Source organism: Dyadobacter sp. Leaf189 (assembly GCF_001424405.1).
Classification (GTDB): domain Bacteria; phylum Bacteroidota; class Bacteroidia; order Cytophagales; family Spirosomataceae; genus Dyadobacter.
In genome coordinates this window covers 230,686-288,356 of record NZ_LMPS01000008.1, presented here as the reverse complement: position 1 = coordinate 288,356, position 57,671 = coordinate 230,686, and the positions used below count along the sequence as shown (strand labels likewise).

The following is a 57,671-nucleotide window of genomic DNA, read 5'->3' as shown; positions in this document are numbered from 1 at the left end:
TAAGATAGAAAAATATCAGATCGAGTAAGCGAGTGCTTTTTCTTCTATTTGCTCGATTACCGATCTTGCATCACGGGTGATTTGCTGCATATCAGCAAAAGGAACCTGAGTTACATCATTGCGCAGTTCAATTTCAAATACCCGGAAACGCGCCGAAAGCTCTTTCGCGCCGATTTGCCCGGTGCGTCCCGCCATCCGGTGCATGATTTCCATTACTTTATCCAGCTCGCGGGATTCAAGGTGTATTTCCAGCGCCTCTACATCCTGGCGGGAGTCTTTCACGAACTGGTCGAGGATTTCCCGCATTAAACTTTCATCCCCGAAAGTCATTTCATTGAGCATTGTAAAGTCCAGTTCTATGGGCCTGTGCTCCCTGATCTGACCTCGCGTTGCCGACGATGATTCCAGCAATTCCAATAATTCCTTGGAATGAAATGGCTTCATCAAATACCCGTCAAAACCAAGATTAAGCAGGTTGGCACGTTCTTCTGGAAGCGCCTGCGCAGTTAATACAAAGAATTTTACGTCTGGGCTGGCTACTTTCCGCAGCCTTTTGCAAAGCTCTGCCCCGTTCATGCCGGACATGCGCATATCCGTCAGTACGAATTTAACCTGATTATCCCAGGGCCGGTTAAGTACTTCTTCGGCAGATGAGAATGAGTTATGCGGAATGCCGTTCATTTCGAGAACGGAAGAGCACCATTTGAGAATGAAAGAATCATCGTCCACCAGCCACACTTTGCCGGTCACGTGGTAGTCTCTCTCAGGTACTTCCTCTGTCAATTCCAGTGTGTCAGCTTTTTTCATACTGGCGGTTACAAAAAAAGTCGTGCCCTGCCCGGGACTGCTTTTAACGCGTATATTCCCCCGCATTGCCTCCACAATCGCCTTTACGATTGTGAGACCGAGGCCTGTTCCCCCGTAGCGACGGGAAATGGACGAGTCGGCTTGTTCAAACTGGTTAAAAATGCGCTGTACCTGCTCTGGCGACAATCCTATTCCGGTGTCGGCAACGATGAATTCTACCTGTACATTGTTGTTTAATTCAACACTATTCACTTTTAGTACAACTTCTCCGCTATCAGTAAATTTGATCGCATTGGTAAGCAGATTGTACAAAACCTGGCGCAACCGGAACGGATCTCCGCAGAGATAAAGGTTGGCGGGCAAAAGATTTTCGATCCGCAACGAAAGGTTCTTGGAATTTGCATTTGGCTTCAACACCTGGATAACCTCATTCAAAAGCGGCGTTATTGCAAAAACACGCTCCTCGAATGTAAACCTGTCAGAGATAATGCGGCTGTAATCGAGTACTTCGTTGACGAGGTAAAGCAAATGTTCGGAAGCGGAATAGAGCGTTTCCAGATCCTGCTTGCGCGGCTTGTCGGCTTTTTTCAAAGCTTCTGTGTAGCCGAGAATGGATTGCAGCGGGGTTCTTATCTCGTGGCTCATATTGGCCAGAAACCGTTGCTTTGCCATACTATGGTATTCGGCCTCCTCTTTGGCTTCTTCCAGCTGGCTGCGGTAATCGTTGCTTTTAGTAATATCCGTAAAAATCAGGTAGATCAGCAATGCGGTTAACAGGAAAAACCCGACCATTACCCATTTCAGCATATCAATGCTTTTGTTGACCATATAATTGGCCTGGCGGCTGTCGAGATCCGATTGTTTCAGCACCTGGCCTTCCACTTCCTGCATGACACTCAGAAGTTGATTAACCAGGGAATTGCCGGCCGTAGCGAGTTCCTGCTCCTTATCTACAAAGCTTATTGTCCGTTTTTTCTGCGCTTTTTCAATGGCGTGTACCGCTTCCCCTACTTTTTCGATTGTACTATCTTCCTGTGCAACTTTAATGGTATCCACTTCCACATTCACTTCCTGCCGCTGCACTACTTTCGGGGCTGGGGCTGTTACCTGTTCTTTTTTGCCCTTTTTGGAGCCGCCAAAAACGCGGTTGAAAAATCCTTTCTTCTCCGTTGCTTTCTGAACAGAGTCAGGTACTGTATAAATAGTGGTGGTCGTCGTGCGCTTTTCGGTTTTGACTACCGTACTGTCCGGTCTGAGCTTTGTAGTGATTAACCCTGAGATGTTCTTGACCTCGTCTTCCAGTGTTTTCGTATTGACCAGCTTGGAGCGGACTTTGACATAATTGCCATAAATCTTATCACGCTCTTTCAGGATATTCTTCATTGAATCGATCCGTATGATCTGGTACGGATCATCAAGGCTCATTTCGCTGAGTGAATCAAGCGTGGCTGCCAGCTCTGCAGATTTGTACATGACGGCCGCCTTATGCTCTTCATCGTTCATTCGCCGGATACGCTGCAGATGATCCAGTTGAAGGATATTCTTGAAGATTTTATTAACCAGCCGCAGCTTGTCATTGGGTGTAGAGATCATCTCCACTTTTCCCATGATCTGATGGAAAGCCAGATTGGTGATAATCCACGATGCACCAAGTGCAATGGATGCCACGAAAAAGCCGAGGAAGATCTTGCCTTTGACGGATTTCAAAAAAGAAAGGTCACGCAGAATTGACATAGCAGACTTACGATATTCAATATCAACTAACGCATTTCAGACAACAAAACGTGCAATTGGACCTGCATCTGTCTGACTTATAGTGTGAAGATACAGCTTTCCTGAGAAAGTATCAGGACTTCAAAAGCACAAAAGGTTGCCTGTTTAACAGACAACCTTTTGTAACTGTTGCAAATGCAATTAAGGATTTCGAAAAATGCTTATTTGGCAAGAGAGTTGATCCAGGCAGCGATTTTGGCCGCTTCCGCTTTTGGAACCTGCGGCATTGGCGCCATCGGTGTTGCATAATCCGGCCAGTTTTCAGGCTTAGGATTATAAATCAGGTCAACTATTTTCTCGTTCGAATATTTTCTTTTGGCAACATCCTGGTAAGATGGACCCACTACCTTCTTGTCGGCCGCGTGGCAGGCAAGGCAGGTATTCTTTTCAAGGATCGGTTTGATCTCCGCCCAGGTTGGTGCTTTGCTGCTCGCCGCTGCGGTTTGCTTGCCTTTTCCGTCCGGAGAAACGTGCTCTTTGGTAGCGGAAGAAGAACCCGAAGCACTTCCTGTTGAAGATACGCCCGAGCTTGTGCTTCCAGACCGGGTCTCGCCAGACCGCGTTGTCTTCAGTTCAGAAACTTTCAGTTTTTCGCCGTCAGGAATGTTGTTTAACGTGTAGTAAGCGTCAGGGTGAACCAGTGACCAGCTGTTTGTTGCTGCTCTCACACCTTCCAGCGAGATCTTGTGAACATAGTACTGGCGCATTCCGTCAAGTACGATACGTACTTTTTTGTTGTCGTCAGATACCTTCACGCCTTTGATCTTCACATCTTCCAGGTTGATCTGAGGGCTACCGTAAACAGGGTAGTGTTTATACAGATAGCTGCTCACTTTGTAAGAATCCAGGTCTTCTGCTGATTTGCGGTCAACCGGCATTGTGAATTCGATTTCAAAACCATCAGGCTGCGCTTTTACAGTATACATTTCAAAAGGCATTTTCCCATTCCAAACGAGGCGCTGCAAGCCCTGGTTTGCGTCACCTGCCGAGCCCCAGCCACGGTTGGTTTCGCCTACGAACATGGAACCGTCCTTATCAAATGCCATTCTCAAAACACCAGACTGGAACCCGCTGCGGAAACCGATACTTGCTCCCTGGTATTCCCCTTTTACTTTTTCCATGACAATCCGCATGATGTTGCTCTGTCCCTGGTCGCCCACGAAAACCTGGCCGGTAAATGGACCAAAACCACCTTTGGTATCATCAAGGATCAGCTCAGCAGTAGAAACTCCGTGTACACCGTAAGGCAGCCAAACTGCCGGAAGCTGTACCATATCGTATTTTTCTTTCAGTTGATACAAGAACTGAGGAGTCTCGTTCAATGTATTTTCCGGCTTGATCGCGCGGCCATTTGCGTCTTTGTTCTGGCGGTTATCTCTTTCAGCAAAGAATTGCTTCTCAGTTAACTTAACAGGTGAGTTAGGAAGTCCAGCCCACTTCAAACCAGCCGGGTGACCCATAAAGCCACCTTTTTTAACCTGGAAAATAGCACCTGTTCCCATCCAGTCACCCTGGTTGTCGGTATAGAACAGCTCGCCATTCAGCATGCTGATACCGGCAGGGGAGCGAACTCCCGTTGCATAAGGTTCATATTTACCATCGTTGGTAATGTGGAAAATCCAGCCTCTGGTAGGCACGCGGCTTTCGCCTCTCCACCATTCTTCATCTCCAAATGCTACGTTACCACTCACGAAAAAGCTTCCGTCTGGTGCCAGTTTCGGGCCAAAAGAGTATTCGTGGTAGTGTCCTGAAAGCGGCCATTGGTACACTGTTTCGTAAACATCCGCTTTGCCGTCGCCGTTTTTGTCCACCAGCTTGGTAAGCTCGCCACGTTGTGCGCAGTACAATGCACCCTCTTTGTAAGCCAAACCGAGTATTTCGTGCAGACCTGTCGCGAACTTCCTGAAATAAGGCGTGCGGCTGGTAGGGTTATCCACAATCCAAACTTCTCCGCGGCGCGTTGAAATCGCCAGTGATCCGTTTGGCATGGTAGTCAATCCGCCTACTTCAAGGATAATGCCTTCCGGAATGGGCGGGGTAATAATCTTGTAAAAATCTTCTTCTTTGGGCGACTCCTGCGCTTTCAGCACATTAAGTGTTGCCAAGAAAATGAATGTAATCTGAATTAATTTTTTCATTATCAATGCGGTATCTATTGGGATTTAATCAGAATAGGATGGAATACTTCACTTCGCCATTCGTCACCGGAACAATCAATTCCTGACGTCCGTCAATACTTCTGATCTCGGGTTTGATGTTCTTGTCGGCAAGCTGGATGTAGTACGATTTGTTGTTAACAGCGTAAAGAGCGTCAGAAACCTTCTCAATGTTCGCGCCGTCTGCCAATCTTGCAACCAGATTTTTAGTCGGGTTATTTACTTTGATAATCCTTTCAAAATACTGATTGTTAACAATCGACATATAGTCGGTAACAGTCGAGCCAAATGCCTGGTACTGGAATGTAGGAACATCCTGATCATCCAGCACATAGCCTTTCGGACGGTAGCCGCTGCCGGCTGTATCTGCCGCCCACTTCGATTTGCCACTTACTTTACCCAAAATCATATCATCGCCCAGCAACGTAACGCTGCCGCGCGGGCGGGAAGAGCCGTCACCACGATCGTGCCACATAGGAGTAGCATCCAGGAATTCGCCGCGCCATACCTGCAACACATTGCCTTTGTCCAAGTCATAGGTATAATGCAGGTTGGTAGGACTGCCCACAGATACCGCGTGAACCGCACGCTGTCTCTTGCCTTTGTCATCTGCTTTGAAATCCATAAAGCTGCGCGTAATGGTATTGGTACCCGCAGTGATCAGGATAGGATCGGTGGAGCCTGATGCCATAACGGAGCTTTTGCTGTGGTAAGCCACTTCTCGGAAGCCAGGTCCGCTTACCCACAATCCCAGAACGGGACGCATCCAGCCATCTCTTTTGTTGTTGAAGATCTCAATGGTATGGTCGCCTTCTTTCAGGTTTACCGCACCAGTGCGGAATTCGTTGTTGTTCTTCCATTGCTGGTCGATCACAAACTTGCCGTCGATTTTCAGGTAAGAATTACCAGAAGCCTGCAATTTGAAATTGTATTCACCTGCGGTTGGTGCATTGTATCTTCCTGTGTAAACGTAGGAGTAGTTGTTGTTCTCTTTCAGGATTTCCCAGCTTAATGCGTCCGTTTTACCGGTTTCAGCAGGAGTTTGCTTGGAAAGGTCCTCTGTTTCGGACAAGCCGCCGTAGTAAGTTTTGTAGCTTAGCTCAGAAAGGGTACCTGGTTTTTTATCAAAATTGTTGATGACAATATTCCTGATCGCCAGTGAACCGTGGTCGCCCTGAATGCGGATAGGTCCCATTGCCACATCTTCGGCAGTCAGCGAACCGCGGGTCGGGCCGCTCACTTCTACGTTTTCGTGAATGATGATTCCGTTCAGTACTACGGACAGGAAAACAGCATTGGATACCTTTTTTCCATTCGCGTCAAAACGTGGCGCCTGGTAGGAGATCTTGATATTCTGCCACAAACCCGGCGCTTTGGCTACATTGAAACGCGGTGCGTATCCTTCATAGCCTTTTTCGCCTTCCGGCTTTGAATCATTCCAGCGCTCGTAAATACCACCGCAGTCGTTGTATTTGGCTGTTTTTTTGCCCCAGCTATCAAACAGCTGTACTTCGTAGTTTCCTTGCAGGTAAATGCCGGAGTTGGATCCTTTCGCCAGCATAAAGTCCATTTCAATGTCAAGGTCGCCGTGCTTGAAGTTGGAGATCAGCTCGTACTGGTTTCCGTATTTTCCTTTTTCATGAATGCAGGCCAACACGCCTTTTCCGGGTGTTGTAGTCAGCACATTTTCTTTTGAAATGTCAGCAGACGCATTTCCGACGATTTTCCAGTTATCGGATTTGGTGGTAAATGCACTGAGATTGTCAAGAGGAATAGGTTGCTGGGCATAAGCAGATTGACTTACAATAACCGCTATGCCACAAACGATTAACTGTAAAAACGAACATTTGATTTTAAACATACTTGGGTAAGCTTGGTAGGTTTTTGATTAAATACCGGCCGCAGGTCGCCGAATCGGTGCAAATTACGTGATAAGAATTGGTAAAATTGCATTTAATTAGATGAGAATCGTGAGGCTGCCTGCTTTTGATATTTGGTGCGTTTTCACGCATTTTTCAATCAGTTTTATCTGACTAAAAAGTTTATTTTTAAAATGAAAAAATTAATTCTTACCGCGTTCAGCCTGGCTACGGCGTTTGCTGCTCATGCACAACTTCAACCTGCCAAACAAACGCCGGAATCGAGCGAATTGTGGAGCCCGGTGCCCCGTGTTGTGACGCCAGGTAAAAGTTCTTCTGCGGTTTCGGGCTTTACTGCACCTTCCGATGCCATCGTTTTATTCGACGGTAAAAACCTCGACGCCTGGGTTTCAGGTAAAGACGGAAAATCAGCTGCTCCGTGGACAGTTGCAGACGGCGCAATGACGGTTGCTCCAAAATCAGGAGATATCCAGACTAAACAGACCTTTGGTGACTATCAGCTTCACATTGAGTGGCGCACTCCTGCGAAAGTGGACGGAAACGGACAGGGACGTGGCAACAGCGGGATCTTTATGCAGGGAATTTATGAACTGCAGGTACTCGACAGCTACAACAATGCAACTTATTCAAACGGACAGGCAGGCTCTATTTACAAGCAAACCATGCCGCTGGTAAATGCTTCAGTAGGACCGGGCGAGTGGCAGACTTACGACGTGGTTTACACTGCGCCGCATTTCAACAAAGACGGTCAAATGACAATTCCGCCTTACATTACCGTGATCCACAATGGAGTTTTGGTGCAAAACCACACGATGATCCAGGGTACAACTCCTTACGTGGGCCAGCCAACCATTGAGCCGCACGGAAAAGGACCTATCAAATTGCAGGACCACAATAACACAACGAGCTTCCGCAACGTCTGGATCCGCGAGTTGTAAGAGATAACAGGTACAATAATTTTATCAGGCTTGAACGATTTAAAACATCGTTTAAGCCTTTTTTGTTTTGTAATAAAATAAAGTAAGTACCCATTACAAGGAGCGATTATGCAGGAGATAGAACCCTATTATAACTGGGAAAAACATTATGTGGCAAGTCACGATGAGAAGTCGCCCTTTTTCGGCAGGACTTACAATCTCGACTATTATGAAAATGCGATCTACGGATACTATATCCACCCGCTCTGGGACGAAATAGGGTCGGAGACGCTTTACGTGAAGATTATTTTCGCTGATTACAAAAAACGCTTTGCAGTGATCGAAGTATTTGGTGAATGGAACGATGCGCTGCACAACGATATCATGTTCTTCAAAAGACAGGTCGTGGACCCGCTTGTTGACGAGGGGATCAACCAATTTATATTAATGGGCGAAAACCTGCTCGATTTCCACGGCAACGAAGATGATTACTATGCCGAATGGTTTGATGATATCGAAGACGGCTGGATCGCAGCTGTCAATTTCAGGGAGCATGTGGAGGAGCAATGGAAGAAGTTCAGGCTCGATTACTTTATCAATTTTGGCGGTACGCTGCACATTGGCAACTGGCGCACATTGCAGCCGGAGCCATTTTATGAGCTGGTTAAAAATTTGATGGTTAGAAGGTTAGAATGAAAGAAAGCAAGTCCGTTTGTTTGTAACATCCAAACTCCTTTGTAGCTTACAACTTTAAGTGTATCAACTTTTTACCTTAAACCTGTTAGCAATGGCCGAAAACGACAAACCACTTCCGGAAGATGCAGAAGAATCGCTGGAAACTACAACACAAGAAATCAAGGCTACGACCGTAGCAGCAGGAGATGAGATCGTGGAGGAGGTAGGAGAAGGTGCAGACGGGATCAAAACGGAAGTTTATGAAACGACGGACGATCTGAGAGCAGAAGCTGAAATGGCCATTGAAGAAACAAAAGACTCGGTTGCGGAGCTGGAAGAGGAGGCAACTGCCGAAGTGCAGGAGGTCAGAGCGGCGGCAGGGGATAAGGTAGAAGAAGTAAAAGATTTTGCAGAAGAGAAGTCGGAAGAAGCGAAATCGACATTTGCTGGTCTGCAAAATGAGGTTGAACTGGGCATTGCGGCAGGCAAGGATAAGGCAGGTGAGATTTACGAAGATCTGTCGGAAAAAGCTGCGGACCTGAAAGAAGCTGCTATTGACAAATATGAGGACCTCAGGGAAGATGCCGCCGAAGCTTTTGAGGATGCCAGAGAAGTAGCCGCCGAGAAATTGGCCGAAGCACAGGTAAAAGCAGCAGAGCTGAAAGCAAAGGCAGAGATTGAGATGGAAGAACTGAAAGAAGCCGCGTCGGAGAAATACGTGGAAACCAAGACGAAAGCAAAAGGCTTCTGGGCCAGACTGTTTGGTAAATAGTCTGTTCAAAGCAGATATTGTTAAGTGCCCGGCCGAAAGTCGGGCATTTTGCATTTTTAATACACGATGGTTACAACGAATTATGATAAATTTTCATCTTGATAGCATATTCCGGTTCCACCTTATCCATTTCAAATATGAAAATTTCGAAATCAGTACTTCAGGCTGTCGCCGTTGCAGTTGCGTTGAGCACAATTACCGCTTGCGCCGACATTGATATCAAACCCGGAAAAGAGAAAAAGGCGAAAACACGCACCATGGATCCTTGCCCTGGCTGCGGAATGGGTTGATCGTTACTCCTATGCCACAGATATTCTCCACAATCGCCTGCAACCTCGACGCGCACATTCTGCAATCGTCCATTCCGTTATTTGAAATGGAAAAAGTAGAAGCCATTGAATGGTCTTTCGATGCGCTTTTCAAAGCTGATGTAGTGCCTGAATGGTTTACGGACCTGATTGGGGAGTTCAGCGATCAGGGCAGACTGATCTGTCACGGCGTTTATTTTTCCTTGTTTTCCGGAAAATGGTCTGCGGAGCAGCAACACTGGCTGGACCAGCTCAGCAAGCTCTGCGGCCAGTTTCATTTTGATCATATTACGGAGCACTTCGGTTTCATGACAGGCTCCGACTTTCACAAAGGCGCGCCGCTCGGCATTCCTTTCAATGCATCGACACTGGCTATCGGGAAAGACCGACTGGCGCGCATTCAGAATGCGTGTAATTGTCCGGTCGGCTTAGAGAACCTTGCTTTCTCCTATTCGCTCGATGAAGTAAAGCTGCATGGAGATTTTTTGGGCCAATTGGTGGAAAGTGTCAACGGCTTCATTATTCTCGACCTGCATAACCTGTATTGTCAGTGTCACAATTTTGAACTTGACTTTACTGAATTCCTTTCCTTTTACCCGCTGGACCGAGTGCGCGAAATGCATATCTCAGGCGGTAGCTGGGATGCGCAGATTCCGGGCAGGATAGTGCGCCGCGATACGCACGATGAGGCAGTACCGCCCGAAGTTTTCGAGTATCTGAGGCAAGCAATTCCACGCTGTCCTGATTTGAAGTTTGTGGTAATGGAGCAGCTGGGCACCGCGCTGGATACAGCCGAAAAGCAGGCCGATTTTCAGAAAGATTTTCTACAAATGGACCACATTATTAAGTCAGTTGGAGAAACCGGCCGCATTTCGGCAAACAACTTCCTGCCTTTCTCGCCGACTTCTCCTGCTGGCTTGCCCGTCGAAGACCTGGCTTTGTACCAGCAGCAAATGCAGCTTTCAAACATTCTGGAAATAGCCGGCGACCTCAAAGAGGCGCAGAGGCTACTGAATGCTTCTGACCTTAGTGATACCGACTGGCACATTGAACATTGGGAACCGCATATGCTGCAAACGGCAATGAACATCGCACAAAAATGGAAGGGCGGATTTTAAAATAGGTTGATTAACTTGATGGCACAATTTTGTAGCACGTATAGTGGCCGGGTTCGGCTGTCAATTTTCAACAAAACTCCTAGCAATGGCTAAGTCCACGTTTTCACTTCCTTACAAACATCCTTTTACCCCGGATAATCAATACAAAAAATCAGTTGCATACTTTTCAATGGAGTTCGCCGTCGACCAGGCGCTGAAAATCTATTCAGGCGGTCTGGGATTTCTGGCAGGCTCGCACATGCGCAGTGTATATGCATTAAAACAGAACCTTATCGGTGTTGGTATGCTCTGGAAATATGGCTATTACGACCAGGGCCGCGCCAAAGACGGCAGTATGCAGCCGGAGTTCAGAGAAAAGATGTACTCTTTCCTGACTGACACAAAAATCCGTTTTCAGATACCGGTAATGGGCAAGAAGGTCTGGGTAGCAGCATACTATCTGGATCCAGAAGTGTTCAAAACCGCCCCGATGTTCCTGCTGACGACCGATACAGACGGAAATGATGATACTACAAGAGCGATCAGTTATTCTTTATATGATGCCGACCCGACTTACAAAGTAGCGCAATGCATGGTGCTGGGAATAGGTGGCGCGCGGCTTTTGGAAGAACTGGGGTATGAGCCGGAAGTATATCACCTCAATGAAGCACACGCGGTTTCAGCCGTTTTCTCTTTGTACAAAAAGTACGGGAAAGTGGATGAAGTGAAAAAGCGTGTTGTTTTTACAACACACACTCCGGAAGAAGCCGGAAATGACAAACACGAAATCGGTTTTCTGGAAAAGCTCGGATTTTTCTCGGGACTGGATTTGCCTACGATCAAGAAGATCAGTGGGATGAAGGATAACATATTCAACCATTCTCTCGCAGCATTAAGTCTGAGCCGGAATGCAAACGGAGTATCCAAACTGCACGGCGAAGTGTCGCGGGGGATGTGGAAGGCATTTCCGGGCATTGCGCCGATCGGGCATATCACCAATGCACAAAATAATACATACTGGATTGATCCTCAGCTGGAACAAGCGAGAATCGATAAGGATACCGATCGCATAGCAGCCAGGAAGAAAGAGCTGAAAGCAGTATTGTTTAAAACCGTAGCTGACCAATGCGGTAAGATCTTCGATCCGAATGTACTGACGATCGTGTGGGCCCGCCGGTTTGCAGCCTATAAGCGGCCGGATATGCTTGTATGGGATATGAACAGGTTCACGAGGATGATGAACAATATCCAGCAGCCGGTGCAGGTTATCTGGGCAGGTAAACCGTATCCGAAAGATGAAGATGCAGTCAATACATTCAACCGGCTTTTTTATCTGAGTCACCTTTATCCCAACCTGGCAGTATTGACGGGTTATGAACTGGCGCTTTCCAAGCTGTTGAAAGACGGTTCGGATATCTGGTTGAATACGCCCGTAGTGACCCGTGAAGCTTCGGGTACCAGCGGAATGACAGCGGCGATGAATGCGTCGCTTAACCTTTCAACTTTCGACGGCTGGATCTGTGAATTTGCAAAAGATGGTGAAAACTCATTTTTGCTGCCGGTTGCGAAAGGCGATGATATCAACAAGCAGGACTGTGATAACCTGATGGAAAAGCTCGAACGTGAGGTGATTCCGACGTATTATAATGGTCAGAAAAAGTGGCGGGAAATGGTACTCAACAGCATGAACGACGTGAGTGTACCATTCAACTCCGATCGTATGGCGAGAGAGTATTACGAAAAGTTGTACTAGGCCGCAGGATTATCCAGTTTTCCTTTTCAGCCAGATAAATCAGTTATTCAGATCATTGAATAATCAATTTATCTGGCTGGCCAGCAATGCAATTCCTTCTTTAAATGAATGCGGCTCGTAGCCTAAAATGCTGCGGGATCTGCTGAGGTCGAAACCTGTTCGCGGCGGGCGGCGGGCAGGTTGGGTGAATGCGGAAGCGTCGGTAGGGGAGATCAATGACTTGTCAAGATTAAAGTACTCCGCTGTCATAATCGCCATTTCGAATGGGGTTAGAAAGTCTTTTCCGGAAATGTGGAAAATGCCCTCTGCTTCTTTTACAGCAATCAAAAAACAGCCTGTCGCCAGATCCTCCGCAAGGGTTGGTGTGCGATGCTGATCTGTAACAACCTGAATGTTTTTCCCGGCTTCCAGCGATTTTTTAACCCAAAGTATAATATTGCTGCGGCTCATATCGTGCGCTATGCCATATACGAGTACGGTTCTGGTGATAGCAAACCGGATATCCGAACTGAGTACCGCCTTTTCGGCCGCGTACTTGCTCCAACCATAAAAGCTGATCGGGTTTGGTAGATCTTCCTCTTTATACGGGCCGGAGGTTCCATCGAATACAAAGTCGGTAGAAAGGTGTTGCAGAAATACACTGTACTTGCGGCAAGCAGCGATCAGGATTTCAACTGCAGTCACATTCAGCTTCCAGCAAGCTTCTTTTTCCAGTTCGCATTGATCCACATTGGTCATTGCTGCCGTGTGGATGATTACATCCGGACGAACTTCTCCCACGATCGCATCTACCTGCACGGGATCGGTAATGTCCATTTCGAGGTACTGATAACCTTCCTGAAATGGCAGCCTGTTTGCGCCTTTCGCAGTCGCAATTGCTTCAATGTCAGACTGCTGAACAAGAAGCTCAACCAGCTTTTGACCTAGTAGCCCGTTTGAGCCTGTGATTAAGATTCGTTTTTTCAATGGTAAATCAAGCCTCGTATTTCCAGCCGTATTTTCTTGTAATCTTCTTCTTTTTCATGTTTTTGACGGAAACCTTCATCGCAATATCCTTCTCCGGCCGGTCTCTTTCATTTTTATCAACAGAAGCAATCTTGTCAATTACATCCATTCCGTCGATCAACTGACCGAACACAGTATAAGAACCGTCCAAATGAGGGGTACCTCCCACAGTCTCGTACACTTTCCGTTGTGCGTCGGTCAGCTTGCGGGCTGCCCGTGAGGCCTGCTTGTCCAGATCATTTTTACTCCATTTCCGACCTTCTACCACATAAAACTGACAGCCGCTCGATTCTTTCGCGGGATTATTATCGCGGGCAGCAGCAAGTGCGCCTTTCTGGTGAAACAGTTTAGGACTGAATTCAGCAGGTATCCGGTACCCGTTTTCCCCATTGCCCAGGTTATCGTCAGGTTTGGCATTTTTCGATTTGGGATCGCCTCCCTGAATCATAAAATCGTCGATCACGCGGTGGAAAAGTACGCCGTCGTAAAAGTTTTCCTTAGCAAGCTTAATGAAATTGGCTTTGTGTTTGGGAGCTTCGTCAAATAGGATAAAACGCATTGTTCCCTTATCCGTCTCGATGGTAACTACCTCGTCTTTTTTAGATTTCTTTTGAGCAAATGCATGAACAGACAGCAGACACAATGCTGCCAGAATAATCGAATTTTTGGTCTTCATAAGTATTAGTTTGCAGCCAGTACGTTTTTATTTGCCGGGTAAAACTGGAATTTTAACCCGTAATCTTTGCCTTCGGAAACATCTTCCATATTTACGCGAACAGATTTTCCGTTCCAGACAATCTTCTTAGGCTCCTCCTTCGGGGCACCTTGACTTTCCGTAAAATGACTCTTTCCTGCCCGCCAAAGCTGTTTTGTTGCTTCCGGGCTATTCAGGTAAACGTCAACGGTGATCCGGTTAACCTTCTTGTCCTTATCAAAAAAATATTGAACGTCGATCGTTTCCAGCCGGCTAGTTTCGTGCGTGTAGCCAAGGTGATCGGGTGTTTCTTCAAACATTTCGAATGTCTCGGCAGCTTTGACTTTCGCTACCGGATCTCCGAATGCAACTCCTCTCAGCACAGTTTGCTCACTATCTTCGGCAGACCCGAGAATGGTATCCAGGAGCTCTGACTGATCGCTGTTAAGATCAGGTTGTGAAGGTTGCTCTGTAACTACCGAATCGGTTGAGGCTTCGGATTTTTCATTTGTTTTGGTATCGCAGCCACCTACAATAATCGCCAGGAGCATTATAGAGGCCCAATAAGTACAATATTTCATGGGCGTAAACATTATTTTCATTCAGTCAGGTTAATGTGCGGTAAAATAGTCGTGCCTTGCTCTGTGGTTTGGCCTGTCAATGCAATTTAATGATAAATACAAACTCTGAAAACGGCCCTAGAATTCTCTCGAAACATTGAAAAAGAACCGGCGCTCGCCTTTTGCATTCAGTGTGATATTGAACCTGGTTACAATATTATAAAAAGTTACCACGTCCAGCCCGGCGCCTGCGCCATATAGCATGGAATTGCCCAGCCTCGTATTACTGAATTCAGGATAACTGTTTTTGACATAGCCGGCATCTGCAAAAGTATTGATATAAGCCGCCAGCGGAATGGTGTTAAACTGCCTGATCGGAATGAACGAGAGATGTTTCTGAACGGAAAACAGGCGGTATTTCAATTCGTTTTTGAGAAGGGCATAATCCTGCCCGTCCACCACGTAAAGCTCATAACCCCGTACAAGATCGTTCCGGTAGCCAAGTCCGATCGTTTGCAGATATGGTTGCCTTTTCGGGAAAGATACCCTTCCTCTCATGCCGGTGTTGAAGTAGAAATTCTTGCCCAGAGGGACATATTTCCTGTACGAACCGTACAAGTAAAGTGTGTTCACATCGTCGCAGGGGAGGATACCCAGTTTGGAGATCTGTGCCGAAAAGCTCTGTCCCTGCAATGCATATTGGACATTGTCCCGCTTATCGTAGCTGAAAGTGTAGGTAAGCTGCACATATTGCTGCCGCCTTCTCCCGTCAAGCATGTAGTTCGGGTTCAAAATCGCAATGGTATCTGAAATCCGGGACTGGCTCCATCTGAGATCTACCGAATGAAATGCATAGTATTTGTTGCGGCGGGTGAGGCTAACGTACGTGTAAAAGCGCCTGCGGTTCACATCCTCGCTGTTGAGGTACTGCAGCTTGTCGCGCCAGGTCCTGTATGCAGTGGTTTTGTTGATCGAAAATGAGGTACCGATGGTAATGCCGGTCTTTTGTGCCTTGTCCAGATAGGGCAGGGTATAGGCGATTTCAAACTTCGGAATGAAGCCGAATTCCGCCAGAAGACGAAGCTTATCCGCGCGGCCTGTCACATTTCCGTAGCTGAAATAGGCTCCGTAAGTTGTTCGGGAAAGATCGCGCTTGCGTTCGTACCACCATTCATTAAAATTACGGTCGGCCAGCTGGAATACCGGCAACGCAATGAGGTACCATCGTTCTTTGACCAGGATCAGGATGTCTGTACGCAGCGAATCGGGATTGGGTTTGGCAAGAAGCTCTACAGTAATGAACAGGTTGGTATTGATCACCTTGCGCCTGTCAACTTCCAGCTTTTCTTTCAGCAGTGCTGCCGGTATGGCATCGCCCGGTTTGATCGCCATTTCACGCAGGATAATGCCGGTGCGTGTCTTATGGTTTCCTTCCACACTTACTTCCCCAATCACGATCGTGCCGGTGCTGTCGGGCACAACCTCTTGTGAATAAGTTGCTTGTGTGTAAGTGAGTAGAAGAAAAATAAAAGAAATACAGCTTTTGACAGAATTCATTCTTCACAACCGGGTTTCCGTAAAGAAACGATACTTTCCTTGAATATGGTGAAAAATGATGGAAAATACATTGCAAAATCAGTAGTCCATTCCCCGGCCCCGCCAGTATCCTTGACATACATAACAAGCCAAAAACCATGTCACTTTCCCGGGCGGAAACATTGATAGAAAAGCTCATCAGCAATAAGCTTTCAGGGGAAGAGCTTTCTGAGCTGCTCGCCGGCATTACGAGCGAAGAGCAGCAGCAGGAGTACTCGGATGTTTTGGAAGCCTATTTCAACCAGCTCCTGAAAGAGGGGCAAAAGCAGGAAAAATGATTTTAACAAAACGCAACCTATGTTTTTAACTACTACCAACTTGTTATTATGAAACCGAAAGCGACTTTGAAAATGGCGGCACGATGTATGCTCGCTCTGCTCTTCTTCTCCGGAACGGACATCTCCGCATTTGCAGCCGGGATCGTGAAAATTGAAAATGATTTCGCAGTGGCCAGGATCAGGGGTAAAGTAACGTCCGCAGTTGACGGTGCGCCGCTGCCGGGTGTGAATGTACTGATCAAAGGCACACAGATAGGTACCACCACGGACGCGGCAGGTGCTTATTCCATTGATGCCGACGGAAGCAATGTAGTACTCGTATTCTCTTATATTGGTTTCAATACCATTGAAATGGAGGTACAGGGGAAAAGTGTGATGGATGTAGTATTGGAAGAAAATGTCGCTACACTGCAGGAAGCGGTTGTAACTACGGCGCTTGGTCTTAAAAGGGATGTGCGCTCCCTGGGCTATAATGTGGGTAAAGTGGCAGCTAAGGATATTGCCAATGTAGCCAACGAAAACGTACTTACCTCTCTCTCCGGGCGCGTTTCAGGTGTTTCTATCAACCAGACGAGCGGTATCGGGTCTTCGATCAGCATTGTTATCCGTGGCGCAGCTTCATTGAAAAACAACCAGCCGCTGTTTGTGGTCGACGGTGTTCCTCTTGCTAACAGTCTCGCCAACGTAAGCGAGAAGGGAAATGGTAATAAAGTCGATTACGGTAATGCGATTTCTGATATCAATCCCGACGATATTGAAAGTATGTCGGTATTGAAAGGGCCCAGTGCAGCAGCACTTTATGGTTCGCGTGCAGGTAACGGGGTAATCCTGATCACTACCAAATCGGGCAAGAAAGGCAAAGGTCTGGGGGTTTCTTTTTCAACATCCAATGTTTTTGAAAAACCTTACCGCTATCTCGATTTACATTATAAATATGCGAACGGAGAAAGACCTTTTCAGCTGGACGAATCTTCCGCTTACTGGGGCGGCTTGCCACTCGATCAGGGAATTAAAGAAGTACAATGGAACAGCCCGCTGGACGCCAACGGGCAGCCGGTGCCGACCGAGCTGAAATCGTATAAAGACAATATGAAGAACTTCCTGCAAACCGGAATTACTTCAACCAACAACCTGACGATTTCGGGTTCGACGGACAAGTCTACTTACCGGGTTTCGTACAACAACATGAGCAACCGCGGCCTGATCCCCAATTCGGACCTTTACCGTAACTCGTTGTCAGTGGCAGGAACGTTCGATATGCACAAGAACCTGAAATTGAGTACCAATGTCAATTTTGTTAGATCCAACTCGAACAGCCGGCCGCAGACTTCCGAGCGCGACGGAAACCCTTTACAGGCAGTGTACTATTCGCCCAGCTATAATATAAAGGATCTGGAAGGTGTATGGAAGCCGGGATTGGAGCAAATAGAACAGCTTACCATTGCCAAAGGTGAAATCGACAACCCTTACTTCCTTGCCAAGTATCTGACCAATGCGTATACTCGTGACCGTTTATATGGAAACTTGAAACTGGATTGGACTATCGCACCTGGCTTGACTGCGTTTGTTCGCTACTCACATGATATGTACGATGAAGACCGGGAGACCAAAATTCCGTGGAGCTACAAAAGCATGGCGAAAGGTGGTTACTATCTTGAAAACATCGGTCGTAATGAAAGCAATGCCGACTTCCTGATTACTAAAAATATCAAGGCAGGTGATCTGGATGTGAACATTTCCGGTGGTGGTAACATCATGAAGCAGCACGGCAACAGCTCAAACCTGGGCGGTCGTGACTTGTCGGTTCCGGGGTTATATAATATCTCCAATATCCCTGTTGGGAACCGGATTGTTGGAAATGGCATCTTCAAAAAGGCGATTTACAGTTTGTACGCGCTGGGTTCAATCGGGTTTAAAAACCAGCTATACCTGGATTTGACTGCCCGCAATGACTGGTCGAGTACATTGCCTGAGACAAACAGGTCATACTTCTATCCTTCTGCTTCTCTGAGCTGGCTGGCGAGCACTACATTCAATCTGCCTTCCTATGTGTCTCTCTTCAAACTTCGCGGAGGCTGGGCGCAGGTGGGTAATGATACAGATCCTTATCAGCTGTACCCAAATCTGGGTACAGGCAACTGGGGAGATCTGGTAACTGCTAACCTGGGTGATGTTTTGCTGAACCCTACCTTATTGCCCGAGATAGCAACATCTGTCGAAGGTGGTGTTGATTTCAATTTGTTTGACAACCGGTTGCGTTTTGACCTTACCTATTATGACCGCGCCAATACCAACCAGATTTTCAGTGTTCCAATGGCGCCTTCTACAGGTTACGCCAGCAAGAATATCAATGCAGGAAAACTGGTGAGCCGTGGCTGGGAAATCGGATTAGGCGGAACTCCGATCAATAACCGGAATGGATGGAGCCTTGATCTGAATGCGAATTTCAGCCGCAACCGTGTCACTGTGAAGGAGCTGGCGCCAAACTTCCCCTTCTTCGAGCAATGGAGTGAAAACGGCGCTGGTGCTTATACTTACGTAGGTGAGCAGATTGGTAACATTTACAGCCGCGGTTTTGCATCTGTTACAGACAAAAGTTCACCGTACTATCGCTGGCCAATTATCGCTTATGATGAAGAGGGTAATGGTGATATGGACTGGCAAAGAGCAGGCGGGCGCGAGACCAACGTGAAGGTAGGTAACTATAATCCCGACTTTCTTGTGGGCGCGCAGGCTACACTTTCTTACAAAAGATTTTCGCTTGGCCTGAGCTTTGACTGGCGCCAGGGCGGAGAGTTTATGTCATTTACTTATCGTTATGGAGAATCCGACTGGAAATCACAACGCCAGATCGACAACCTGATCCCGGGCGGCCTGTACAGTCCTGATGAATTGGTAGCACTCTTGAAGTCGGACCCTGAGAAATACATTATTCCGAAAAATGGAAACTTCCCGAGAGTCGGTGGACATACAGCCGCTACCGGCGGGTTTGGTGAAGATGGCGACGGTGCATTTATTCCGGGTGTTTGGGAGGATAAAGATGGTAACTACCACGAATGGTTAGGTGGCCCAGGCACAAAAACAATGCCGATTACCAATGCCTATCCATGGGATTACAATCAGCAGATTACTTTCGACGCTTCTTTTGTGAAATTGAGAGAGGTGACGTTAAACTATAAGATCCCGGTGCTTTTTGGTACAATCCGCAATGCGAACCTTTCTGTTTACACAAGAAATATCATGTTGTGGACAGCTGCGAACATTGGTATTGATCCTGAGAGAGCATTCTGGGCAGATCCTTCCAAAGGTGGTTTCCGTCAGGGTATCGAGCGCCAGAACGTAATGCCCTGGACCATTCCATTCGGATTCAAGCTCAACTTTGACTTTTAAGGCTCAAACGCTTATTCATATTTAATCATAAAGCGATGAAGATTTTTAAATACATTCCTCAAATAGCATTTATCATGATGCTGCTGGCGGTGACTTCCTGTAACGAGTCGCTGACGGAGATCAATGAAAACCCGAATGGCGTGGATCCGAACAGCGCGAATCCAAACCTGCTTATGCCGACTGTGATGACTGGTGTTGCCAATCAATACCTTGGGCTGGGGTTTGGCCGCATTGCCGGCGTAGTTCAGCATACACAGGAAGATGCCTGGAAAAATGGTTTTAATGACTATGACTGGTCGGAAGAGGATTCTGAATGGACAGCCTGGTACGGTTTCCTGCGTAACAACAATCTGCTTTATAAAAGAGCGGTTGAGACCAATTCGAAGTTTCACCAGGCAGTAGCGCTGACCATGAAGTCCTTTATTTTCGGGACTATCGCCGATTTATGGGGCGACGCGCCTTACACCAATGCACTGAAAGGTGATGAAGGTCAAATGCTTCCGGAGTTTGATAGCCAGGAAGTTATTTACAAAGGTGTGATTGAAGATCTGAAAACAGCTTCTGCCATGTTCGCCACTGGCGATGCGGGTACTTATGCGCCGGGGTACGATGTTTATTTCAATGGAAACACGCAAAAGTGGCAGAAGTTTGCAAATACACTTTTGCTGCGCTACTATATGCGCATTTCTTCCAAGCTGCCTGACATTTCAAAAGCAGGCATAGAATCCGTTTACACTTCAGGTATCTACATTAAGGATGCAGCGGACGACGCCGTGATGGAGTTCATAGGCACAGCTTCAAACAACTCCTGGCCAAATGCAATAGCTTATGACGTAAGTGAGTCCGGCTGGCGGAGAAGAAGACCGGCTGCCACATTGATGAACAGCCTGGTGACCAACAATGATCCGCGTTTAAAAGTCTGGTTTCAGCCAGTTCACGTGAGGTGGGTTGCAGATCCGGCACTTGCTACGGGAATGGACGAGTTTATCCGCAAAAACGGGGTGATCCAGACAGGGGTTAAGTCACTTACCGAGCAAGAATTGAAAGCTGGTATCGCTGCCGGAAACAAGTACACCCGCCATTTTAACCCAAATACGTACAAACCGACGCGTCCTGACTTTTTTAATGGACCAATCAATACCAATGAATACGTGGGTATACCTGCCGGGATGCTCGATCCAACTTATTACAATGAAAATCCGACTACCGGTCAGCAGGTACAAAATCAGCATGCGTCACAACTGAGCTATACGTATCAGGGGCAAAAAGGAGGGATATTGAAAGCGAGACTGGCTTCTGCTTCTGAAACTTCATTCATCCTAGCCGAAGCGGCACAGAAGGGTTGGGCAGCAGGAAGTGCAGAAACGCATTACAACAACGCGATCCGGCAATCACTGCAAACCTGGGGAGTTGAAAATCAATACGATGCTTTTATCAAAACGGTAGCTTATAAAGGTACATTGGCGCAGATTATCGAGCAGAAGTGGATAGCCAGCTGGACAACAGCAACCGAGGCCTGGTTTGATTTCAGAAGGACGGGCTTACCTGCGCTGGTTCCAGGTGTGGCACCTTCGTCCCGGGCGCTTCCATTGCGCTTCATTTACAGTAATAATGAATTGAACAACAATGGCGCAAGTGTAAGGAGCGCAATTGACAGGTTGGAAGAAACGAGTTTTTCAGGTCCCCGCAAAAAGAACAGCCAGTGGTCTAAACCCTGGTTGATACAAGGAACCGGAAAGCCCTGGTAATTGAAATTGTTTTGAAGTGAATAGATTTTAGACCGGGGCTGCAAATGTTGACAGTCCCGGTTTTGTTTTGATAAATGATATATGAAAATGAAGCTACTTACGACCGGCCTGCTGCTGCTTGCATTAGTATCCTGTAATCATCAGAAGAAAGCATTGCCGGAAGGAAATGTGAAGGAGGTAATCGATAGCGCGGTAACCCGGTTTTATAAAAACCTTTCACCTGCGCAACTGGACACGATTTCTGAAAACTACATACTTGGCTTTCTGACCGCAGAAGAGAAAGAAGTGCTTGCCGGTAAATTCTGGACTTTTCATGCCAATGTGCCTGTGACGGTTTCCGTAATGCGGGATACTGCTCAGCGCGTCGTACCATTTTGGCTGGCAGAAAGCGGTTTCAGGAAAACGGAGATGCTGGTCAAAAACGAAGAATATACGTACGAAGTCTGGCAGAAAGATTTCGATGAAGGCGACATTGGTTTGGGGATCAATGGCTTTGATAAGCACAGGCCTGTTTACTTTATCAGTGTAGCTCCGCAAGATAAAGCCAGTAAGCTTGAAATTTCAAATGTGATGCCCGCCCAGTACAAGCTGAGCACCATGCAGCCGGGCGCATTTACCTACCACGATTGGGACGGACTTGTGTTAACGGAAGTGCCGGACAAATTGAAAGGGCAGGTACTTTTTACAACCGTGCGCGGCAGGGCGAGAGAAGCACATCTGGTAAAAGCATTCAGGACTACACCGCATCCTTCGTCGGCGCAATCTGACCAGGTACTGCTTACATGGAGCGGTGATCCGCAAACAAGTGTGGACATTCAGTGGCGGACAGCAAGCTCGGTGCAAGCCGGAGAAGTTAAATACTGGAAAACAGGCTCAGGCGATACGCTTTTTGCAAAAGCCTCCTTGTTTAAAATGGAGGACAGGCTGTTACAAAACGATCGCTATGTAAACCGCTTTACTGCCAGGCTCAAAGAATTAAAGCCGGGCTCTGATTACGGATATGCATTGCGGAGTGAGCAAAATGAATGGACTCAAGCGGCCACATTTAAAACGGCGCCGGCAGACAAAGCGGATTTTTCATTCATCTGGTTTGGCGATACGCACTATTCACCTGTTTGGGGGGATATGGCGCAGCGATCGATCAAGCGACATCCTGAAACTGCTTTTTTCTCCATTGCAGGGGACCTGGTGAGTACAGGCTTGCATCGGGACGAATGGGACCAGCTTTGGGCACATAGCGACAAAACTTTCACTACACGCCCATTGATGCCGGTTCCCGGAAACCATGATAGTCAGGACGGGCTCGGTGCCTGGATGTACAAGGAAATGTTCAGTCTGCCTGAAAACGGGCCGGCGGGTCAGCCTTCTGAAATGACCTATTCCTTTGAATATCAGAATGCATTGTTCGTAATGCTGGATGCAACATTGTCAGTGCCGAAGCAAAGCGCCTGGGTGGAAGCGACATTGAAAAACAGCAATGCGAAGTGGAAGTTCGTCATGTTTCATTTCCCGCCTTACAATTTGGAAGAACCTTATGAGGAGATCATGCGGGAATGGTGTTCACTTTTTGACAAATACCATGTGGATATGGTGATGAACGGGCACATGCATTACTATCTCCGGACCAAGCCCATGCACGCAGGAAAACCGGCCGCAAGTCCCGCAGAAGGGACAATTTATACAATGTCGATCAGTATACCAGGCAAGCAGGAGCAATGGCCAGACGAGAGCTATGCGGTTGTCAGATACAAGGACGGGCCACTTTACCAGCACATTTCTATCAAAGACGGGGAGCTCCATTATAAATGCCTGGATCCTGCCGGAAAGCTGAAAGATGAGTTGGTAATCCGTAAATAGTTGCGGACGATTAGTACACAATTAATAAAACTAGACACCATTATGAGCGAAAAACTGGCAATTCAAGGCGGTCCGAAAACCATTAATGCCAACTTTCAATGGCCTGTTTTCGACGAGCAGGAAGTGAATGCAGTGACGGAGATCGTTGCGAGCGGCAAATGGGGGAACCCGGATTGCGGTGACGCAGTAGCGCGGTTTGAAGCGGAATTTGCAGCTTATTGCGGCAGTAAATATGCGATAACCTGTGTGAATGGTTCTGTTTCACTGCGCCTTGCATTGATTGCGTGCGGGGTGAAGCCGGGAGATGAGGTGATCGTTCCGCCTTATACGTTTATCACAACAGCCTCTTCCGTCATTGAATGCAATTGCGTACCTGTTTTCGTAGACATTGATCCTGATACTTATAACATCAGTCCGGCTGCCATTGAAGCTGCCATTACGGAACGTACCAAGGCAATTATACCGGTGCATTTCGGCGGATTGGCCTGCGATATGGATGCGATTATGAATATTGCCCGGCGATATAATCTGAAAGTAATTGAAGACGCGGCGCACGCACACGGCGCGGAATACAAAGGGAAAAAATTGGGCTCAATCGGGCATGTAGGCAGTTTTAGTTTTCAATCTTCCAAAAACCTGACTGCCGGTGAAGGCGGAATTGTGATCACGGACGATGATGAACTCTATGCAACAATGCATTCTCTGCGAAATGTGGGCCGCATTGAAGGAGGACAGTGGTATGATCACTACAATCCCGGCTGCAACTATCGGATCACTCAAATGCAGGCGGTACTGCTGTCTGCACAGCTGAAAAGACTGGAAGCACAAACGCGAACGCGTAATAGCAATGGGATGTATCTCAATACTTTGCTGAGTAAGGTTAAAGGAATTTCCCCGCTGCAACGTAACGAGGAAATTACCCTGCATTGTTATCATATATACATTTTCAAGTACGACGCTTCCGCATTTGGGGGATTACCTAAGAATGAATTTGCTGAAATGCTGGCTGCTGAAGGTGTGCCTTGCTTCAAGGGTTATCCGCACCCGCTCTACAAGCAGCCGCTTTTTCAGAATAAGAACTTCATGTGCTACGCCATTCCTGAATATGTTGACTATACGAAGGTGCATTGCCCGGTAGCTGAGCAAGCTTGCAGCACAGACGCAGTCTGGATACTGCAACATGCAATGCTGGGGGATAAAGAGGATATGGAACAATTCGTGCATGCGATTTTGAAGATACAGCGTGCGATGATCAGCTAGCAAGTAGCCACAGGATTTCAGCTTCCACCCGATTCCTGATCCATTTGATTTCTGCTTCGCCCAATTCTTTCAGTATGTTGTTATGATTCAGGTTGAAATCAGTCAGGACATCCTCCATGAACTCCGTAACGATTTGATTTTTGTTAGCCGGGCTAAGTTTTCCGATTTTGGAGATGGCGCTGTTGAGCCTGTTTTCGTTGATGTAATTTCTTACTTCATCCATCAGGAAATCCACCTTTCGGGAAAGGCTATTCACATTTGGTATCAATGACCATTTTTTAGCCTGATGGTACATTTGGTTCTCTTCAAATTCCGGATTTTTGAGTTTAAGAATCGGGCGGAATGGTACTGTATCCGGAAGCTGGCCGAAAGGCTTGATGACAACACCTTCAATCCAGTTACCTGCAATCACGGGCAGACGAAGCTCAAAGGGTATGCGGCTTTCAATGCGCAGGTCGAGATTCAGCAAATCCGTCAGTTTTCCGGTCTTTAAAGGCTTCGCGTAAAAAATGCCGAAACGATCGAAGTAGGTCAGGGATTGTGCGTAGCTCAGGTATGTTTTCTTGTCTGGCTCATTTTCAAATGCAATATCGAAGGCACAAAAACGAATATCAGGCGAATAGTAAATGCCTGTTTGAATTGCTTCAATGTGCGCGCGAACAGGTACATCCGGATGTGGGTACAAGCCGCCAAACAACTCGCCATAAATTATGATAGTGTCAGCACCGAAATCAATTGATAACTGCTCGCACAAGGCAATAATTTGAGACTCTATTGCTACTACCACCTCTTGAAAACCAAAGAAATCGTCTTCCCAGGCAAGCAATTCCTTTCGTTTTCCAAAATGCAGCCTTTTCCCCTGGTATATAAACCTGAAATTTGCGCCATGGATTTTCTCGGTTGCAACCCATTCCATCCTATTAAGCTGATTGGCAATCTGCTCGTCAGCAATCATATCTTTAAGGCTGGTAGGGATCTTTTCGTATTCCAGCAGCTTGTTTATGTTCATGCTATCCTCATTTTCGAATGCTGATCCTGATTCCTTCGCTATGCGCGGTGAACTCGGGCGCGTACATGCATTGAATGCTCGTGATTCCATTGCTGAAATTGCCCTGGTGATTTACGAATAGCTGATATTCGAACACGTAAGTCCCTTTTCTCAATCGGTCAAAGAAGAAATTGGTACTGGCATCCTTCGTGGATTCGTAGTATCCCAATCCGCCCTGCCATTTGTAGCCGCTTAATACGTTCACAGGTTCCAGTGCAGCTGCATGCATATCCTTCATATGCACGTATTCCATGTCACGGTCCACGCGCAGCTCAATGCGCACGACGATTTTGTCTCCCACTTTGACGCTGTCACCCTCCTTAACCTCCGATAACACAGGTCCGCGGTCTGTATTTGTTTGTATAAACAGCTTCTTGGATAATTTCAATGGTGTTTCTGAAAACGTGATTTGATCCAGATCCTCAAAATATTGCCAGTACACAGCTCCCCAGCTGGGCGATTTGGAGTTACTGCTGCTGCTTATATCCACCTCAATTTTGCCCATTTCAGCATTGACCACGCTGCTTTCGAAAGCTTTCTTAAAATAGCCGGTTCCTGATTCGACATTGTCGGGCTTTATAACCTCGCTCCCGATTCGGACAGTTGGTGCTTTCTCTTCAACCAGCCAATTATTTCCCGTCAGCAAAAGTGCGTGACAAGCTTCAGCAGTTGCTCTGGTACTTTCCCAGCGGTTGGTTTGCTTGTTTTTGAGCAGCCAGGTTTTCAGTTTATCCACTGTTGCACTATCACCCGCTATTTCATGAAAAGCTTCTATCAAAAGTGCCTGCTGCTCGATAGGAGCCTCATGCCACCACCAGCTCCGGGTGTTTTTCCAGTACATGCCCAGTTCTTCGTTGCTGATCGAAGTTTCCCGCAGTGATTTCAGAATCGCCTTCGGCGTGGCTGCATCTTTTGAACGGTGCAGCATAAGTGCAATCAGTCCCTGCATGTATTTGGATTGCTTTGGCCAGCTCGCTCTGGCGCGTTGCAGAAAGAATTCATACGCATCGAATGCAGTTGTTTCAATAGGCGCATCGTCAAAGCACGTTCTCATATACAGGTACTGCACCTGCTGTGGTCCGGGAACGTATTCCTGCATGTTGACTTGATTTTTGATCAGCCTGTCATAGTCTTCTTTGATCTGACGATCCAGATACGGGAATGCTTTTTCAATAATTGCATTGATATCACGATTTTCGGCGATAACCTTCTTTTGAAGTAACCTGCCAATTCCTGTTACAATATATTGGGTGATATACCGGTCTTTGTGCCCGCCTTTGAACCAGGGAAATCCGCCACTTTCGTTTTGCATTTCCCTCAGTTTTGCCAGGTAAGTATCCAGTTCGCCTTTCATTTTTATCAAATCAAAAAGCAATGCGATATTCCGCTTCTGTTCCGATTCGGACTTCGCAGCGAGTACCCAGGGTGTTTCTTCAAGAAGTAAGGATTTGAGCTCCTGATTCTTTTGAAGGTTGCTAGCCAACGCAGCTGTATCAACTGTTTTCCAGGAATTGAAAATGGCAGCGATCCTGGGTGATTTACTTACGATATTGCTTGCGACTGCATTGGCATAATAACGGTTCCAGGTTTGCTCGGCACATTCATGTGGATATTCGATTAAATAGGGTAGTGCCTGCACCGCGTACCAGGCCGGATTGCTGGTGTATTCAACAGTAACAGATTCATGGGCGAGGGACTTTGAATTCGCTGAGTTGATCAGCTTCTCAAATCTGAATTCCTTTTTGCCGGACCCGCGCATTGTCAGCGGCAAACTTTCAGTTACGAGCATCCTGTTTGACAATACAGGTAAGGTATTCTCCTCTCCGTCGGACAAGTTCGCGGCTTTTGCAACTACACGCCAGGTAAGTGCGTGATGGTAACCAGCCGGGATGTTTAAATTGAAATCGACGGTTGCACTTTGCCCGGCTGTGATTGAAAAAGCTTTTTCATTTGAAATCAGCCCGAAGTGTGCGGTAACATTTTCATTGGTGGCAGGATCGAAAAGTTGCAAAGTCGCATTCCCGTTCAATGTACGATCAGATAGGTTGACAATTTTTGCGGGGAACAGGATCTGGTCACCCTCGCGCAAAAAACGCGGCGCATTAGGCTGTACCATCAGCTCTTTCTGGGTGACAATCTCCTTTTTACTATAACCGAATGCCAACTCAGGCGTATGCGCCAAAGCCTGAAACTTCCAGCGGGTAAGTGCCTCAGGTAATGTAAATGAAAAGGTTATTGCGCCATTCTCATCGGTTTTCAGATCCGGTAAAAAGAAAGCAGTTTCATTAAAGTTCTTTCGGACTTTGGTCTTTTCAGGTTCCGCAGCGGGACTTTTAGGCTTTGTTTGTCCATACCCGACTGTCACAACTTCTTGTAACTCTCTTGTAGCGTCACCTAGCATCGGTGGAGCTGGCACCGACGTCGCTATTTCTTCCTCATGCATTTCCCCTTTCTTGTAAGAGAGTTGGTCCATCGACAAACTTCGGCGGTACCGCGCATTTCTCCCGCCTCCGCTTGACATACGGATGATATCCGGGTCAATCAGCTGGTCGTAGCTTTTTTCGAAAGCTTTTTCTGATGTAAATAGAAAGTTGACGATTGTGGCATCTTTCGGAGTGAAGTTGATTCCGTTACCCCACCTGTTTAGCGTTCGGCCAGTTGGCCAGTGACCCGGCTTGGTCCATTGGTGTTGATAAAACTGATCAAGTGAAGTATCGTACATACTCGCAAGCATCTCAGCAGCGACTTGTCCCTTTCTATAACCCGATATCTTTACCTTCCATTGCTCTTTGCTCCCGGGCAATGCTTTGTCGCGGAATGTTGCATACTCAATTGTCAGTTCCTTGTTCGTCCAGGGGACGTTTACGAAGTTCTGCGCCTGGTGTACGCGGTTATGTTTTACAAATACATAATCGATGGCATATCCACCCCGGTCCGCTTCTTTAGCCAAAATTGGAAAAGTCCGTTTTTCATCATTCAGTTTTAGAAATGAGAAATTCGCAGGGTTTTCAGTTCTGCCGGAAGTGCTGATTAAGAAAACATCGGGCGCAGAAGTTGCAAATTGCACATTCGTCTTCTCTCCGGGTTCAACCGCAGGACCGCTCTTAGTCCATTGGTACTCCGGTTTTAACAGCTTAGGATTCGTTTCTTCGGTAAGTTCAATGTACCTGGTATCTTTTACTTCGTCTCCGTCCTGACCCGTTGCAGCAATATCTATTTTGTAAAATCCAGCCGCGACTTTGCCGCCGGGAAATGCCAGCTCTTTATCAGCGGTAAGTGCCTGCGACTTTTCGAAAACTACCTTTTGCTCGGGCCAGTTTTCTTTCTCAGTTTCATTGTTGTATTCATCATTTGGGAAACTGGCTATAAACTCTGATTTGGTCATCACAAACATATCCGGCTGTGCCCAGTAGCGGGAACGAATTAGTCTGCTCTCGGGAATGAGGCGCGTTAACTTCACTTTTGCCTCAGCTGAAACAAATTCGCCATTCATGTTTTCTGTGCGGATTTTCAGTTGGGTAAAATCATCAGCCGAAACTCTCTCGGGGATTTCGGCTTTGATCAGCAATGATTTATATCCAACAGAAACTGAGGTTTCAGCACTTCTTGTTTCTCCGTTTGTATCTGTTACATCTGCGTAAATGGTGTAATTGAATACCGGGTCGAAGTTCCTATCGGACTTTGCATCTGGTATTGCTTCAAAACTCACATAAAAATGTCCTTCCTGATCTGTAACAGTCTCACCGTGGGTAATTTCCTTGGGTGGGCTGAGTGGGAAATAGCTGGCTCTTCGCGTCCACGGATACAAGAACCGTTCATTTCTCACTACTCTGTAAACCACCTTTGCGCCATCGATCCGATTTCCTGCATAAGCAGTTCCGGTGCCCGTAACCCTGATCGTGTCCCCCAGCTTGTAAGTATTACGAAGTGTATCAAAGCTGACTGCAAACCGGGGCCGCTTATATTCTTCGACCTGAAAGGAAACGGAGTAGTCATCGTCAGCCAAAATCGAAAATTCACCATTCAAGCTCGTTCCAGGCAGTACAAAGGAGCCGGAGAAGCTGCCGAAATCGTTCACAGTTTTGGTAACGGTCTCTACTTCCTCATAATTGGCATTTTGAAGCTTGACCTCAATTTTCCTGGTCTTGTCTTTCAGGACACTGGTCCCTTCGGCCACAATGCCTTTGAAGTAGACAGTCTGTCCAGGCCTGTACAAGCTCCTGTCTGTAAACAGGTAAATCGTAGTGCCCGCATCCTCTTTCTCCTCCTCATCATTGTAGTAGGTATTAATAGATTCCTGAATGAAAAGCCTGTCGTTTCCATGAAGCATCTCAAAAGATTCTGATTGTACCTTCGACTGGCTGGGCATACTCTCTTTGAAATACCCGTTTTTGTCTGTCGTATAATGTGCAGCAAGGCTTTTCTTATAGGTTCGTGTTTGATAGTCAAATGCGGAATCCCACCTTTTCACGGTAGCTCCCGCGAGCGGTTGTCCGGTATCCCTGTGCAAAACGAAATAGTCACGCTCGCGCTGGATGTAGCTGATATTGCTTACATACAGGAGCCGCACGCCGCCAATGGATTGTGTATCTGAAAAGTCGGGGCTTGAACTGGCAAGCAACATATATTCACCCGCAGGCAATGCATCTGCTTTGATTTCGACGCTATGTTCCTGATAATCTTTGGTATCCGGCAGAGTTTGCTCCCAGTTTCGGATTGCAGTCGCTTTTGATACAGTGCGCCAAAAAGCGTCACTGTTGCGCCTGTCAAAATCTTTCAGCAGCGACGGCGTGGAGTTTACAAGTCTGAGGTATAGCTTGTTAATATTTTGATATTCTACAAAGATCAAAAATGGCTTTGCCGGCACTAATACCTGCTCTGCATTAAATTGAAGTGCTTTTTGCCGAATCCTGCTCAGCAAATTAGCTGCATTGACGCCGCCTTCCGAAGTAGGATTCTGCCGGATGATTTCTTTACAGATCGATACTGCCTGCACTTTTGCAAACCGGTTCGTTGAGTCCTCCCTGATTTTATAGGCAGTACCGAGATCAAAGTGGTATTGGGCCAGCAGGTACCACGCTTGTGCCGCAGCAGGCGTTTGCTGGTATTGGTTGGCTACATGGTTGATCGCCAAATAATACAGCTCGTCCGTATTCTCATGCACCGATTTTTGCTTCACATACTGAATGCGGGCCAGGTCAACATCAATCAATGCATCCGCAACCGGATCATGCATGTGAAATGCAATCAGTTTCTGGTAAAGCTTCAATGCATATAGTTCGAGCGAGGTGGAATCTTTCGTTTCAAAATGGCGGTGTATAAAATCTGCAGCAGGATCGAAGGCCGATGCTGAATTGATTTCAAAAGCATATCCAGGTCTCTTCAACTCTGGTTCGTCCGACGAAAAGTACCTTAATGCGTTATGAGCGAGCAAATCATACAAGGTAGGACGCAGCTGGCGGGCATTCCCTTTTGTGATGATCGCGTCGAAGGGTTCCAGTTTTGTTTGCTGCAACTCGTTTTCATTACTGAGAGAAGCAAGATACAATTCTGCTATTCTGTGATGAAAATCGGTCGTTGACCAGGTGTCGATATCTTCCTTTAAGAAGCCCGTTGTTTCAGTGCGTTGATAGAGCTGCCACCGTTTTTGTTGGTAATAATTGTAGTAGTAGCTGGCTAAGAGGCTGCTGAAAATCGAATTAACCACACCTGAACTGTTTGCAAGTTCGGCTTCCAAATCTTTGATAGCTGCAATCTCATTGTCTTCCCTGAACTCGCTTTGCAGATTGACCATCGCGATTGCAGCTTTGATCACCTGAGCGTCCTGCTTTTCTTGTCGGGCAAGCCTGTAAATTTCGCGGACTCCCGTCAATGCAGATTTAGCAAGACCTGTTGCCTGTAAATCTGCTACTTTCTTCCAATTGGCATCATAGGTTTTAATCGGGTTCTGGCTGTTTGCGTGCATTGTATTTAGTATAAGAAATAGTGTGGACAGTAAAATCGTGGCACTGTAGGAGGTTTTCATTTTGGTAATGTGAGGTTTTATTAAATATAGTTTAACAGAGTAAATGAGGGTAAACCAATTATCCAAAGGAGGTATTTGGAAATAAAATGGTAACACAACTTTCCCATTGCCGGGAAGTATAAAAATTACTCGTTGCCGCTTTGTACAATATGAAGTATCTTTAATTAGGTGAGATAAGGGAATATAATTTATTAGTATTGTTTTTGAACGAAATTTATTTGAAGTAAGATCATGCGTACAATAATGCTGGTGGGGGTAATCATTGTAGGGCTGGTAATAGGTAAGCTTTTTATCTTCTCAAAGCCAGGTACCGTTGGAAGCGGCAACACCAAAAAGAGCGGTGAAGGGAAAGGTGCCAAGTCCGCGGGTGGCGCTCCGGTTCCGGTGAATGTGTTTGTTGTGAAAAATGAAACCATTGAAAATCAAATATTCGCGTCAGGTACCGTGCTGCCGAATGAAGAGGTAAATCTGATGGCGGAAACTTCGGGAAGGCTCGTAAAGCTGAATATCCAGGAAGGCGCGCAAATCACAAAAGGCCAGCTGATCGCCAAGATCAATGACCGCGAGTTACAGGCGCAGTTGCAAAAAGTAGCTTACAACCAGGATCTTAGCAAGAAAATCGAGGCGCGCCAGAAGAAGCTGTTGAATGTGGAAGCGATCAACCTGGAAGAATATGATGTGACTTCTAATAACATTCGCCTTCTGGAAGCGGAAAAGGAAGTATTGCAAGCTCAGCTTGAAAAGACCGAGATCCGCGCGCCTTTCAGTGGCCGCATTGGTTTGAAATACATCAGTGAAGGCGCATATCTGGCTCCGGGTACGCCCATCGTAACCATTGTGCAAAGCAATCCGGTGAAGATTGACTTTACAGTGCCTGAAAAATACTCCCCGAATATCCGAATCGGTAACACAGTGAAGTTCAGCCTCGACGGTGACCCCGCTACTTACAATGCGAAAATTCTGGCCATTGACCCGAAGGTTGACGAGGATTTGAGAACACTGCGCATTAGAGCAGTCGCACAAAATCCGTCAAACCGGTTTGTTCCCGGAATGTTTGTTAAGATACTTGCAGATCTGGAAGCAAACAGAGCCGCTCTGATGGTCCCTACCGAGGCGATTGTGCCCGTTTTGAAAGGCAAGAAGGTTTTTGTGGTAAAGAATGGAAAGGCACAGGAAGTGATGGTGACGACAGGTTTACGGACCGACAAGAAAATTCAGGTAGTTGACGGTCTTCAACCCGGCGACTCGCTCATTACCTCCGGAATCATTGCGATCAAGCCGAATACAGCCGTCAAGGTGAACTGATATCCTACTTATTTATGAGTATTTCAACTCTTTCAATCAAACGGCCGGTTCTTGCGATTGTCATGAACCTGCTGATTATTCTTTTCGGTTTCCTGGGGTATAAGTTTTTGGGAATGCGTGAATTCCCCTCCATTGATCCGCCGGTCGTTTCGATCAGGACGAGCTATACCGGCGCGAATGCAGATATTATTGAGTCCCAGATCACAGAACCCCTCGAAAAGCAGCTGAACAGCATTGAGGGAATTAAATCCATTAACTCCACGAGCAGCCAGGGTACGAGCCAAATTACTGTTGAGTTCGATATCGGAGTGGATATGGAGCGGGCTGCCAATGATGTCCGGGATAAAGTAGGTTCGGCTTCGCGGACTTTACCGCTTGATATTGACGGCCCGCCTGTTGTAAGTAAAGCCGACGCCAATTCTGAACCTATTATTGTACTTACCTTCAAAAGCGACACGCGCTCACACCTGGAAGTAAGTGACTATGCTGAAAACGTCATCGCGCAGCGCCTTCAAACCATTGAGGGAGTAAGTGAGATCCGCATTTTCGGGCAGAAAAAATACGCCATGCGGATTTGGATGGATCCCATTAAAATGGCCGCGCTGGGTATTACGACGCAGGATGTGAAAGTTGCGCTCGATAAGGAGAATGTAGAGTTGCCGAGTGGCAAGCTGGCAGGCGACAATACCGAGTTGACCGTCAAGACGATCGGAAGGTTCCGCACGGAAAATGATTTTAATGAGATGATCGTTAAAAATTCATCCACTCAAACCATCCACCTCAAAGATATCGGCCACGCAACATTAGGACCTGAAAACGAAGAAACAATTCTCCGTCTGGACAATGTGCCGATGATCGGTCTTGCGATATCCCCGATGCCGGGCGCCAATTACCTCAATATCGCCGAAGAGGTGAATAAGAGAATGGCGGATATTAAAAAGGAGCTGCCGAAAGATTATGAGCTGGATACGCTGATTGACAATACCATTTTTGTAGAACGGTCTATTGAGGAAGTAGGCGAAACGCTGCTGATCGCGATTATTCTGGTGGTCATTATCATTTACCTCTTCTTCCGCGACTGGCTGATCGCATTCCGTCCATTGATTGACATTCCGGTTTCGCTGATCGGCACGTTCTTCATTATGTATATCATGGGCTTTTCGGTCAATGTACTTACGCTGCTCGCGATCGTACTGGCTACCGGCCTGGTAGTTGACGACGGAATTGTGGTCACGGAAAATATCTTTAAAAAGATAGAGCAGGGGATGAGCCCCATTGAAGCAGCTATTAAAGGTTCTAATGAGATTATTTTTGCTGTTTTATCAACTTCCATCACGCTGGCTTCGGTGTTTTTACCCGTGATTTTCATGGAAGGCTTTGTCGGTAAGCTCTTCCGGGAGTTCGGGATTGTGATATCAGCCGCAGTATTGATTTCTGCTTTTGTGTCACTCACATTAACTCCGATGCTGAATGCATACCTGGTTCGTAAAACGCATCAAAAGAGCTGGTTCTATGAAAAGACCGAGCCGTTTTTTGAAAAAATAACTGAGAACTATGGAACGGCGCTGGGCAAGTTTTTGAAAATGCGCTGGGTAGCTGTGCCGCTGGTTTTGGTGACGGTGGGTATGATCTGGTTTTTTGGGAAAGACCTTCAATCGGAGCTGGCGCCTTTGGACGACCGTAACTGGTTCCGGATCAATATGACTGCGCCGGAAGGTTCTTCATTTGAGTTTACTGACCGGTATGTTCAGAATGTCAGTGACATGTTAATGGATTCTATGCCGGGCAGAAAGGGGCTGATGCTGATCACTTCACCAGGTAACTCTGGTTTGGGTGCGGCCAACACAGGTAGCGGAAGAATTGCATTGGTAGATAAGAAGTTCAGGAAAGAGTCGCAGCAGGAAATTGCGGATTATATCAACCAGAAGTTGAAGCAAATGCCTGACGCGAAGTCTTTTGTCGTGCAGCAGCAGACCATCTCTGTGGATTCTCGGGGCGGCTTGCCTATTCAGTACGTTATTCAGGCGCCTGATTTTGAGAAGTTGCGGGAGTATCTGCCCAAATTCATGGAAGAGGCTTCAAACGACCCGACTTTCGCGATTACCGATGTGAACCTAAAATTCAGCAAGCCCGAAATTCAGATATCCATTGACCGCGAAAAGGCGAAGTCGCTTGGCGTATCTGTTCAGGATGTGGCGCAAACCATGCAGCTTGCATTTGCAGGTCAACGTTTTGGTTATTTCACGATGAACGGCCGGCAGTATCAGGTGATAGGTCAGTACGATCGCACAAACCGCGACGAGCCGCTGGACTTGAAAAGTATGTTTGTAAAAACGGCTAACGGAACGCTGGTACAGCTGGATAACATTGTGAAAGCGGAGGAGGAAAGCAGTCCGCCGCAGCTGTTTCACTATAATCGCTACATGAGCGCGACGGTACAAGCCGCACTTGCGCCCGGAAAAACCATAGGTGACGGAATTGCTGCAATGGACAGGATCAGGGATAAATTGAAAGACGAATCTATTCAAACTTCACTCAGTGGCTCTTCCCGCGACTATGCCGAAAGCTCGTCCAATACGATGTTCTCGTTTTTCCTTGCCTTGATACTGATTTACTTCATTCTGGCAGCCCAGTTTGAAAGCTTTGTGGACCCATTTATAATCATGTTCACCGTGCCGCTGGCTATCGGCGGAGCAGTGTTCTCACTCTGGTTCTTTGATCAGACATTGAATATTTTCTCGCAGATCGGAATGATCATGCTGATTGGGCTGGTAACTAAAAACGGCATCCTGATTGTCGAATTTGCCAACCAGCTGCGCGAGCAGGGCAGGAGTATTCAGGAAGCTGCACTGGAAGCTGCTACACTGCGTTTCAGGCCGATTTTAATGACAAGTCTGGCGACAATCCTGGGCGCATTACCGATTGCGATGGCACTGGGCTCAGCGGGTAAAAGCCGGATGTCAATGGGGATTGTTATTATGGGAGGATTGCTGTTCTCGCTTGTTTTGACCTTGTATGTGATCCCTGCCATTTACACATTCTTCTCACGGCCCAAGAACTACGAGAAAATGCGAATGATCGAACGCATCGCACACGATAGCGAACTGGAAGAGCAGGCGCAGTTTTGAGAATGCTATTGGAAGGATTACATTTCCACTTTCGTTAACTATTATAAAAGTTAAAGATATGCAGTCATCACTTAAAATGCCGCTTAGCAATTTGCAACAGGAGCTTTTGCAATTGTATGCACATCAGGTCAGCGAAGATGACCTGATGAACATTAAAGAATTAATTGGTAAATATTTTGCGCTCCGCCTTTCCGCAATGGCAGATTCAGCTTGGGAAAGTAACAATTGGAGTCAACACGATATGGAAAATATCTTAAATGATCGGAACCAATAATGAATGTTGTACTCGATACAAATGTTCTACTTGTCTCTTTGCCAAGTCATTCTACTTATCATCCTACATTCAAGGCGTTATTGGACAAAGAATTTCAATTGTTTATTTCGAATGAAATTCTTGCTGAGTATGAAGAGCAGATAGGTAAAAGATTGGGAGTTGATCGGACTGATCTTCATTTAATAGAATTGATTAACCTGGCTGATGTTTATAAAATTGAGTCGTACTTTCTTTGGCAGCTAATTGAAGCAGATAAAGACGATAACAAATTTGTAGATTGTGCAATTAGCTGTAATGCAGATTATCTGGTAACGAATGACGGCCACTTTGGTGTCCTCGCGGATATAGATTTTCCAAAGGTCAATGTTGTAACTGCACAAAGGTTTTTACAGATCCTGTCTAGGAAATAGACCAATATAGCTTATAAACAAAGCAGGCCGACGAATTTCGCCGACCTGCTTTGTTATTTTTTAACTTCACAAATTATATCGAAAACTTCTCTTTGATCTTGTCAACAAAATCAAGCTTTTCCCAGGTGAAAAGTTCAACTTCTACTTGTTTCTCTTCGCCGTTTGCACCTTTGAAATACTTGGTAACAATCTCATTTTTGCGTCCCATGTGGCCGTAAGCCGCAGTTTCTGAGTACATTGGGTTACGCAGTTTCAGGCGCTGCTCGATTGCGTATGGACGTAAGTCGAAGATCTCAGCAATTTTCTCAGCAATTACACCGTCGTGATCAGCTACTTTCGCAGTTCCGTAGGTATTGATATACAAACCGCAAGGTTTTGCAACACCGATCGCGTAAGATACCTGAACAAGTACTTCATCGCAAAGACCGGACGCTACCATGTTTTTAGCAATGTGCCGCGTTGCGTAAGCTGCTGAACGGTCCACTTTGGAAGGATCTTTTCCTGAGAATGCACCACCGCCGTGTGCACCTTTTCCACCGTAAGTATCTACGATGATTTTTCTTCCGGTCAAGCCTGTGTCACCGTGAGGTCCGCCGATTACGAATTTGCCGGTCGGGTTGATGTGATAAGTAATTTCTCCTGTAAACAGTTTCTGCAGCTCAGGAGTCAGCTTGGATTTTACACGCGGTATTACAATGCTGATAATATCCTGCTTGATTTTTGCCAGCATTGCTTCTTCTGAGTCAAAGTCGTCGTGCTGGGTAGAAACCACTATCGTGTCAATGCGCTGAGGCACATTATCGTCGCTATACTCAATTGTTACCTGCGATTTTGCATCCGGACGGAGGTAAGGAATCAGGCTGGACTCGTTATTACGGATAGCCGACATTTCCTGAAGTATCTTGTGTGCAAGGTCGAGCGCAAGCGGCATGTAGTTTTCAGTCTCGCGTGTCGCGTAGCCGAACATCATACCCTGGTCACCCGCACCTTGTGCATTTGCTTTTTCTTCGAAGCTGGAAGAGGATACTGCACGGTCAACACCCTGGTTGATATCTGCGCTCTGATCATGAATGGCAGACAAAATCCCGCAGGAATTGGCTTCAAACATGTACTCGCTCTTGGTATATCCTATTCGCCTGATTACCTCTCTCGTAATTTTCTGAACATCGAGATAGGTGTTGGTTTTAACTTCTCCTGCGAGCACTACCTGTCCGGTTGTTACCAAAGTTTCACAAGCCACTTTGCTATCTGTATCCCAGGCTAAAAAGTTATCAATGAGCGCATCTGATATTTGATCTGCTACCTTGTCTGGGTGTCCTTCAGATACGGACTCCGAGGTGAATAAGTACGGCATAAACTGAATTGATGAAAGTTGATCTGTAGAGACTGCAATGTAGTGTATAGACTAAAAGACAAAATTGACTTTTTTTAAGTCATTAACCAAATAAAACAAACTGAAAAACGAGCGCCTGAATGGGCAGTAACTAAAGCGAAATAAGGAAGCTAAAAAAGAAAAAGCCTGTCTGGATCAATCCAGACAGGCTTTTTCTTTTGGTGGAAATCAGATAGGAACATTTACGTGTCTTTCCGCATGATAACTGGAACGTACAAGTGGTCCTGATTCAACATACTTCAATCCGCGTCTCAAACCTTCCTCTTTGTAGTTTTCAAACATTTCAGGCGTGATCCATTCGATCACCTCGTGGTGCATTTTGGTTGGCTGCAGGTATTGGCCAAGGGTAAGGATATCCAGGCCATTTTCCGCCAGATCGTCCATTGCTTTATATACTTCATCCTGCGTTTCGCCAAGTCCCAGCATAATGCCGGATTTAGTCCGCTGTCCGTATTCCTTTGTTCTTTTAATCTGTTCAAGGCTGCGGGCGTACTTAGCTTGCGGGCGCACTGCGCGGTATAAACGTTCCACAGTTTCCATGTTATGCGACACCACTTCCTGTCCGCCTTCAATCATCCTGATCAATGCGTCCCAGTTGCTTTTTACGTCCGGGATCAAAGTTTCGATCGTTGTTTCAGGCGTGTTCTCTTTCACTTGCCTCACCGTCTGGTACCATATTTCGGCGCCTTTGTCTTTCAGCTCGTCACGGTTAACGGACGTAAGTACTGCGTGTTTTACCTGCATCAGCTTAATCGCCTCTGCCACGCGCCTGGGCTCATCGGTATCGTATTCGCTGGGGCGGCCTGTTGCTACTGCGCAAAAGCTGCAGCTGCGTGTACAAACATTTCCCAGGATCATGAAAGTAGCTGTTCCGGCTCCCCAGCATTCTCCCATATTGGGACAGTTGCCGCTTTCACAAATTGTATGCAGTTTATAGTTATCAACAAGCTGCCTTACTTTCCTGAATTCTGGTCCTGCGGGAAGTTTAACTCTCAACCAATCGGGCCTTTTTTTGCGCTCCGATGGAATAACTGGTAATTCAATCATAAAATCTGTAATCTCTGGCCAGCCGGTTTTGTTGAGCGGTCAGCCAATTTGTAATGGGAACTAGCGTTTTTTGCTTCCGAAATAAAGTGTGAGATAACCCGACGTAAACAGGCTGCGGTTTTCGGCAAATGCCATGATCTGAACTTTTCTGGTGAACGCTTCTGCTACAAAACCAATTTCGAGGCCAGTAACGTTCTCCCTGAATGCACTTAATTCAAAACTCATTGCGGTTTTTATGTGCAAACCGGGTACCACCTTCATTTGACCAAAACCCTGGAAGAAACTTCCTGCACCTACAATACCTGTGCTCTGCGTACTTCCTGCGTGTTTAACAGGATCGAAAGGCTCTGTGATAACACGACCGTCCGAGGACTGGAATTGCACCATATAAGGTTTTTCGAGACCCAGAGAAGGTCCGGCAGCTACAATCGCGCTGATCGAAATCCCTTCGTCATCCTGCCTGCTGAACAGCGATAGCTCCCGTCCGTATTCTGGTCTTACTACGAAAAGATAGTTCTCCTTTCCGAAAACAAGGCGGGCGCCGGTAACAAAATCCTGCGTTGAAAGCTCTTTCGGATGTTTAACATTCACCACTTCCACAGCCAGATATCTGTATTGGTTTTTGCCAAAAAGCTTGGAAGGAAGCGCGGAAGACTGGCGGAAGACAGCCCCGCCAAGGATACCGGAGTTCGTATTCGTGGTGATACCTACCGAAGTGAAAGATTTATAGCTCTCCTCACTGTCCTCATTCTTTGCCGCACGGCGTTGAGCGTATATATCTGTTGATAGTGCAAACAGGATAGATACTGAAAGTAAAAGTTTTACACGCATCATTTCGTAAAATAAGTTCTCCGTGAATAGGTATGTGTCTTCTAAAAAGTGAAAATACAAAATAATCGGGTAAGCAATCTTATGCTAACTCCACTTTAACGGTTTTTTGTACTTTTATGTTCTTTAAACGAAAGAAGAGGGAAAAAAGCCTGCCAGATAGCCTGAAATCTGAGCGTTCCTGGAAACATTTTTTCTCTCTAATCCCCTTTTAATCAGAATCCTTGGGAAATTTTATTTATCAGATTGCCATACAGCTGTTCGCGTCGGTTGTAAAAATGGCTGCATCTTTTAGTCAAAAGATAAAGCTGGGAGTTGAAGGGAGAAATAGCGTGCTGAAAAGGTTGGAAGAGCAGTTTTCAAAGCAGCCGAAAAACAGACCTGCTGCCTGGTTTCATGCAGCCTCTCTGGGTGAATTTGAACAGGGTAGACCGGTTATAGAAGCTTACAGAATTGCCTATCCGAACCACTTTATACTGCTGACATTTTTCTCTCCATCCGGTTACGAAGTACGAAAGAATTATACAGGCGCTGACTATATCGCCTACCTCCCGATCGACACCCGCGCCAATGCGGCTGAGTTTGTCCGAATTGTAAAGCCGAGGATTGCATTCTTTATCAAATACGAATTCTGGCTGAACTACCTGCAGGAGCTCAAACAGCAGCATTGCTACACCATTTCATTTTCAGCCATTTTCCGTCCTCAACAAATCTATTTTAAACCACACGGTTTTCTTCATCGTCAGATGCTCGCTAGTCTGGACTATCTGTTTGTTCAAAATGAGGAGTCTGTCCGGTTGTTGAATGGGATCGGAATTTCGTCTTGCAGTATTGCGGGCGATACCAGGTTCGACCGGGTTCGCGAAATCGCATTGAATGCGCGTGACCTGCCTGAAATAGCCGCATTCAAAAATGGGAAGACCTGTCTGATTGCAGGTTCAGTCTGGGAAGCGGATATGCAGGTTTTGATTCCAGCTCTGAACAAAATCGGGAGCGGCTTGAAGGCAGTTATTGCTCCACACGAGATCAAAAGTGAAGAGATCGAAGCCTGGCGGAAGCAGCTTTCGGGAAAAACGATCCGCTATTCGGAGCTTAAAGCAGGAATGGACACAGCTGCCTTTGATTATCTTATTATTGACAACATCGGAATGCTTTCATCCCTTTACCGATATGGAGAGCTCGCTTTTATAGGCGGATCTTTCGGCGCGGGACTACACAATATCCTGGAAGCGGCGACTTTCGGATTGCCCGTCATTTTTGGGAACAAAAGCTATCAGCGCTTTCAGGAAGCAGCAGATCTTGTCAGGCTTGGTGGTGCATTTGCAGTAACCAACAGTACAGATACCGGGCTGCTGCTAACCAAAATGCTGCAAGATGACGCTTACAGGTCTCAGGCGGGAAGTATTTCCAGGGATTACGTAGCTAGCGGCACTGGTGCTACGTCGATTATAATGGATCAGGTAAAAGAAATAATGGGCTGACCAGCGCCAGCCCTTCTATCACGGAAATTCTTTTACAATCAAATGTTCGAACAAATGCGCCTGGGTTCCCAGCAAGCGGGCCTTTGCGCCTAGTTTGGAGATATGGATCGACAGCGAGTTCTTGAAGTCAGATAGACAGTATTTGTTGATCGCCTGTTCTATCGGGTTCGAAATGAAAGGTCCTGCCTCAGCTAGCAAGCCGCCGACAATAATTACTTCGGGATTAAAAAGGTGTACAGCCGTCGCCAGACCTTTGCCAAGTTCTATGCCTACATTGCTGAGCAGGTCAATGGAAAACTCGTCTCCGGCGTGCACTGCTTCTATAATATGAGAAGTTTCAAGCCGGCTCAGATCACCATTCACAATTTGCGTAAGGATCGTTGCCCGGCCTGACGCGATACCTTCTTTTGCGCGACGTATCAGCGCGATCGCGGAGGTAATCGTATCCAGGCAACCTACTTTCCCGCAGTGACACAGCATTCCGTCAGGCTTCACCTGAATGTGGCCCAATTCACCGGCAAACCCGGACGCTCCATTGAATACTTCTCCATTGATGATAATGCCCAATCCGACACCCCAGTCAATGTTGATTGTAAGTACCTGCGATTTTTGAGCTGCCAGCCCGAAACGGTGCTCTCCGATGGTAGTCGCTTTTGTATCGTTGAAAAGACAGATCGGTACTTTAAAATGCTTCTTCAATCGCACGATCAGCGGTTCCCCGGGTGCAGTCAGGTTCGGGTATGTCAAATTGATACCCTGCGATGAATTGATCAGTCCGGGCATGGACACGCCTATTCCCCAGAGCTTGCTGATATTGATATTATTGGAGTTTAAAAACTCGTCGGTTTGTTCGAAAAGTTGTTCCAGAAAGGTCGTGGAATCGTCAAGACGGATATCAACTTTCTTCTTGACAACGAGCTGATTATGCAGATCAAATACAACCAGCTGGGTGTCGTGCCGGTTGATATCCATGATCAGGGTAAGGTACTTTTTTGCATTCAGACCGTAGAGTACCGGCGGGCGGCCAGCGCGTGCGGGTCCGGTACCTGTTTCAGTAATCCAGCCTTCCCTGATCAGGTCGTTGACTATTCCGGTTGCCGATGGAATACTGGCGTGGAAAAGCCGCGCCATCTTGTTAATTGAAGTATCGCCATTTTGATATAAATGAAGCAGCAGATTGCTTTTAATGCGATTTTTTCGAATATCAATGACCGAATTCGGTTCTTCGGCAACTAAGTCCATCAAGGTAAAGCTCTTTTGTAGGTGTATTATTAATATTCTTTATGATAAATGCGAACTAATGTAGGAAAAAAGCTGCGCATGATCGATTTTTTTAAAAAATATTATTTAATAAAATTCGTTGCGGGTAACCGATGGAGACTTATGGGTGATGTTTACCCTAGTAGTTAGGTATGGTATTTTGCCAAATAAAACCATTTAAAACTAAAAACTACTGGAATAGCGATCCGCATTTATTTAAAGTGGCATTAATTTTCATGTGGTTTGGAAAACTGCTGTTTATTTTCTGTACTTAGTCGAAAAAACATAGAATGAGCTTGATCAAAGGCTTGGTATTAAGGTCAACCGGATCCTGGTATGAAGTGCGCGACAGCCGCGACGGACATATCTGGCAATGCAGGTTGAAGGGCAAATTCAAAGCGTTGGGATTGAAGGTTACCAACCCAATAGCGGTAGGCGATTACGTCAATTTTGAGGAGGAAGATGAGGGAGAGAATTTCGGCATTATTCACGAAATACTGCCCAGGGAGAATTATGTGATACGTAAATCAGTCCACAAAACGGCCCACGCACATTTAATTGCAGCCAATGTGGATCAGGCAATTCTGATCGCCACACTGGTGTTCCCAAGAACATCCCTCGGCTTTATTGACCGTTTTCTGGTGGCTATCGAATCGTTCAGGATACCTGGTGTACTTATTTTTAACAAGCAGGATTTGCTGAACGACGAAATGAAAGAGTTTCAATCGGAGCTGATGGAGCTTTACAGCAGCCTCGGTTACCGTTGTCTGGCAACGACTGCATTGAGCGAGCAGGGGCTGGATAATTTCGCTGCATTGCTAAGCGGCAAGGTTTCGCTGCTTTCCGGCCACTCTGGTGTGGGTAAGTCCACGCTTGTGAATGCGATTGCGCCTGATCTTTCCATTAAAACACAGGAAGTTTCCACGTTTGCCAACAAGGGGGTACATACGACCACATTCGCCGAAATGTTTGAGCTGGAACCCGGCACTTTCATTATCGATTCGCCGGGTATCAAAGAGCTGGGCCTGGCCGATATGGAAGCTTCGGAAATCAGTCATTATTTTCCTGAAATGCGCGAGCTCTTAAACAAGTGCCGGTTTAATAATTGTCAGCATATTAATGAGCCGGGCTGTGCTGTGAAAGATGCAGTTTCGGAGGGTGACATTGCATTCAGCAGGTATGAGAGTTACCTGAGCATGGTGGGTGGGCAGGATAACAGGAAGTGAGATTAGAGTTTATGAGTTTAGAGTTTATGAGTTTGTAGTTTTCGCTATGATAAATGTGGAGCATATTGGGATTGCGGTGAAGGAGCTGGCGGCTGCTGAGAAGCTTTTTTCTGCGCTTTTCAATGTGCAGCCCTACAAACAGGAAATCGTAGAATCTGAAAGCGTCGCTACTTCGTTTTTCAAAATCAACCAAACGAAAATCGAGTTGCTGGAAGCAACAAAGGAGGATAGCGTAATCGCCAGGTTTATAGAAAAAAAAGGCGAGGGTTTTCACCACGTCGCCTTTGAAGTAGCAGATATATATGCCGAAATGGAGCGGCTTCAAAAAGAAGGTTTCACCCTCCTGAACCCCGAACCCAAACCCGGCGCCGACAACAAGCTCGTCTGCTTTCTCCATCCGAAAAGTACCAATGGGATTTTAATTGAGTTATGTCAGGAGATTGCCGACTCTTAATTCACACCTTATGGACCAGTCTACCCCAAAAGATCTGAGTAAAAACCTGTGGCAGTTTATAATTGTAGGAAGTTTCCTGTTTTCGATATCTTGTGTTTTGGTCGAAAACAATGTCCCGTCTGAAAGACTTCCGTTCCGATATTATATGCTTGCCGCTGCATTATCTCTTACAGCGGAAGCAATAATTTACTTTACAATCAGGAATTGGTCTGGGCGCAGTAAAACGCGCGTTATCTGGTTAATAGCGTTTGTCTGGCTGGCAGTCTGTTTATTTTACGGCAGGGCATGAGATCATCATTTTCGCGATAGAGTAATTCAGACTCAAAACGGTAACCCCACCGCAATATTCAGAATCAAATTCTCGCGCCGCCATGCCTTGCTCCGGAAATTAACCTCATTGAACACCCAGGGGTTCTTGTTTCTTGTAGGATCGTCGGGGTTGTCAGGATCAGCTAGACCTTTGTACCAGGGCTTCCGGAAAGGCGTGGCAAGATCGAGGCGGAAAACCAGGAATGAAAAGTCCAGCCGCAGGCCGATGCCGCCGCCAACTGCCAATTCTCTGAGAAAATCCTTTTTTATTATTCCCCGCGAATCAAATCCGGCCCGTAATGAGTCACCAAAAGCCCAGATGTTTCCTGCATCAACAAATGCCGCTATGTTAATCAGATTAGTTAGTTTAAAGCGAAGTTCGCTGTTGAACTCCATTCGGATATCCGCAAAAGACTGGTACCCATATAAACTTATTTGTTGCGTATCAGGAGGGTAAGATCCAGGCCCAAGTGACCTTGCCCGGAATGCCCTGATACCCGTACTTCCCCCTCCAAAATACTGCTTGAATTGAGGAGTTTGCATTGTCCTGGAATTCCCATACGGGCGAATAGCTCCCAGCAAAAGCCTGTTTGCCCATTTAATACCCGGGGTTATAGTTCTGTAATATCTTACATCACCATCCAATTTGATATACTGAAATACGGGAACTCCCAAGAACTCTTTCGGCAAAGTATCGCCGACAGGCCTTTTTGCGAAGAGACTCAGCAAGTTGCCACCGTAGTCAATTCCTCCTGTAAGCGCAAACTGGTTTCGACTGAATGGTTTGGGAGTTGGCCGGTATGAAATGGAGTAGTTGGAACCTGCGATCAGGTATTTCTGGCTGAGAATTTCAAGGTACCTTTTAACATCAAGCGGATTAGTATTTGGATCAAATACAATTGCGTCCAGAGTCTCTCCATTTACATTTCTTGGTTCTACAAAGTTGATGGAGATTGGCGTAAGTGTATGCTCCACTTCCTGGTTTTTTCTCCAAACATAAGACCAGTCACCACGAATGGATGTAGTAGTGTAAAAATTACGCTGCACCCTGTTTTCATAAGTAAGCGAAAGAATTGTTTTCGGTAGCGCCTGGCTTTTTTCCGGCCTGATCCTTACAAAGGGCACGACAAATCTGGGGAAAGACAAATCGGCACGTGCTCCGTACCTGATATATTCCCTTCCCAGCTGATTCGAATTATCGCGCTGTCCGCCACCGAGCTGTACGTCAAATCCAAAGTAGGGACTGATTGACAGCATTTCAGCGCCTTTAAAGGTATTCCTGTTGCGCCAAGTTACATCCAGCTGCGATCCTCCTAAGTTATTGGACTTGGTACTTGCAGCAATTGTAGTTTGTAGGGCTTTTTTCTTTAATGGAGCCAAGTCGTAATAGACATCCAACAATGCAGAATCCGAACGCGGTACCAGCTCAAACCGGTTACGTACGAACTTGAAGTTTTGTAGATTGACAAGTCGCTGCAATGAAACATCATGCATTTTGTTGTTATACATGCTACCACGACGAAATCCGATAGCATCATAGAAAATGCGTCTCTTATATAGCTTGCCCGGATCCGTGATGTTCAATCCCCGGCGTATTGGCTGGTTTGTTACTGTGTCCGCAGACTTATTTTCATCCGTTCCTGTGTTGACATAAATACGGTTGATAAAATACTGCTTCAATGAGGTTTGAGCAGTTGTGTTTTTTACTTCCAAAAACAAATTAACCTGCTGCGGCGCCAATGTAGAGTCGGCTCTCCCGATGGTAGAGTCGACTTTGATGATCAGGTAATCAGGATTGAAGAGATAATATCCCTTTCCTTTAAGCTCGTTGTCAATGCGTGTCCTTTCAGACGAAATCACATCCAGCCTGACAGGATCACCTTTTTTCAGGTAAGTATCTTTTTTAGCAAGAACCAGGTCCCTATTGAACAGGGAGCTGTCGGATACAACGTAACTTATCTCATTGATTAGATATCGCGGCATGACATACACATCAAATTCCATGGTTGCGGTTCTCCGCTTTGCCTTCTTACTCTGTACAAGCTTACCCTCAGCCGAAGACCGGTAGTAGCCTTCATTGTCAAGAAAAGAAACCATATTATCTGCATTGATATCCGCTACGCGTTGTGTTGCAAAACGCGGAGGTTCTCCAAGTTTATTACGGAACCAGCTTTTTAATCCACCCTCATCTTTTGGCTCTCCGATCCAATAGTAAAACCAAACCTTCCAGGGAAAACCAAATAACGTTTTATTAGGTGGCGGTTTGATAATGCCTTCAAGCTGACTGGCAACGCCTGAGATATTGGGACGAGAAATACTATCGGGCCGTGCGACGACTTTACTGCCCACGTAAAGACTTTGCCCCTCCGGAACATATTTGTTGACAGAACAACCTGTCAGCAATGCACATAAAATCAATAACCCAAATAAACTATTCTTCATTTCGCTGCCTTTGAAAAATTTCACGGAAAAGATCATAATCCGCAGTAATAATAAAACTCACGCCCGTTTCGACGATAAAACCTTCCAGAATGGACTGGTATTGATTCTTACGGTAACCACGGAACAGGTACCTTCCGTCTTTGGTCAGCGAGTAGTCGAGGGCAATGTTGTCAAAAACCTCCGTGGAGCTTGCAGAGTTATTCTGGCTCTCTAATTCAAAGTTTTTACCTACTGAAACCTTCAATCGGTTATTCAAAAACGCTTTGCTTAATCCGAGATTTAAATCCGTACGTGCCCCCGAAATCTGATCGGCAGTAGAGTTTAAGCCAATATCCAAATCCACGCCTTTGATCAAATCCGAAGCCAGGTTGTTCAGCTGATCGCTCAGGAGCTGGCTTACGCTTTGGCGCGCTACTGCTTCTGCGCTTGAACCAAGGTTGAATCCAGGCGACGATTGGTCTGTGATGAATTTGTTGGTGATCAACAGGGCAAATGCCTGTTTGTTCATTTCCGACGGGTTGTTTTGCATATCCGACCAGAATCTCTGATTTGAAATATCGCTTCTGATCTGTTCGTCGATCTGCGCCTTGGGCAGATTGATATTGAAGGTAATGTTCGGTGTAGTAAGGTTACCGGTAATGATGATCTGTACTTCAACAGGTATCTTGCTTGCACCTTGGAATTTGGAAGAAATAGATCCTGGATCAACCATGACCGGGTAAGCGGCAATGATATTCAGATCGGCCTTCATCGGATCGCCGGTCCAGAGCAGCGTACTTTCTTTCTTGATTTCAAACTGTCTTTTCAGGATCTGCAAGGTAAGGTCATAGGAACCTTCTGTTAAATCATAAGAACCGAGCAGAAAGAGTTGTCCGTTTGGCGCGATACCTGTGTTCAGTTGCGCATTTCCTTTAAGCCTGATATTATCCCCATTCAGTTCATCAATCACCACTTTAAATTCGGACTTGTCGTCTACAGCCACGTCGAGCGAAATCTGCGAAGCAAAATCGACTATGATCTGCTGCGTCTTTTCTGTCGAATCTGCCTGCGCTACCTGCGTCGAATCGCTCATATCCACGAACTCGATCACACCTTTTGTAGCGTCGCCAGCTTCTGTGGCGTCGTTTGGTAATACTACTGTGATATTGCTTCCCGGATCAACTTTCACGCTTCCGTCAATCACCGATTTGCTGCCCACACCTTTTACAGTCAGGTTTGCATCAATATTCGCTTTCCCGAAAAAGAGCTCGTTTTGTTTTTGGGTTGAATTCAGCACATTGAAATTCTTACCGGAAATGGAAAGATCATAACCCACATTCGGAATGTTGGCAATGTTCACATTACCGTTGATCTTCATTTGCTGGTTCAGCGAATCGGCAATGGTGAAGTTGTTGAAATTGATCGTTTGTCCATTGAAATTGATCTTTTGGTTGCCCAGTGAGTACCGTGAACCCAGCTGCGTTGCATTGAATGCGACATTATCAAAGTTCAGTGCGCCATTCAGTTTAGGACTGCTGGTTGAGCCGGTAATTGCAATATCTCCCGTCAGATTACCCTCGGCCCGCTGCAATTCACCGAAGCTAAATGCTTCAATCGTTTTTGCGCTCAGCTTTTTAAGGTCCATTTTGAAATCCATGGGTGTTTCGGATTTCAGATTATAGCTCCCGTCTACGCTGATATCGTTCTGCGCACTCACCAGCGACATAGCTACACGGATCAGGTTTTCCGTCTCGTTGGTTGATTTCAAAGAAAGGTTTCCAACAGGGATCGTGGTTACGGCGAGGCTGTCAATGGTAAGCTCGCCGGTATACACAGGCGCAACCATATAATTGCTCAGCAATACTTTTCCGTTCAATATCCCTGTTGCCATCGTGGAGTCGCGGGTAGCGATCTCGATCAGGTTGCCAATGGAGATATTTGCCATTTCTACATTCAACGGACTGTTTGGTACCAGCCCGGTAGAGTTGATTGTCAGCGATTGCTCACCGTTTTTGATTACAAAATCTTTGACATACAAACTGTCTGTCGCATACTGAATGTAGCCCGCAGTATCAGTTTCCCATTCGCTGTAATTCAGGAGCAGGTTTTCGCGCAGATTGAGACGGTAACGGGTATCAGCAACAGCAAGATCACCTTTCACCGAATGCCGCTCCGTATTGACCGAGTCTCTTACAACAAAATCGAACTTAACATTATTGTCAACAATCTTGCTTTGCAATGAAGTATTCTGGATCCTGAAACTGCCTGTATTTACCGAACCGACATTTGCATTCAATGCGGCATTCTCTTCAACACTGCTCAGGTCCACCGAAACGCGCTCCACCCGTATGCTGTCGTAATCCACCATTGGAATACTCAGCCGCGCTACGATCGACGAATCTTTCTGGTTGTCCATTTTCGCATTAAACTGGACTTCATTCATTTCTCGCAGCTGCGGAACGAACATTTGCAGAACAGGGTGGTTGGTAACGGTCGCTGCTAATGTAAAGTTGACCGGTTTGGTTACCTCCGTATAAGTCAGACTTGGTGCTTTAAAGTGCTTTCCAACCTCTGTCAGCAACGCGTCGCTAAGTTCGGTATAGGAATAATCTCCTTCCATTTTCACTTTCAAAAATGGTGAGTCGATATTCGCCTGCTTCTGCCCGCTTGAATCGGTCAGCGCCATATTAATATCCGACACGCCAATCGGGCGGCGGTGGTGGGTTAGTACCAGGTTATTAATATTGACAGTTCCAATGGGGTTTTCGGGATTGGTCGAAGGCATATCTACCTTAATGTTCCCTTTCACCTGCAAAGAATCCGAATACAGATTCAAGGCAGTCAAGTCCAGGTTATCAATGGCAACATCCGCTTTAACAGTAGGGTACTCTTTGGAAAGATCCGCCTGCGCAGTGAGGTTTACATTGATGTTACGGTCCTGCATATCAGCAGTGATATTGGCGAGACCATGATCAATATCCCCTTTCAACTGCAGATTCTGATATACATATCCTTTAATATCTGCGCTTGCAATGGTACCATCGAGCCGCGCCTTCATGGTGTTAGGAGCATATCCGGTACCTTCCAGGTCAGTGCGGAGCGTCAGCTTGCCCATTTCCTGCGGCGGCTGTTTCATTAATTTACCCAAATCGAAATCCTGGAATGCCAATGTTCCGTTATACTGGGCTTTGAGGCTATCGGTAATGTTTTTGAGATTTCCGGAAAAAGTACCTGTGCCAAATGAAGTATTGATGGTAGTAGTCATCGTCAGGTTCTCCATCGAACCTTTCACTTTTCCGGAGATCTTGATGTTTTCAGGCAGCTCGATAGAAGCAGGTATCGCGCTGTCCGGCAGCATTTTCATAAGATCCTGCTTGCTGGAAGAAATTTCATTGATGTTCAGGTCCATTGCCAGCTTTTCTGCCTCCGGCAATCCTTGTACGCGGCCATTTACATTCAATACTGTTCCATTGAGCATCCGGAAATCCGCCTTCGAAATCAGCATATCATTCACAGATCCGGTAATGTTGGCCGACCCTTGCACTACGCCATTTGGCTCTTTGTCAAATGGAGGTGTTTTTGCCAGGTCGGGCATCAGCAGGAGCACGTCCGAGAAGGATACCCGGCTGTTCGTCAGTCTTAGTTTGAGTTTTACCTTCGCTATGTCTTTGGTGAGCTGGTCCATGTTCGCATAGCGCAGGCTCAGCTCGTCGCGCAAAATCGTATTCGGGGTTCTTACGAGCAGGTTCCGCAGGTACGTTTCCTGTTCTCCGTAGGCAAAATTGGTGTGGAATTCCTGCAACTTAAATCCGCTTTTCTCATTGAATGAGCCCGATTTTAATGCGCCTGAAATCACTTCTGGAGAGAACACGAAATCCTGCAGATCAATGTTCAGGTCTTTTACATTCAAATGCGCGAAATCAAGTCCCTTCGGCTGTGCCGCCGTATTGTTATCGTCGTAGCGGATATCGTTATTCACCAGTCTGATCTGGCCAACTTTTACATTCCATCCCGGCGTTTCAACAGCAGTTGTATCTGCATCTTTCTTCTCAGGAGTTTTAGCCTTTTTAGCAAACTCCGCGAAAAGCGACATATTTTCCAGGTTCAGGTTTTTCACATCCACCTGCTGGCTCTCCATGAAAAGCTTATTAATATGTCCCTGCAGTTTTCCCACAGATACTCCGTTTTTCAATCCCGAAACTTCATCGTCAAGCTGGAATTTGAACTGGCTGAGCAGGATATCTCCTAGTTTTAGATCCAACGTATCTCCCGGTTCAGTTTCAGGTGGCGGGCCGGCTGCAGCCGTTTTAAGCGGGGCGTACATTCGGAGTTTCGCCTGGCTGTTCAGCAAAGCCACCATAGTAGGGTGGTACTGTGATTTTGTAGGGTTGAACTTATCAAACTCAACATGAGCCGAGTCGATTACCGCAATCGCGTCCATTCCCGTCACCGCATCCCGGTATGACAGACGCACTTGTTTCAGTGAAATCTGGTCAAGCCGCATTTCCAGCGGAGCAGCGGTAGTATCCTCTACAGTAGTTGTGTCGGTGCTTGCAAATGCGTCTACGATAAACTGGAAGTTGAAAGTAGTATCCGGCAATACGCGATTGATATTTGCATTGATACCTTCCAGTTCCACCTTGTTGATCCCGATATTACCTTTAATCAGGCTGAACATGTCCAGGTCCACATACAGCCTTTTACCCGCAGCAAGGGTATCTCCGTGTGTATCTTCAATGTAAACGCCTTCCAGCAGGATCCAGTCGGGGATATCGAAGCGGACTTTCTCGATATTGACTTTCGTTTTCAGCTTTTTACGTAAAAATGAATTCGCCTGGGATGTAAGAACATTCTGGCCGTAAGGTGTTGTAATCCCCCAGATCAGCACACCCACCAGAATAAGTATTGTTAAGATTACGATTGCCAGTACCTTTAATGCTTTCTTCATCCCTTGCTTTTGATCCGGCCCGTATTTCAAGGCTGGTGATTTAAATTGCGTCCCGTTTTTATAAAAAAGCTGGACAGCCAAAGTCCTGTTCGGCTATCCAGTTCATTTTCGATTTATCCTGACAATTACCTTTTAAAAAGATCTGCGCTAACAGGCTGGTTGACTGTTAATGCAGACTTGATAGTAACAGGTTTTTTGTCAGCTGTGTTGATCTCGACCAGCTTGGAAGGAAATGAAATACCGTAAGCCGATTTTGTATAATCCGACATATCGGTCGTAGTTTCCACTCCGCCGCTCGTTTCTTTCTGGCGAACCAGCAAGCCTGTTTTTGCATCGAAATACAGGTTATACTTGACACCTTTTCCCTGCAGTTCTACCTGGTTAACCTGTACACCATTCAATGTTTCGGTACCCACCGTGGTAGCAATCAGGCCTCTGTTTTTGTAGTCGATAAATGGCGCGAGCATATCGTACATTTCAAGTCGCATGTTCTGCTGCTCGGCCTGGCTCAGGTCTTTCACATCCATCCGTTGCCCCAGTGGAACTTTGATCCAGCCCTGGTCACCTTTTACCGTATACACAAAACTGCGTTTCATGATGGTTTTGGATTTGTAGATAGATTGTTCCGGCAACGAAACCGTAATGTTTGCGTCATAAGGCGCAGCAGCGGCGGCACTGTAATTCCGTTTCAGACTGTAAGATTTCACACCATCCCAAAGTGCCTTACCTCCCGTTGCTTTATAGAAATTATTGAAAATGGAATCGGCAGGTAGTTTTTGAGCAAAGGAAGCAGTATTGATCAGCATCAATGCGATCAGAATTCTCCAAGTGTTTTTCATTTGTATCATCTTATTGTTTGTTTAAAATGTGTTTGGGAATGCACTTTTTCGATCATCGCCCAATTTCAACATTTTAGATCAGTTAGGACGCGCTAGGTTTAATCTTAGCCTATACGCCTGCTGTTTTGCGGGAGTTGCAAAAACCATTCCATATCGTCGGGTTAGCTGGAATATCCATGATAATATGGGTAAAACAAAAAAGGAAGAGCTTGAAGGCCCTTCCCGATTGTGTTTCGTGGTGACATTTTCCTTATGCGTCGTCCCCGCTTGCGGAGATCTTACCGAACCTATATTGGAATGTAAGGTTTACCTGGCGGTTTGTCTGCTGCCATAAAGAGCTCTGAGAGTACGTTTCTGTCATCAGCTGACTTTTATATGCTCTTGACAAAAATATATCCTGCACATTAAACGAGATTGTGGCCTTTTTTTCCAGAAGATCCTTCCGGATACCCATATTGGCGATAAAAACACCTTCACGCGTACCCTGCGCAATTGCTCGCGGACCTTCGTAATTCACATAAGCCGAAGCGCGGAAGTCGGCAGGAAGTGTGATAAATGCATTCAGGTTACCCGAATAGCTCCACGTGCGGTTATCGATCTGTGCGACTTGCGAAACAACTTCACTTCTGAAAACCCTGCCGCTTCCATTGATTTTCAATATGTCACCGATCTTCTTCGAGAAATCTGTTTCAAAGCCGTACGAAAGCTCGCGGCCCACGTTGTCGTATCTTGTCAAAGAGATACCCGACTCGTCGAGCGTGCGGATACGTGTGATCGCATTGTTGCTGTAATCCATGAAAAGAGACGGGCCGAAGCCGCCTGCCTCTTCGTAGTTCGAGTAGCCCATTTCTGCCTTGTGGGTAAACTCTGGCCGGAGGTTAGGGTTACCCGATTGAATGTTCCGTGGATCGGATAAATCGGTAAATGGATTGAGCCAGTCAGCCTCCGGGCGCTGCACGCGGCGGCTGTAATTCAGTTTCAGCTGCGAAGCGTCGCTCAGCTTGCGGGTAAGCGCCAGGGAAGGTACCAGCGTAAGGAAATGCACGTCGAACTTCCGGGCGGCACTGATCTGGTTAATTTCCTGGTTGTAATCTGTCACCCTCAAACCAACCCGCATTCCCCAGTCGTCTGTTTTTTGTGAAAACGTCATGAAACCCGTGTAAGTAGCGTCTTTATATCCGAAAATGTTACTGATGTTTTCATCAAAAACATACGCGCCGGTTTCGAGATTTTTATTGTAAAACGAATTGGTATTGTCGTTTGAGCTCATTCTCGTCCTGAAACCCGTTTCAATGGTCGCTTTTGATGTAATAGGCCAGGTGTAATCCGCATTGACAAAAAGTGAATTCCGGTTATTGTTGCGCAGGTTCTGCTGGTTGCGCATCAGACTGTCAATCTCGCTTTCCTGCACATAATACGATTCACCGTCCGACTCACCGAGCGAGTAGCTGGTAGTGAAGTTGAACTGGTGGTCTTTTTTATCAAACTTCTTGCGGTAATCCACATTGAAGTTCATGTTATTTCCATTTCCCTTGCTGTTGTTCAGCCTGCGGAAAGTTTCAACCACAGCGCCGGAAGTGTTGCTTGTTTCATTGAGCAGGTTGCTGTTGTTGCGGTTGTTGTTTTGTGAATAATTCATTCCGACTTCAAGCGAATTCTTTTCGTTGAAATCATAATTCATCCCGATCCTGCCGAATGCGTTGTTTCCTTTATTGGCGCCGGTACCGCTTTGTTCGAGGTGAGAGCTTGCTTCGGAAAGGAAATTGTCGCGGCTCAGCGTTCTCTTCCATGTCATTCCGCGGCTTTGTCCGCTGAGCGACGCATTAAGCCCGAACTTACCAGCGCGGTAGCTGAGATTACCGGAAACGTTATGGTTGTTTTTATTTCCAAGACCAAGGCGCAACCCGCCATTTGTTCCGCGGATCTTCGTCTTTTTGGTTATAATATCAATAACACCCGACGCGCCTTCGCCTTCATACTTGGCCGACGGCGTGGTCATTACATCTATTCTTTCGATCAGGTTGGCAGGGAAAGATTGAAGAATGGTAGGAAGGTCGCTGCCGTAGAGATTGGAAGGTTTTCCATCGATCAATACCACTACATTGCCTTTTCCCCTAACCTGCGGATTACCGTTTTCATCCAGCGAAACGGCGGGTACCTTTTCGAGCAGGTCACTTACATTGTTGCTGGTAGCCAGCATATCTTTTCCGATGTTGACGATCTTTTTGTCGATATCGTCCACGATCATGCTTTTTTCACCTCTCACAACTACCTCTGCAAGCTTTTGCGCTTCCGGGATCAGGGTAATAGAACCAAGATCGATCAGATTGGCTTCGGGAGAAACGCGGATATTGGGGACAAACAAAGTTTGGTAGCCCATGTTGGTAATGCGGAGCAAATAGCTGCCCGCAGCTACATTCGCCATGGTGAATGCGCCATTCTCGTCCGTTACCACACCGTCGGTAATGGACGAGTCGCGTGCGGCGAGCAGTGCCACGGTGGCAAAACTCACGGCGGTATTGGCCGGAGATTCTACTACTTTTCCTACCAGCTTTCCACCCTCAGCCGCCGGTGACGTTACCGTAAATGTTTCCGTAAAAATTGGGGAATGGTTTGCAAGAAGGCTGACCGGAGAAGCTAGAAAGGTAATGAGGCACAGAAAAGTAGATTTTGTCACGGGGATAGGATTTTGATTTTTACCAGGAATTAAATTGCCGGAAGGCGAACGAAGGTAGTGTGGGAGTAGCCAAAAAGAACCGGATCTGAACCGGGAACTGCAAAGTTACCTGAATATTGCTAACGCGCGTTTCTCAGAAACAATTACATAAAATTATTAAAAAATTAAGATTAGGAAACATTGATAAACAATCCGGCGCTGTAAGTTCAGGAAGATTGCGAAACCACCTATTTTTGCAGCATGTATAAAATCCTCATTTCCCCTATACTTTTCCTGTTTGATGCGGAGCGGATCCATTATTTTGTGACCGACCTGCTGCATTTTGCATTCAAAATCCCGTTCGTGCCCCAGTTATTGCGGTCGATGTACACATTTGAGCATCCCGACTTGGTGACCGAAGTAGCAGGGTTGCGGTTCAGGAACCCCGTGGGACTTGCGGCCGGGTTTGACAAAAATGCCGAAATGGTCGATCAGCTGGAAGCATTGGGCTTTGGTTTCATCGAGATCGGAACAGTAACTCCCCGCCCGCAGCCGGGAAATGACAAGCCGAGATTGTTCCGGTTAAAAAAAGACAAGGCGCTCATCAACCGGATGGGTTTTAATAATAAAGGCGCTGCTGTGGCGGCGGCTAAGCTTAGTAAACGCAAATCGGGGATTTTGGTAGGAGGGAATATCGGTAAGAACAAGGATACACCCAACGACCAGGCATTGAGCGATTACCTGATCTGTTTCCGCGAGTTGTTCGACGTGGTTGACTATTTTGTTGTCAATGTAAGCTCCCCCAACACGCCGGGCCTGCGCGACTTGCAGGAAAAGGCACCGCTTACTGCATTGCTGAAAGAGCTTCAACAAAAGAATCGCGAGAAGTTTAATCCAAAACCTATATTTTTAAAGATTGCTCCGGATCTGACCACCAGTCAGCTGGACGATATCATCGATATTGTAAAAGAAACCGGAATCGCCGGCGTGATTGCAACCAATACTACAATCGCCCGGGATAACCTTCGTACCAGTGCTGAGGAGATCGGACAAATAGGTGCGGGCGGGCTAAGCGGGGCGCCACTTACACATCGGTCAACGGAAGTTATTCGTTACATTTGCGATAAATCGGATCATGCTTTTCCAGTCATAGGCGTAGGTGGAATATCCTCGCCAGCGGATGCATTGGAGAAGAAAAATGCAGGTGCTGCATTGATTCAGTTATATACCGGATTCATCTATGAAGGTCCGGGGCTCGCGAAGAACATTTGTAAGTCCCTGATCAGAAATAGGTAGAAAATTACCTTTCACGCATCCCAGAGTTGAAATAAATGTCTGTTAATAAGCCAAGAGCAAACACACAACGTGCGAAAGCGGAGGAAGCTGCGGAGCCGCGCATTCGCTTCTCTTTTGATTGGGAGCAAATTTTTTCAAGTCCAAAAGGTACGTTCGCCTGGGGGACTTTTTTCATTTTGCTGGGAATCTTCCTGGAAATCGCCTTTATCTCCTATATCGTCACAGGTATCTCCGATCAGAGCGTGATCGATGGCCTGGGGCAGCAGTCGATCCGTGATGCGGGCCGGCAAACGCGCAACTTCTTCGGGGTACTTGGTGCGGTGATATCTCACTTCTTTGTTTACAGGTGGTTTGGCGTGGGCGCATTGCTGCTCCCGCTCGTGCCCATTGTGGCCGGCTGGAAAATAGCCTTTGACAAAGAAATACTCCCGCTCAACCGTACTACGAAGGAAGTGATTTTTTTCACATTGTGGATCAGCGCATTGATGGGCTATGTGATCCTGATGAGCAATACGGAAAGTACCATGAGCTTCGTCTCCGGCGGCATTGGTTACATGGTCAACGTGGCGCTGTTTGATTGGCTGAAATGGGGAAGTATCCTCCCGATCATTTTCGCATTGTTTGTCTTTGCCGTGTTCTTCTACGATGCCCGCTCTGCTTACGAAGCCTGGCAGCAGAAAAACGCCCGTCCGGAAGTAGCGCCCGAATTGAATGGCGCAGCACCTGCAGTAGCAGCTGAGGAGAAGGTACCAGCAGAGAAGGTAGCTGAGCCAGCGAAAGGTTTTGCAGCAGTTGTA

Annotated in this window: 38 protein-coding genes (2 of these 38 only partly in view); 21 read left to right on the top strand and 17 right to left on the bottom strand. The window is 46.5% G+C overall.

All coding sequences use genetic code 11. The features are described 5' to 3' along the window. Positions 1-28, top strand: the 3' portion of a protein-coding gene (locus ASG33_RS24255; protein WP_056291605.1) for a sigma-54 dependent transcriptional regulator. The gene continues 1,340 nt to the left of window position 1, outside the view; only the last 28 of its 1,368 coding nucleotides appear in the window; its start codon lies off the left edge, out of view; its stop codon occupies positions 26-28. Here ASG33_RS24255 and ASG33_RS24250 read toward each other — a convergent pair. The 3 genes from ASG33_RS24250 to ASG33_RS24240 form a co-directional block, all read right to left on the bottom strand. After that, the gene (locus ASG33_RS24250; RefSeq protein ID WP_056291603.1) at positions 16-2,541 is read right to left on the bottom strand and encodes a hybrid sensor histidine kinase/response regulator; all 2,526 of its coding nucleotides are present in this window, start codon (positions 2,539-2,541) and stop codon (positions 16-18) included. The two genes, ASG33_RS24255 and ASG33_RS24250, sit on opposite strands and share 13 nt — an antisense overlap. Before the next feature lie 200 nt (positions 2,542-2,741). Further along, positions 2,742-4,718 (bottom strand): c-type cytochrome, encoded by a 1,977-nt coding sequence (locus ASG33_RS24245; protein WP_056291600.1) that lies wholly within the window; start codon positions 4,716-4,718, stop codon positions 2,742-2,744. 28 nt (positions 4,719-4,746) lie between these two features. Further along, complete coding sequence (locus ASG33_RS24240; protein ID WP_082489393.1) at positions 4,747-6,597, bottom strand: family 16 glycoside hydrolase; 1,851 nt, start codon at positions 6,595-6,597, stop codon at positions 4,747-4,749. A gap of 192 nt (positions 6,598-6,789) precedes the next feature. On the opposite strand from ASG33_RS24240, the gene ASG33_RS24235 reads away from it, so the two are divergent. The 6 genes from ASG33_RS24235 to glgP all read left to right on the top strand — a co-directional run bounded on the left by ASG33_RS24235 (position 6,790) and on the right by glgP (position 12,138). Beyond that, the gene (locus ASG33_RS24235; protein WP_056291752.1) at positions 6,790-7,554 is read left to right on the top strand and encodes a DUF1080 domain-containing protein; all 765 of its coding nucleotides are present in this window, start codon (positions 6,790-6,792) and stop codon (positions 7,552-7,554) included. Between the two features lie 108 nt (positions 7,555-7,662). Continuing rightward, positions 7,663-8,229 (top strand): hypothetical protein, encoded by a 567-nt coding sequence (locus ASG33_RS24230; RefSeq protein WP_056291597.1) that lies wholly within the window; start codon positions 7,663-7,665, stop codon positions 8,227-8,229. Between the two features lie 91 nt (positions 8,230-8,320). Further along, entirely contained in the window at positions 8,321-8,980 is a 660-nt protein-coding gene (locus tag ASG33_RS24225; protein WP_056291596.1) for a hypothetical protein, read from the top strand. Between the two features lie 137 nt (positions 8,981-9,117). Continuing rightward, positions 9,118-9,270: a hypothetical protein gene (locus ASG33_RS25860; protein WP_157474949.1), complete on the top strand. Its 153-nt coding sequence runs from the start codon at positions 9,118-9,120 to the stop codon at positions 9,268-9,270. A gap of 11 nt (positions 9,271-9,281) precedes the next feature. Then, the gene (locus ASG33_RS24220) at positions 9,282-10,406 is read left to right on the top strand and encodes a DUF692 family multinuclear iron-containing protein (RefSeq protein ID WP_056291594.1); all 1,125 of its coding nucleotides are present in this window, start codon (positions 9,282-9,284) and stop codon (positions 10,404-10,406) included. 85 nt (positions 10,407-10,491) lie between these two features. Then, on the top strand, positions 10,492-12,138 hold the full coding sequence (gene glgP, locus ASG33_RS24215; RefSeq protein ID WP_056291592.1) for an alpha-glucan family phosphorylase: 1,647 nt from the start codon (positions 10,492-10,494) through the stop codon (positions 12,136-12,138). A 63-nt stretch (positions 12,139-12,201) separates the two neighbouring features. Here the strand turns inward: glgP and ASG33_RS24210 are convergent, their stop codons facing one another. The 4 genes from ASG33_RS24210 to ASG33_RS24195 all read right to left on the bottom strand — a co-directional run bounded on the left by ASG33_RS24210 (position 12,202) and on the right by ASG33_RS24195 (position 15,954). Then, on the bottom strand, positions 12,202-13,104 hold the full coding sequence (locus tag ASG33_RS24210; RefSeq protein WP_056291590.1) for an SDR family oxidoreductase: 903 nt from the start codon (positions 13,102-13,104) through the stop codon (positions 12,202-12,204). Between the two features lie 7 nt (positions 13,105-13,111). Then, the gene (locus tag ASG33_RS24205; RefSeq protein ID WP_056291588.1) at positions 13,112-13,819 is read right to left on the bottom strand and encodes a peptidylprolyl isomerase; all 708 of its coding nucleotides are present in this window, start codon (positions 13,817-13,819) and stop codon (positions 13,112-13,114) included. Positions 13,820-13,824: 5 nt separating this feature from the next. Continuing rightward, complete coding sequence (locus ASG33_RS24200) at positions 13,825-14,439, bottom strand: hypothetical protein (protein ID WP_056291586.1); 615 nt, start codon at positions 14,437-14,439, stop codon at positions 13,825-13,827. Positions 14,440-14,535: 96 nt separating this feature from the next. Further along, positions 14,536-15,954 (bottom strand): BamA/TamA family outer membrane protein, encoded by a 1,419-nt coding sequence (locus ASG33_RS24195; RefSeq protein ID WP_056291584.1) that lies wholly within the window; start codon positions 15,952-15,954, stop codon positions 14,536-14,538. Between the two features lie 137 nt (positions 15,955-16,091). Between ASG33_RS24195 and ASG33_RS24190 the strand changes: the two genes are divergently transcribed. The 5 genes from ASG33_RS24190 to ASG33_RS24170 all read left to right on the top strand — a co-directional run bounded on the left by ASG33_RS24190 (position 16,092) and on the right by ASG33_RS24170 (position 24,526). Then, entirely contained in the window at positions 16,092-16,271 is a 180-nt protein-coding gene (locus ASG33_RS24190) for a hypothetical protein (RefSeq protein WP_056291582.1), read from the top strand. 48 nt (positions 16,272-16,319) lie between these two features. Then, positions 16,320-19,661, top strand: coding sequence for a SusC/RagA family TonB-linked outer membrane protein (locus tag ASG33_RS24185; protein ID WP_082489392.1), 3,342 nt, complete (start codon positions 16,320-16,322; stop codon positions 19,659-19,661). 35 nt (positions 19,662-19,696) lie between these two features. Beyond that, positions 19,697-21,409 carry a SusD/RagB family nutrient-binding outer membrane lipoprotein gene (locus ASG33_RS24180; protein ID WP_056291580.1) on the top strand — a complete coding sequence of 571 codons (1,713 nt, stop codon included), beginning with the start codon at positions 19,697-19,699 and terminating at the stop codon, positions 21,407-21,409. A gap of 81 nt (positions 21,410-21,490) precedes the next feature. Next, positions 21,491-23,266, top strand: a complete 1,776-nt coding sequence (locus ASG33_RS24175; RefSeq protein WP_056291578.1) for a metallophosphoesterase family protein — start codon at positions 21,491-21,493, stop codon at positions 23,264-23,266. Positions 23,267-23,308: 42 nt separating this feature from the next. After that, positions 23,309-24,526 carry a DegT/DnrJ/EryC1/StrS aminotransferase family protein gene (locus ASG33_RS24170; protein ID WP_056291577.1) on the top strand — a complete coding sequence of 406 codons (1,218 nt, stop codon included), beginning with the start codon at positions 23,309-23,311 and terminating at the stop codon, positions 24,524-24,526. On the opposite strand, the gene ASG33_RS24165 is transcribed toward ASG33_RS24170, so the two are convergent. Continuing rightward, complete coding sequence (locus tag ASG33_RS24165; protein WP_056291575.1) at positions 24,519-25,535, bottom strand: RNA ligase family protein; 1,017 nt, start codon at positions 25,533-25,535, stop codon at positions 24,519-24,521. The two genes, ASG33_RS24170 and ASG33_RS24165, sit on opposite strands and share 8 nt — an antisense overlap. Before the next feature lie 7 nt (positions 25,536-25,542). Then, entirely contained in the window at positions 25,543-31,599 is a 6,057-nt protein-coding gene (locus tag ASG33_RS24160) for an alpha-2-macroglobulin (RefSeq protein WP_056291573.1), read from the bottom strand. Between the two features lie 231 nt (positions 31,600-31,830). Here ASG33_RS24160 and ASG33_RS24155 point away from each other — a divergent pair, with 231 nt between their 5' ends. From ASG33_RS24155 to ASG33_RS24140, 4 genes are read left to right on the top strand one after another with little or no spacing between them, the layout of a single operon-like run. Continuing rightward, positions 31,831-32,904 (top strand): efflux RND transporter periplasmic adaptor subunit, encoded by a 1,074-nt coding sequence (locus ASG33_RS24155; RefSeq protein ID WP_056291572.1) that lies wholly within the window; start codon positions 31,831-31,833, stop codon positions 32,902-32,904. A 14-nt stretch (positions 32,905-32,918) separates the two neighbouring features. Then, entirely contained in the window at positions 32,919-36,032 is a 3,114-nt protein-coding gene (locus ASG33_RS24150; RefSeq protein ID WP_056291570.1) for an efflux RND transporter permease subunit, read from the top strand. A 58-nt stretch (positions 36,033-36,090) separates the two neighbouring features. Next, complete coding sequence (locus ASG33_RS24145) at positions 36,091-36,306, top strand: hypothetical protein (protein ID WP_056291568.1); 216 nt, start codon at positions 36,091-36,093, stop codon at positions 36,304-36,306. Then, complete coding sequence (locus ASG33_RS24140) at positions 36,306-36,716, top strand: putative toxin-antitoxin system toxin component, PIN family (RefSeq protein WP_056291566.1); 411 nt, start codon at positions 36,306-36,308, stop codon at positions 36,714-36,716. Before ASG33_RS24145 ends, ASG33_RS24140 begins: the two co-directional genes overlap by 1 nt. A gap of 73 nt (positions 36,717-36,789) precedes the next feature. Here ASG33_RS24140 and metK read toward each other — a convergent pair whose 3' ends face one another. From metK to ASG33_RS24125, 3 genes are all read right to left on the bottom strand, one after another. Then, positions 36,790-38,070 (bottom strand): methionine adenosyltransferase, encoded by a 1,281-nt coding sequence (metK, locus tag ASG33_RS24135; protein ID WP_056291564.1) that lies wholly within the window; start codon positions 38,068-38,070, stop codon positions 36,790-36,792. A gap of 207 nt (positions 38,071-38,277) precedes the next feature. Next, a complete protein-coding gene (gene lipA, locus ASG33_RS24130; RefSeq protein WP_056291562.1) occupies positions 38,278-39,156 on the bottom strand; it encodes a lipoyl synthase in 879 nt (292 codons plus the stop codon). 60 nt (positions 39,157-39,216) lie between these two features. Beyond that, complete coding sequence (locus tag ASG33_RS24125; protein WP_056291560.1) at positions 39,217-39,990, bottom strand: hypothetical protein; 774 nt, start codon at positions 39,988-39,990, stop codon at positions 39,217-39,219. Between the two features lie 272 nt (positions 39,991-40,262). Between ASG33_RS24125 and ASG33_RS24120 the strand changes: the two genes are divergently transcribed. Then, entirely contained in the window at positions 40,263-41,465 is a 1,203-nt protein-coding gene (locus ASG33_RS24120; protein ID WP_056291744.1) for a 3-deoxy-D-manno-octulosonic acid transferase, read from the top strand. An 18-nt stretch (positions 41,466-41,483) separates the two neighbouring features. Here ASG33_RS24120 and ASG33_RS24115 read toward each other — a convergent pair whose 3' ends face one another. Next, entirely contained in the window at positions 41,484-42,707 is a 1,224-nt protein-coding gene (locus ASG33_RS24115; protein ID WP_056291558.1) for an ROK family protein, read from the bottom strand. Positions 42,708-43,015: 308 nt separating this feature from the next. Here ASG33_RS24115 and rsgA point away from each other — a divergent pair, with 308 nt between their 5' ends. Both rsgA and mce read left to right on the top strand, forming a co-directional pair. Continuing rightward, on the top strand, positions 43,016-43,951 hold the full coding sequence (gene rsgA / locus ASG33_RS24110) for a ribosome small subunit-dependent GTPase A (RefSeq protein ID WP_056291556.1): 936 nt from the start codon (positions 43,016-43,018) through the stop codon (positions 43,949-43,951). Between the two features lie 46 nt (positions 43,952-43,997). Continuing rightward, positions 43,998-44,405, top strand: a complete 408-nt coding sequence (gene mce / locus ASG33_RS24105; RefSeq protein WP_056291554.1) for a methylmalonyl-CoA epimerase — start codon at positions 43,998-44,000, stop codon at positions 44,403-44,405. Positions 44,406-44,726: 321 nt separating this feature from the next. Here the strand turns inward: mce and ASG33_RS24100 are convergent, their stop codons facing one another. The 4 genes from ASG33_RS24100 to ASG33_RS24085 all read right to left on the bottom strand — a co-directional run bounded on the left by ASG33_RS24100 (position 44,727) and on the right by ASG33_RS24085 (position 55,599). Further along, positions 44,727-47,156 carry a BamA/TamA family outer membrane protein gene (locus tag ASG33_RS24100; RefSeq protein WP_229238842.1) on the bottom strand — a complete coding sequence of 810 codons (2,430 nt, stop codon included), beginning with the start codon at positions 47,154-47,156 and terminating at the stop codon, positions 44,727-44,729. Continuing rightward, positions 47,146-52,083, bottom strand: a complete 4,938-nt coding sequence (locus ASG33_RS24095; protein ID WP_056291741.1) for a translocation/assembly module TamB domain-containing protein — start codon at positions 52,081-52,083, stop codon at positions 47,146-47,148. The genes ASG33_RS24100 and ASG33_RS24095 overlap by 11 nt, the downstream gene beginning before the upstream one ends. A 125-nt stretch (positions 52,084-52,208) precedes the next feature. Beyond that, complete coding sequence (locus ASG33_RS24090; protein WP_056291550.1) at positions 52,209-52,922, bottom strand: hypothetical protein; 714 nt, start codon at positions 52,920-52,922, stop codon at positions 52,209-52,211. A 250-nt stretch (positions 52,923-53,172) separates the two neighbouring features. Then, a complete protein-coding gene (locus ASG33_RS24085; RefSeq protein ID WP_229238840.1) occupies positions 53,173-55,599 on the bottom strand; it encodes an outer membrane beta-barrel family protein in 2,427 nt (808 codons plus the stop codon). 240 nt (positions 55,600-55,839) lie between these two features. On the opposite strand from ASG33_RS24085, the gene ASG33_RS24080 reads away from it, so the two are divergent. Together ASG33_RS24080 and ASG33_RS24075 are read left to right on the top strand one after the other, a co-directional pair. Then, the gene (locus ASG33_RS24080) at positions 55,840-56,874 is read left to right on the top strand and encodes a quinone-dependent dihydroorotate dehydrogenase (RefSeq protein WP_056291547.1); all 1,035 of its coding nucleotides are present in this window, start codon (positions 55,840-55,842) and stop codon (positions 56,872-56,874) included. Positions 56,875-56,909: 35 nt separating this feature from the next. Next, positions 56,910-57,671: the 5' end (the start) of a DNA translocase FtsK gene (locus ASG33_RS24075; RefSeq protein WP_056291545.1), read on the top strand. It continues 1,770 nt past the right edge of the window; 762 of the gene's 2,532 nt are visible here — the first part of the coding sequence; it begins with the start codon at positions 56,910-56,912; its stop codon lies beyond the right edge, outside the window.

What these genes read in the sequence shown, in the direction of transcription:
- ASG33_RS24250 (WP_056291603.1), bottom strand. Translation starts at nt 2,541, where the DNA reads ATGTCAATTCTGCGTGACCTTTCTTTTTTGAAATCCGTCAAAGGCAAG.
- ASG33_RS24245 (WP_056291600.1), bottom strand. Translation starts at nt 4,718, where the DNA reads ATGAAAAAATTAATTCAGATTACATTCATTTTCTTGGCAACACTTAAT.
- ASG33_RS24240 (WP_082489393.1), bottom strand. Translation starts at nt 6,597, where the DNA reads ATGTTTAAAATCAAATGTTCGTTTTTACAGTTAATCGTTTGTGGCATA.
- ASG33_RS24235 (WP_056291752.1), top strand. Translation starts at nt 6,790, where the DNA reads ATGAAAAAATTAATTCTTACCGCGTTCAGCCTGGCTACGGCGTTTGCT.
- ASG33_RS24230 (WP_056291597.1), top strand. Translation starts at nt 7,663, where the DNA reads ATGCAGGAGATAGAACCCTATTATAACTGGGAAAAACATTATGTGGCA.
- ASG33_RS24225 (WP_056291596.1), top strand. Translation starts at nt 8,321, where the DNA reads ATGGCCGAAAACGACAAACCACTTCCGGAAGATGCAGAAGAATCGCTG.
- ASG33_RS25860 (WP_157474949.1), top strand. Translation starts at nt 9,118, where the DNA reads ATGAAAATTTCGAAATCAGTACTTCAGGCTGTCGCCGTTGCAGTTGCG.
- ASG33_RS24220 (WP_056291594.1), top strand. Translation starts at nt 9,282, where the DNA reads ATGCCACAGATATTCTCCACAATCGCCTGCAACCTCGACGCGCACATT.
- glgP (WP_056291592.1), top strand. Translation starts at nt 10,492, where the DNA reads ATGGCTAAGTCCACGTTTTCACTTCCTTACAAACATCCTTTTACCCCG.
- ASG33_RS24205 (WP_056291588.1), bottom strand. Translation starts at nt 13,819, where the DNA reads ATGAAGACCAAAAATTCGATTATTCTGGCAGCATTGTGTCTGCTGTCT.
- ASG33_RS24200 (WP_056291586.1), bottom strand. Translation starts at nt 14,439, where the DNA reads ATGAAAATAATGTTTACGCCCATGAAATATTGTACTTATTGGGCCTCT.
- ASG33_RS24195 (WP_056291584.1), bottom strand. Translation starts at nt 15,954, where the DNA reads ATGAATTCTGTCAAAAGCTGTATTTCTTTTATTTTTCTTCTACTCACT.
- ASG33_RS24190 (WP_056291582.1), top strand. Translation starts at nt 16,092, where the DNA reads ATGTCACTTTCCCGGGCGGAAACATTGATAGAAAAGCTCATCAGCAAT.
- ASG33_RS24185 (WP_082489392.1), top strand. Translation starts at nt 16,320, where the DNA reads ATGAAACCGAAAGCGACTTTGAAAATGGCGGCACGATGTATGCTCGCT.
- ASG33_RS24180 (WP_056291580.1), top strand. Translation starts at nt 19,697, where the DNA reads ATGAAGATTTTTAAATACATTCCTCAAATAGCATTTATCATGATGCTG.
- ASG33_RS24175 (WP_056291578.1), top strand. Translation starts at nt 21,491, where the DNA reads ATGAAAATGAAGCTACTTACGACCGGCCTGCTGCTGCTTGCATTAGTA.
- ASG33_RS24170 (WP_056291577.1), top strand. Translation starts at nt 23,309, where the DNA reads ATGAGCGAAAAACTGGCAATTCAAGGCGGTCCGAAAACCATTAATGCC.
- ASG33_RS24165 (WP_056291575.1), bottom strand. Translation starts at nt 25,535, where the DNA reads ATGAACATAAACAAGCTGCTGGAATACGAAAAGATCCCTACCAGCCTT.
- ASG33_RS24160 (WP_056291573.1), bottom strand. Translation starts at nt 31,599, where the DNA reads ATGAAAACCTCCTACAGTGCCACGATTTTACTGTCCACACTATTTCTT.
- ASG33_RS24155 (WP_056291572.1), top strand. Translation starts at nt 31,831, where the DNA reads ATGCGTACAATAATGCTGGTGGGGGTAATCATTGTAGGGCTGGTAATA.
- ASG33_RS24150 (WP_056291570.1), top strand. Translation starts at nt 32,919, where the DNA reads ATGAGTATTTCAACTCTTTCAATCAAACGGCCGGTTCTTGCGATTGTC.
- ASG33_RS24145 (WP_056291568.1), top strand. Translation starts at nt 36,091, where the DNA reads ATGCAGTCATCACTTAAAATGCCGCTTAGCAATTTGCAACAGGAGCTT.
- ASG33_RS24140 (WP_056291566.1), top strand. Translation starts at nt 36,306, where the DNA reads ATGAATGTTGTACTCGATACAAATGTTCTACTTGTCTCTTTGCCAAGT.
- metK (WP_056291564.1), bottom strand. Translation starts at nt 38,070, where the DNA reads ATGCCGTACTTATTCACCTCGGAGTCCGTATCTGAAGGACACCCAGAC.
- lipA (WP_056291562.1), bottom strand. Translation starts at nt 39,156, where the DNA reads ATGATTGAATTACCAGTTATTCCATCGGAGCGCAAAAAAAGGCCCGAT.
- ASG33_RS24125 (WP_056291560.1), bottom strand. Translation starts at nt 39,990, where the DNA reads ATGATGCGTGTAAAACTTTTACTTTCAGTATCTATCCTGTTTGCACTA.
- ASG33_RS24120 (WP_056291744.1), top strand. Translation starts at nt 40,263, where the DNA reads ATGGCTGCATCTTTTAGTCAAAAGATAAAGCTGGGAGTTGAAGGGAGA.
- ASG33_RS24115 (WP_056291558.1), bottom strand. Translation starts at nt 42,707, where the DNA reads ATGGACTTAGTTGCCGAAGAACCGAATTCGGTCATTGATATTCGAAAA.
- rsgA (WP_056291556.1), top strand. Translation starts at nt 43,016, where the DNA reads ATGAGCTTGATCAAAGGCTTGGTATTAAGGTCAACCGGATCCTGGTAT.
- mce (WP_056291554.1), top strand. Translation starts at nt 43,998, where the DNA reads ATGATAAATGTGGAGCATATTGGGATTGCGGTGAAGGAGCTGGCGGCT.
- ASG33_RS24100 (WP_229238842.1), bottom strand. Translation starts at nt 47,156, where the DNA reads ATGAAGAATAGTTTATTTGGGTTATTGATTTTATGTGCATTGCTGACA.
- ASG33_RS24095 (WP_056291741.1), bottom strand. Translation starts at nt 52,083, where the DNA reads ATGAAGAAAGCATTAAAGGTACTGGCAATCGTAATCTTAACAATACTT.
- ASG33_RS24090 (WP_056291550.1), bottom strand. Translation starts at nt 52,922, where the DNA reads ATGAAAAACACTTGGAGAATTCTGATCGCATTGATGCTGATCAATACT.
- ASG33_RS24080 (WP_056291547.1), top strand. Translation starts at nt 55,840, where the DNA reads ATGTATAAAATCCTCATTTCCCCTATACTTTTCCTGTTTGATGCGGAG.